65 protein-coding genes and 1 pseudogene (1 of these 66 cut by a window edge) are annotated in these 55,849 nt (G+C 44.6%); 44 read left to right on the top strand and 22 right to left on the bottom strand.

Features of this window, described 5'->3' with window-relative positions:
- From ACIFOD_RS16725 to ACIFOD_RS16715, 3 genes are all read right to left on the bottom strand, one after another.
- A protein-coding gene (locus ACIFOD_RS16725; RefSeq protein WP_430315571.1) for a PTS transporter subunit IIBC crosses the window boundary here: on the bottom strand, positions 1-1,154 show its 5' portion. Its footprint begins 481 nt before the window's first position; the window shows 1,154 of its 1,635 coding nt (coding positions 1-1,154); the start codon lies at positions 1,152-1,154; its stop codon lies off the left edge, out of view.
- A 526-nt stretch (positions 1,155-1,680) separates the two neighbouring features.
- Entirely contained in the window at positions 1,681-3,597 is a 1,917-nt protein-coding gene (locus ACIFOD_RS16720; RefSeq protein ID WP_430315570.1) for a heavy metal translocating P-type ATPase, read from the bottom strand.
- Between the two features lie 214 nt (positions 3,598-3,811).
- Positions 3,812-4,996, bottom strand: a complete 1,185-nt coding sequence (locus tag ACIFOD_RS16715; RefSeq protein ID WP_397552932.1) for an MFS transporter — start codon at positions 4,994-4,996, stop codon at positions 3,812-3,814.
- 129 nt (positions 4,997-5,125) lie between these two features.
- Here ACIFOD_RS16715 and ACIFOD_RS16710 point away from each other — a divergent pair, with 129 nt between their 5' ends.
- Entirely contained in the window at positions 5,126-5,509 is a 384-nt protein-coding gene (locus ACIFOD_RS16710; protein WP_430315764.1) for an OsmC family protein, read from the top strand.
- A gap of 275 nt (positions 5,510-5,784) precedes the next feature.
- Here the strand turns inward: ACIFOD_RS16710 and ACIFOD_RS16705 are convergent, their stop codons facing one another.
- Positions 5,785-6,204: a pyridoxamine 5'-phosphate oxidase family protein gene (locus tag ACIFOD_RS16705; RefSeq protein WP_113968708.1), complete on the bottom strand. Its 420-nt coding sequence runs from the start codon at positions 6,202-6,204 to the stop codon at positions 5,785-5,787.
- A gap of 90 nt (positions 6,205-6,294) precedes the next feature.
- On the opposite strand from ACIFOD_RS16705, the gene cax reads away from it, so the two are divergent.
- The 4 genes from cax (at position 6,295) to ACIFOD_RS16685 (ending at position 10,804) form a co-directional block, all read left to right on the top strand.
- Positions 6,295-7,350 carry a calcium/proton exchanger gene (gene cax, locus ACIFOD_RS16700; RefSeq protein ID WP_113968709.1) on the top strand — a complete coding sequence of 352 codons (1,056 nt, stop codon included), beginning with the start codon at positions 6,295-6,297 and terminating at the stop codon, positions 7,348-7,350.
- A 123-nt stretch (positions 7,351-7,473) separates the two neighbouring features.
- Positions 7,474-9,432, top strand: coding sequence for a hypothetical protein (locus ACIFOD_RS16695; protein WP_430315569.1), 1,959 nt, complete (start codon positions 7,474-7,476; stop codon positions 9,430-9,432).
- 230 nt (positions 9,433-9,662) lie between these two features.
- Entirely contained in the window at positions 9,663-10,514 is an 852-nt protein-coding gene (locus tag ACIFOD_RS16690; RefSeq protein ID WP_428975318.1) for a YfkD family protein, read from the top strand.
- 104 nt (positions 10,515-10,618) lie between these two features.
- Entirely contained in the window at positions 10,619-10,804 is a 186-nt protein-coding gene (locus ACIFOD_RS16685; protein ID WP_430315568.1) for a hypothetical protein, read from the top strand.
- 318 nt (positions 10,805-11,122) lie between these two features.
- Here ACIFOD_RS16685 and yfkAB read toward each other — a convergent pair whose 3' ends face one another.
- Entirely contained in the window at positions 11,123-12,250 is a 1,128-nt protein-coding gene (gene yfkAB, locus ACIFOD_RS16680) for a radical SAM/CxCxxxxC motif protein YfkAB (RefSeq protein ID WP_430315567.1), read from the bottom strand.
- A gap of 114 nt (positions 12,251-12,364) precedes the next feature.
- On the opposite strand from yfkAB, the gene ACIFOD_RS16675 reads away from it, so the two are divergent.
- The 6 genes from ACIFOD_RS16675 (at position 12,365) to pdaA (ending at position 17,485) form a co-directional block, all read left to right on the top strand.
- Positions 12,365-12,547: an SE1561 family protein gene (locus ACIFOD_RS16675; RefSeq protein ID WP_430315566.1), complete on the top strand. Its 183-nt coding sequence runs from the start codon at positions 12,365-12,367 to the stop codon at positions 12,545-12,547.
- A gap of 194 nt (positions 12,548-12,741) precedes the next feature.
- Entirely contained in the window at positions 12,742-13,188 is a 447-nt protein-coding gene (locus tag ACIFOD_RS16670; protein WP_430315565.1) for a GNAT family N-acetyltransferase, read from the top strand.
- 84 nt (positions 13,189-13,272) lie between these two features.
- Positions 13,273-14,829, top strand: a complete 1,557-nt coding sequence (locus tag ACIFOD_RS16665; protein WP_430315564.1) for a fumarate hydratase — start codon at positions 13,273-13,275, stop codon at positions 14,827-14,829.
- A gap of 121 nt (positions 14,830-14,950) precedes the next feature.
- Complete coding sequence (locus tag ACIFOD_RS16660; protein WP_430315563.1) at positions 14,951-15,517, top strand: DUF4825 domain-containing protein; 567 nt, start codon at positions 14,951-14,953, stop codon at positions 15,515-15,517.
- A gap of 297 nt (positions 15,518-15,814) precedes the next feature.
- Positions 15,815-16,603, top strand: a complete 789-nt coding sequence (locus ACIFOD_RS16655) for a DUF2935 domain-containing protein (protein WP_430315562.1) — start codon at positions 15,815-15,817, stop codon at positions 16,601-16,603.
- Positions 16,604-16,708: 105 nt separating this feature from the next.
- A complete protein-coding gene (gene pdaA / locus ACIFOD_RS16650; RefSeq protein WP_430315561.1) occupies positions 16,709-17,485 on the top strand; it encodes a delta-lactam-biosynthetic de-N-acetylase in 777 nt (258 codons plus the stop codon).
- A 61-nt stretch (positions 17,486-17,546) separates the two neighbouring features.
- On the opposite strand, the gene ACIFOD_RS16645 is transcribed toward pdaA, so the two are convergent.
- Complete coding sequence (locus tag ACIFOD_RS16645; RefSeq protein WP_430315560.1) at positions 17,547-17,996, bottom strand: DUF4362 domain-containing protein; 450 nt, start codon at positions 17,994-17,996, stop codon at positions 17,547-17,549.
- Between the two features lie 132 nt (positions 17,997-18,128).
- Between ACIFOD_RS16645 and ACIFOD_RS16640 the strand changes: the two genes are divergently transcribed.
- The 3 genes from ACIFOD_RS16640 (at position 18,129) to ACIFOD_RS16630 (ending at position 21,722) form a co-directional block, all read left to right on the top strand.
- Complete coding sequence (locus ACIFOD_RS16640) at positions 18,129-18,998, top strand: DNA-3-methyladenine glycosylase family protein (RefSeq protein WP_430315559.1); 870 nt, start codon at positions 18,129-18,131, stop codon at positions 18,996-18,998.
- Between the two features lie 15 nt (positions 18,999-19,013).
- Positions 19,014-20,411, top strand: a complete 1,398-nt coding sequence (rlmD, locus tag ACIFOD_RS16635; RefSeq protein ID WP_430315558.1) for a 23S rRNA (uracil(1939)-C(5))-methyltransferase RlmD — start codon at positions 19,014-19,016, stop codon at positions 20,409-20,411.
- Between the two features lie 189 nt (positions 20,412-20,600).
- Positions 20,601-21,722 carry an NADH-dependent flavin oxidoreductase gene (locus ACIFOD_RS16630; RefSeq protein ID WP_430315557.1) on the top strand — a complete coding sequence of 374 codons (1,122 nt, stop codon included), beginning with the start codon at positions 20,601-20,603 and terminating at the stop codon, positions 21,720-21,722.
- 55 nt (positions 21,723-21,777) lie between these two features.
- Here ACIFOD_RS16630 and ACIFOD_RS16625 read toward each other — a convergent pair whose 3' ends face one another.
- A complete protein-coding gene (locus ACIFOD_RS16625) occupies positions 21,778-22,551 on the bottom strand; it encodes a TerC family protein (protein ID WP_430315556.1) in 774 nt (257 codons plus the stop codon).
- A gap of 254 nt (positions 22,552-22,805) precedes the next feature.
- On the opposite strand from ACIFOD_RS16625, the gene ACIFOD_RS16620 reads away from it, so the two are divergent.
- The 3 genes from ACIFOD_RS16620 (at position 22,806) to abc-f (ending at position 26,200) form a co-directional block, all read left to right on the top strand.
- Positions 22,806-23,504: a YetF domain-containing protein gene (locus tag ACIFOD_RS16620; RefSeq protein ID WP_430315555.1), complete on the top strand. Its 699-nt coding sequence runs from the start codon at positions 22,806-22,808 to the stop codon at positions 23,502-23,504.
- Between the two features lie 13 nt (positions 23,505-23,517).
- A complete protein-coding gene (locus ACIFOD_RS16615) occupies positions 23,518-24,231 on the top strand; it encodes a DUF421 domain-containing protein (protein ID WP_430315554.1) in 714 nt (237 codons plus the stop codon).
- Positions 24,232-24,568: 337 nt separating this feature from the next.
- A complete protein-coding gene (gene abc-f / locus ACIFOD_RS16610) occupies positions 24,569-26,200 on the top strand; it encodes a ribosomal protection-like ABC-F family protein (RefSeq protein ID WP_430315553.1) in 1,632 nt (543 codons plus the stop codon).
- Positions 26,201-26,313: 113 nt separating this feature from the next.
- On the opposite strand, the gene ACIFOD_RS16605 is transcribed toward abc-f, so the two are convergent.
- Positions 26,314-26,505: a hypothetical protein gene (locus ACIFOD_RS16605; RefSeq protein ID WP_430315552.1), complete on the bottom strand. Its 192-nt coding sequence runs from the start codon at positions 26,503-26,505 to the stop codon at positions 26,314-26,316.
- Positions 26,506-26,774: 269 nt separating this feature from the next.
- Between ACIFOD_RS16605 and ACIFOD_RS16600 the strand changes: the two genes are divergently transcribed.
- From ACIFOD_RS16600 to ACIFOD_RS16590, 3 genes are read left to right on the top strand one after another with little or no spacing between them, the layout of a single operon-like run.
- A complete protein-coding gene (locus tag ACIFOD_RS16600) occupies positions 26,775-27,203 on the top strand; it encodes a DUF6526 family protein (RefSeq protein ID WP_430315551.1) in 429 nt (142 codons plus the stop codon).
- A 59-nt stretch (positions 27,204-27,262) separates the two neighbouring features.
- Complete coding sequence (locus tag ACIFOD_RS16595; RefSeq protein WP_430315550.1) at positions 27,263-28,189, top strand: ABC transporter ATP-binding protein; 927 nt, start codon at positions 27,263-27,265, stop codon at positions 28,187-28,189.
- Positions 28,186-29,277: an ABC transporter permease gene (locus ACIFOD_RS16590; protein WP_430315549.1), complete on the top strand. Its 1,092-nt coding sequence runs from the start codon at positions 28,186-28,188 to the stop codon at positions 29,275-29,277. Before ACIFOD_RS16595 ends, ACIFOD_RS16590 begins: the two co-directional genes overlap by 4 nt.
- Before the next feature lie 40 nt (positions 29,278-29,317).
- Here ACIFOD_RS16590 and ACIFOD_RS16585 read toward each other — a convergent pair whose 3' ends face one another.
- Both ACIFOD_RS16585 and ACIFOD_RS16580 read right to left on the bottom strand, forming a co-directional pair.
- A complete protein-coding gene (locus ACIFOD_RS16585) occupies positions 29,318-29,935 on the bottom strand; it encodes a sterol desaturase family protein (protein WP_430315548.1) in 618 nt (205 codons plus the stop codon).
- Positions 29,936-29,937: 2 nt separating this feature from the next.
- Positions 29,938-30,630, bottom strand: coding sequence for a GntR family transcriptional regulator (locus ACIFOD_RS16580; protein ID WP_430315763.1), 693 nt, complete (start codon positions 30,628-30,630; stop codon positions 29,938-29,940).
- A gap of 228 nt (positions 30,631-30,858) precedes the next feature.
- Between ACIFOD_RS16580 and ACIFOD_RS16575 the strand changes: the two genes are divergently transcribed.
- A complete protein-coding gene (locus ACIFOD_RS16575) occupies positions 30,859-31,899 on the top strand; it encodes a zinc-binding dehydrogenase (protein WP_430315547.1) in 1,041 nt (346 codons plus the stop codon).
- A gap of 59 nt (positions 31,900-31,958) precedes the next feature.
- Here ACIFOD_RS16575 and ACIFOD_RS16570 read toward each other — a convergent pair whose 3' ends face one another.
- Positions 31,959-32,720: a DUF3891 family protein gene (locus ACIFOD_RS16570; protein ID WP_430315546.1), complete on the bottom strand. Its 762-nt coding sequence runs from the start codon at positions 32,718-32,720 to the stop codon at positions 31,959-31,961.
- A gap of 180 nt (positions 32,721-32,900) precedes the next feature.
- Between ACIFOD_RS16570 and ACIFOD_RS16565 the strand changes: the two genes are divergently transcribed.
- From ACIFOD_RS16565 to ACIFOD_RS16550, 4 genes are all read left to right on the top strand, one after another.
- Positions 32,901-33,272, top strand: a complete 372-nt coding sequence (locus tag ACIFOD_RS16565) for a PH domain-containing protein (RefSeq protein ID WP_428975340.1) — start codon at positions 32,901-32,903, stop codon at positions 33,270-33,272.
- A gap of 52 nt (positions 33,273-33,324) precedes the next feature.
- Positions 33,325-33,720 carry a VOC family protein gene (locus tag ACIFOD_RS16560; protein WP_430315545.1) on the top strand — a complete coding sequence of 132 codons (396 nt, stop codon included), beginning with the start codon at positions 33,325-33,327 and terminating at the stop codon, positions 33,718-33,720.
- A gap of 161 nt (positions 33,721-33,881) precedes the next feature.
- A complete protein-coding gene (locus tag ACIFOD_RS16555; RefSeq protein ID WP_430315544.1) occupies positions 33,882-34,115 on the top strand; it encodes a hypothetical protein in 234 nt (77 codons plus the stop codon).
- Between the two features lie 75 nt (positions 34,116-34,190).
- Positions 34,191-34,874, top strand: coding sequence for an MBL fold metallo-hydrolase (locus ACIFOD_RS16550; protein ID WP_430315543.1), 684 nt, complete (start codon positions 34,191-34,193; stop codon positions 34,872-34,874).
- A 98-nt stretch (positions 34,875-34,972) separates the two neighbouring features.
- On the opposite strand, the gene ACIFOD_RS16545 is transcribed toward ACIFOD_RS16550, so the two are convergent.
- Complete coding sequence (locus tag ACIFOD_RS16545) at positions 34,973-35,932, bottom strand: helix-turn-helix transcriptional regulator (RefSeq protein WP_430315762.1); 960 nt, start codon at positions 35,930-35,932, stop codon at positions 34,973-34,975.
- A gap of 112 nt (positions 35,933-36,044) precedes the next feature.
- On the opposite strand from ACIFOD_RS16545, the gene ACIFOD_RS16540 reads away from it, so the two are divergent.
- From ACIFOD_RS16540 to ACIFOD_RS16530, 3 genes are all read left to right on the top strand, one after another.
- Entirely contained in the window at positions 36,045-36,878 is an 834-nt protein-coding gene (locus tag ACIFOD_RS16540; protein WP_430315542.1) for an SDR family NAD(P)-dependent oxidoreductase, read from the top strand.
- Between the two features lie 118 nt (positions 36,879-36,996).
- Positions 36,997-37,704: a TIGR02206 family membrane protein gene (locus ACIFOD_RS16535; RefSeq protein WP_430315541.1), complete on the top strand. Its 708-nt coding sequence runs from the start codon at positions 36,997-36,999 to the stop codon at positions 37,702-37,704.
- A gap of 57 nt (positions 37,705-37,761) precedes the next feature.
- Positions 37,762-38,190 carry a hypothetical protein gene (locus tag ACIFOD_RS16530; RefSeq protein WP_430315540.1) on the top strand — a complete coding sequence of 143 codons (429 nt, stop codon included), beginning with the start codon at positions 37,762-37,764 and terminating at the stop codon, positions 38,188-38,190.
- Between the two features lie 149 nt (positions 38,191-38,339).
- Here ACIFOD_RS16530 and ACIFOD_RS16525 read toward each other — a convergent pair whose 3' ends face one another.
- Positions 38,340-38,909, bottom strand: a complete 570-nt coding sequence (locus ACIFOD_RS16525) for a DUF6434 domain-containing protein (RefSeq protein ID WP_430315539.1) — start codon at positions 38,907-38,909, stop codon at positions 38,340-38,342.
- 95 nt (positions 38,910-39,004) lie between these two features.
- Positions 39,005-39,331, bottom strand: coding sequence for a YnfA family protein (locus ACIFOD_RS16520; protein WP_430315538.1), 327 nt, complete (start codon positions 39,329-39,331; stop codon positions 39,005-39,007).
- 159 nt (positions 39,332-39,490) lie between these two features.
- Here ACIFOD_RS16520 and ACIFOD_RS16515 point away from each other — a divergent pair, with 159 nt between their 5' ends.
- On the top strand, positions 39,491-39,859 hold the full coding sequence (locus tag ACIFOD_RS16515) for a YkvA family protein (protein ID WP_430315537.1): 369 nt from the start codon (positions 39,491-39,493) through the stop codon (positions 39,857-39,859).
- Between the two features lie 180 nt (positions 39,860-40,039).
- Here ACIFOD_RS16515 and ACIFOD_RS16510 read toward each other — a convergent pair whose 3' ends face one another.
- The 3 genes from ACIFOD_RS16510 to ACIFOD_RS16500 all read right to left on the bottom strand — a co-directional run bounded on the left by ACIFOD_RS16510 (position 40,040) and on the right by ACIFOD_RS16500 (position 41,300).
- Positions 40,040-40,225: a hypothetical protein gene (locus ACIFOD_RS16510; RefSeq protein WP_430315536.1), complete on the bottom strand. Its 186-nt coding sequence runs from the start codon at positions 40,223-40,225 to the stop codon at positions 40,040-40,042.
- A gap of 79 nt (positions 40,226-40,304) precedes the next feature.
- On the bottom strand, positions 40,305-40,487 hold the full coding sequence (locus tag ACIFOD_RS16505; protein WP_430315535.1) for a hypothetical protein: 183 nt from the start codon (positions 40,485-40,487) through the stop codon (positions 40,305-40,307).
- A 30-nt stretch (positions 40,488-40,517) separates the two neighbouring features.
- On the bottom strand, positions 40,518-41,300 hold the full coding sequence (locus tag ACIFOD_RS16500; protein ID WP_430315534.1) for a CPBP family intramembrane glutamic endopeptidase: 783 nt from the start codon (positions 41,298-41,300) through the stop codon (positions 40,518-40,520).
- Positions 41,301-41,437: 137 nt separating this feature from the next.
- Here ACIFOD_RS16500 and ACIFOD_RS16495 point away from each other — a divergent pair, with 137 nt between their 5' ends.
- Both ACIFOD_RS16495 and ACIFOD_RS16490 read left to right on the top strand, forming a co-directional pair.
- Positions 41,438-42,052 (top strand): HAD-IA family hydrolase, encoded by a 615-nt coding sequence (locus ACIFOD_RS16495; protein WP_430315533.1) that lies wholly within the window; start codon positions 41,438-41,440, stop codon positions 42,050-42,052.
- A 178-nt stretch (positions 42,053-42,230) separates the two neighbouring features.
- Entirely contained in the window at positions 42,231-42,809 is a 579-nt protein-coding gene (locus tag ACIFOD_RS16490) for a CBO0543 family protein (RefSeq protein ID WP_430315532.1), read from the top strand.
- A 7-nt stretch (positions 42,810-42,816) separates the two neighbouring features.
- Here ACIFOD_RS16490 and ACIFOD_RS16485 read toward each other — a convergent pair whose 3' ends face one another.
- Complete coding sequence (locus tag ACIFOD_RS16485; RefSeq protein ID WP_430315531.1) at positions 42,817-43,758, bottom strand: nucleoside hydrolase; 942 nt, start codon at positions 43,756-43,758, stop codon at positions 42,817-42,819.
- A 166-nt stretch (positions 43,759-43,924) separates the two neighbouring features.
- On the opposite strand from ACIFOD_RS16485, the gene ACIFOD_RS16480 reads away from it, so the two are divergent.
- The 7 genes and pseudogenes from ACIFOD_RS16480 (at position 43,925) to ACIFOD_RS16450 (ending at position 47,123) form a co-directional block, all read left to right on the top strand.
- Positions 43,925-44,569 carry an SDR family oxidoreductase gene (locus ACIFOD_RS16480; RefSeq protein ID WP_430315530.1) on the top strand — a complete coding sequence of 215 codons (645 nt, stop codon included), beginning with the start codon at positions 43,925-43,927 and terminating at the stop codon, positions 44,567-44,569.
- A 114-nt stretch (positions 44,570-44,683) separates the two neighbouring features.
- Positions 44,684-44,881 carry a hypothetical protein gene (locus ACIFOD_RS16475; RefSeq protein ID WP_430315529.1) on the top strand — a complete coding sequence of 66 codons (198 nt, stop codon included), beginning with the start codon at positions 44,684-44,686 and terminating at the stop codon, positions 44,879-44,881.
- Positions 44,882-44,937: 56 nt separating this feature from the next.
- Positions 44,938-45,417, top strand: a complete 480-nt coding sequence (locus ACIFOD_RS16470; RefSeq protein ID WP_430315528.1) for a DUF4362 domain-containing protein — start codon at positions 44,938-44,940, stop codon at positions 45,415-45,417.
- 240 nt (positions 45,418-45,657) lie between these two features.
- Complete coding sequence (locus ACIFOD_RS16465) at positions 45,658-46,035, top strand: hotdog domain-containing protein (RefSeq protein WP_430315527.1); 378 nt, start codon at positions 45,658-45,660, stop codon at positions 46,033-46,035.
- A 6-nt stretch (positions 46,036-46,041) separates the two neighbouring features.
- Positions 46,042-46,134: pseudogene (locus tag ACIFOD_RS16460) on the top strand (DinB family protein); the annotation flags it as partial.
- A gap of 37 nt (positions 46,135-46,171) precedes the next feature.
- Positions 46,172-46,531 (top strand): hypothetical protein, encoded by a 360-nt coding sequence (locus ACIFOD_RS16455; RefSeq protein ID WP_430315526.1) that lies wholly within the window; start codon positions 46,172-46,174, stop codon positions 46,529-46,531.
- Between the two features lie 154 nt (positions 46,532-46,685).
- Positions 46,686-47,123, top strand: coding sequence for a hypothetical protein (locus ACIFOD_RS16450; protein WP_430315525.1), 438 nt, complete (start codon positions 46,686-46,688; stop codon positions 47,121-47,123).
- A 44-nt stretch (positions 47,124-47,167) separates the two neighbouring features.
- On the opposite strand, the gene ACIFOD_RS16445 is transcribed toward ACIFOD_RS16450, so the two are convergent.
- From ACIFOD_RS16445 to ACIFOD_RS16430, 4 genes are read right to left on the bottom strand one after another with little or no spacing between them, the layout of a single operon-like run.
- Positions 47,168-48,193, bottom strand: coding sequence for an ABC transporter permease subunit (locus tag ACIFOD_RS16445; RefSeq protein WP_430315524.1), 1,026 nt, complete (start codon positions 48,191-48,193; stop codon positions 47,168-47,170).
- On the bottom strand, positions 48,193-49,026 hold the full coding sequence (locus ACIFOD_RS16440) for an ABC transporter permease subunit (protein WP_430315523.1): 834 nt from the start codon (positions 49,024-49,026) through the stop codon (positions 48,193-48,195). Before ACIFOD_RS16440 ends, ACIFOD_RS16445 begins: the two co-directional genes overlap by 1 nt.
- A 20-nt stretch (positions 49,027-49,046) precedes the next feature.
- The gene (locus ACIFOD_RS16435; protein ID WP_430315522.1) at positions 49,047-49,976 is read right to left on the bottom strand and encodes a hypothetical protein; all 930 of its coding nucleotides are present in this window, start codon (positions 49,974-49,976) and stop codon (positions 49,047-49,049) included.
- On the bottom strand, positions 49,973-50,503 hold the full coding sequence (locus ACIFOD_RS16430; protein ID WP_430315521.1) for a sigma-70 family RNA polymerase sigma factor: 531 nt from the start codon (positions 50,501-50,503) through the stop codon (positions 49,973-49,975). The genes ACIFOD_RS16435 and ACIFOD_RS16430 overlap by 4 nt, the downstream gene beginning before the upstream one ends.
- Positions 50,504-50,703: 200 nt before the next feature.
- Between ACIFOD_RS16430 and ACIFOD_RS16425 the strand changes: the two genes are divergently transcribed.
- From ACIFOD_RS16425 to ACIFOD_RS16400, 6 genes are all read left to right on the top strand, one after another.
- On the top strand, positions 50,704-51,210 hold the full coding sequence (locus tag ACIFOD_RS16425; protein WP_430315520.1) for an HIT family protein: 507 nt from the start codon (positions 50,704-50,706) through the stop codon (positions 51,208-51,210).
- 139 nt (positions 51,211-51,349) lie between these two features.
- Entirely contained in the window at positions 51,350-51,961 is a 612-nt protein-coding gene (locus ACIFOD_RS16420) for a nucleotidyltransferase family protein (protein WP_430315519.1), read from the top strand.
- Between the two features lie 54 nt (positions 51,962-52,015).
- Entirely contained in the window at positions 52,016-52,948 is a 933-nt protein-coding gene (locus tag ACIFOD_RS16415) for a phosphotransferase family protein (RefSeq protein ID WP_430315518.1), read from the top strand.
- Positions 52,949-53,171: 223 nt separating this feature from the next.
- A complete protein-coding gene (gene lepB / locus ACIFOD_RS16410; RefSeq protein ID WP_430315761.1) occupies positions 53,172-53,714 on the top strand; it encodes a signal peptidase I in 543 nt (180 codons plus the stop codon).
- A 208-nt stretch (positions 53,715-53,922) separates the two neighbouring features.
- Positions 53,923-54,195 (top strand): PH domain-containing protein, encoded by a 273-nt coding sequence (locus tag ACIFOD_RS16405; protein WP_430315517.1) that lies wholly within the window; start codon positions 53,923-53,925, stop codon positions 54,193-54,195.
- 51 nt (positions 54,196-54,246) lie between these two features.
- Positions 54,247-55,665: a bifunctional metallophosphatase/5'-nucleotidase gene (locus tag ACIFOD_RS16400; RefSeq protein ID WP_430315516.1), complete on the top strand. Its 1,419-nt coding sequence runs from the start codon at positions 54,247-54,249 to the stop codon at positions 55,663-55,665.
- The last annotated feature ends 184 nt before the right edge of the window (positions 55,666-55,849 follow it).

Here is a 55,849-nt window from a genome sequence, read left to right as displayed (position 1 = left end):
TCCACAATCGCGAAAGCAAGTCCCGTCATGATGGCATACACCACATATAAAAGTGGGGCTGCGAACATGAACATGAATTCGATAGGCTCTGTAACACCTGTTAAGAATACGGCTAAACCAGCTGATAGGAACATAGACTTGTATTTCTTCTTCTTGTCTTTATCCACATTGCGGTACATGGCATAAGCGATACCGATCAGGGCAGCTGTGGATAAAATCATTTGACCTACTTTGAAGCGGGCAGGTGTTACGTCATTTAATAATTGCTTGTAGCCTTCTGTATCTCCTGCAGCTAGGAAGTTGTTTAAGTCAGCGATCCAGGCAAGCCATAGTGGATCTTGACCGGCAACCGTCGAACCTGCACCTGAACCAGTCAGGATTTTGTACGTTCCGCCGAGTTCCGTATAGTTGATTGGAACCGTTAACATATGATGCAGACCGAATGGTAATAATAGACGCTCTAACGCACCGAATACAAATGGTGCAATGATTGGTGCCGTGTTCCGGGAAGTTGCGATCCATTGACCGAAGTCATTCAGTAACCCCTGGATGACTGGCCATACAATCGCCATGATGACAGCAATGACGATGGAGCCCACAATCACGACAAATGGTACGAAACGTTTTCCGTTAAAGAAGGAAAGGGCATCGGGTAATTTACTGTAGTTATAATATTTGTTGAAAAGATTGGCTCCTAAGAAACCTGAGATGATCCCGACGAATACACCCATGTTTAAAGCAGGTGCACCAAGGACCGATGTGAAATAATCAGAAACCACTAATGTTTGTCCAAAAAGGGAAGAGACCGTTGCTTCAAGATCACCGAGCATATCTCCATTGACTCCGAAGATCGCTCCTGTAATACGGTTGATCAGGATGAAGGCGATCAGCGCAGCGAAGGCACCGCCTGCACGTTCTTTCGCCCACGAGCCACCGATGGCCACGGCGAACAGGATGTGAAGGTTGGTGATGACTCCCCAACCGATATCCTCCATTACTCTTGCAATCGTTTGCACTAATGTGATGTCTCCACCCATCATCGCAATCAACTTACCGAGGGAAATCATGATCCCTGCAGCTGGCATGACGGCCACTACTACAAGCAACGCTTTCCCGAACTTCTGCCAAAAATCAAACGACAATAAATTCTTCATAAACCCGTATCCTCCTTAAATATCAATCTATTTGTCTATATATTTTACATGGAATGACATGTGTGCGTTTACATTTCAGATTAAATGAAATGCTGATTGGTGCGTCTTCCTCATTAGAGTGTGATGTAACATGAAAATAGATGCAACCGTTTGCACTAACTAAACACATTTTATGATATCCCTTTCAAGAAAGCAACAACAAAATATTATTTTAGTAAAATATTATTAGCTGGAGGGACGGACCTTGGTAGGGGAAGCTGTGTTGCAGGGAATGTGGATAACTACCCTGGTTGTTTAGTAGTGGGAGGAATGGAAGGGAGGGATGTATTCGTGGATTGTGGATTGTGGATAATTTTAAGGGGAGAAAATAGTTGAGTCATTGTGGATGGAATAAGGATGTGGATAAGTGGTGGAGGATCGATGGACCGACATTCTATTTCATCATTACAATTACATCCCTCTGACGAATTCACATAGTATTCAAGAAAAAAGCATCCAATCTCTCAAGATTGGATGCTTATCAACATTATTTCAACAATCGCAGACCATTTAAGATAACCAAAATCGTACTACCCTCATGGCCAATCACTCCATAAGGGAGATCCAGGATTTGCAGGAAGTTCGACGCGATCAGCAGCATGATCACAGTAATTGAAAAAACCACGTTTTGTTGGACGATCCGTTTCATTTTTTTCGATAGTTTAATGGCTTCCGCAATTCGGGTAAGGTCATTTTTCATCAACACGACATCGGCTGTTTCCAGGGCGACATCGGTTCCTTCACCCATGGCGATTCCGACGTTTGCCGTTGCGAGCGCCGGAGCATCGTTGATCCCGTCCCCAACCATACCGACCGTGCCGAATTGGCGTTTCAGCCTTTTCAGTTCGTCTACTTTCGTTTCCGGCAGGCACTCGGCAATGAAGGAGGCAACCTTGGCTTCTTCGGCGATGGCACGGGCCGTCTTTTCATTGTCTCCTGTCAGCATGATCGTTTGGATGCCTTCTTCTTTTAGGAGTTGCAAAGCTTTGATGGTTTCTTTACGCACAACGTCTTTTAATGCGATCAAAGCGACAATTTCATTCTCTTTGGCAACGAAGACCGTCGTTTTTCCTTCAGAAGCGATTCGTCCAAAGGCACCATCCATAAATTGTTCTGCTAACACTTTATCCACAAAATCGGCTTTCCCGATTTTCCATTCGGCACCGTCCACCACCGCTCTGACCCCCCAACCGGATACGTCTTCGAGGGAATCAGGCTGTGAGAGTTCCAGGTTTAACTCGCGGGTTGCGTGGCGGACGATGGCTTGAGCAAGTGGATGATTCGACTGGTTTTCAATCGAAGCAACGGTAGCCATGACTTCACGCTCATCCACATGATCCGCAACCACTATATCGGTTACGACTGGTTTCCCCTTCGTCAACGTTCCCGTTTTATCAAAGGCAATCGCTTTGATGTTGCTTAAGTTTTCCAAGTGGGCGCCGCCTTTGAAAAGAATTCCGTGGCGGGCACCGTTTGAAATGGCCGATAAACTCGCTGGCATGATCGCGGCAACCAGTGCACAAGGAGAAGCAACAACAAGCAGGACCATTGCCCGGTAGAATGTTTCCGTCCAGCTCCATCCGAGGAAGAAGTGTGGAACGAACATCATCAGGAATACTACGGCAAGCACGACTTTTACATAGGTCCCTTCAAAGCGTTCGATGAACTGCTGGGAAGGCGATTTCTCGCTTTGGGCTGATTGCACCAGATCAATGATTTTTTGGAAAAGGGTTTCGCTGCTTGGTTTGGTCATTTCAACCGTGATGGCACCGTTGATGTTGACCGTTCCAGCGAACACTTCATCTCTTTGACCTTTTGTTACAGGGACGGCTTCCCCTGAAATAGCTGCTTCATCGATGGACGTTGTTCCTTTTACGACAACACCATCTGTTGGCACGCGTTCACCTGGTTTAATTAAAATATGGTCGCCGATCTCAAGACTTGAAACGTGGACTTTCTTTTCACCAGATCCTGTCACGAGCCATGCTTCTTCAGGCTGAAGCTGCATGAGTGCGGAAATTTCCTTCTGACTTTTGTTCATGGTATACGTTTCAAGGGCGCCACTGACTGCGAAGATGAAGATGAGGATGGCGCCCTCTGTCCAGTAACCGATGATGGCAGATCCGACAGCGGCAAAAATCATCAGCATTTCTACATTCAGTTCTTTGTTTTCGATGGTTTCTTCGATTCCTTCTTTGGCTTTGGCGAACCCGCCGATGGCAAAGGCGAGGAGATAGAAGACGATGCTTAAGGTGGAGTCATTGTTAGACGTCAACCATCCCAATAAAATAAACACACCACTGACCAGTGCGGCGATCAATTCTGCATGAGGCTTTATTTTTTCAAAGAAGTTTATTTTTTCATTAGGTGTCCCCATGGTTAAGGCTTTGGATTGTGAGCTCATAGCGTATTCCTCCTTTTTGTTAAATGAAAATATGAGATTCTCATTGAGAATAATAATCAACGTCAATACCCCTATAAAACGACGAAAGCTGCCACCAATGAAAGGTGACAGCAAAACTGCACGTGCTCTTAGATGATTTTATATGAAGTTAGTAATTTATAATTATTATAATCTAATCCTATCACATGTATATGAGAATGGAAAGAGTTTTGTGCTAGTTATTCTGGGTTATTTCACTGCGTCGGTTTTGAAGGGAAAAGACGAGTAGGCTCATAAAAATCATCAGCATCATGCATGCGATTAAATAGAAGAAACTCGAGCCTTTAAACCAGTCGATCGTGATCCCTCCTACGAATGGACCGATCATGCTTCCGAAGCTGAAAAAGATTCCGCACATGATGTTTCCGGCAGGAAGTAATTCTTTTGGCAGAAGATCCGTCATATAACTAATACCGAGTGAAAAAGTCGATCCGACGGCCATCCCGGCTAAAGTAAAGCAGATAAATAAGCCGATGGTGGATTCAGAGACGATTCCTGCGGCAGAAAAACAGAGGAAGCCGATCATCATGACGATGAGCAGGACATTTTGTCTGCCATATTTGTCACTCAGAATGCCAAGTGGAACCTGGGATATGATACTTCCTACTGCAAAAGCAGGTAAGAGGATCGCGACGGCTTCAATGGAGAGACCGTTTCGCAGTGCGAAAACAGGGAAGTTTCCATTTAATGAAGCTTCCAGGAATCCATATCCCAATGGAGGCAGCAGGGCGACCCAGGCATACTTGAGAACCTTTCCGAAACGGTGAAAAGATCCAAGGAACGAGGCACTGCCGATATTATGCTGGTCGGGGAATTCGTTTTGTAATTTAAAGACGAACATCCACACGGTCAGGCTTAATAAGGAAGAGATGATGAATGGCAGTGCTTGATGGATGGTGATGAGCTGTGTCATCATCGGTCCGACGGCAAAGCCGACTCCAAAAGAGACACCGTAGATGGATATGTTTCGTCCGCGATGTTCTTTCGATGAAAACGATGTGATCCATGTCTGGGTGGCGAAGTGAAGCATGTGATCGCCGATTCCGATGCAAAGACGCAGGAAGAACCAGAACCAGAAGGATTTCCAGACCGGGAACAGTAAGAGTGACGCTGCCACCACGATTCCCCCGATGATGATCATCGGTTTGTATCCGATCTTCTGAAGTGGTCTTTCCATTAATGGAGAGGCAAGTAAGATTCCGATATATAGTGCGGTTGCGTTTAATCCATTCAGGGAGGAAGAAACGCCGTCCTGTTCGAAAATAATGGCGATTAAAGGAAGAAGCATCCCTTGTGAGAATCCCGAAATCGCGACGATTCCGACAAGGACCCAGAAACGGAAGGTTAGTGTTTGATTCATTTGAAAAAACTCCCAATCATTGATGATTACTTCTTAGATGGTACCCCCAATTTCAATGTTTGGCAATATGAAACGAATAGAGTAAAATCAAAACATCTACTAACATAATAAGGAAGGAATGAAGTGAAAATGGAATTTAACATGCAAGAAGGCGGATTTTACACAGATTTAGGGTTTGGGAAGCTGGAGGTTTCGGGTAACGAAGAGTATGGCTTTCGTCCATTCCAATTATTGGTTTCATCCGTAGCCGTGTGCAGCGGGGGAGTCCTCCGCAAAGTCCTGGAGAAAATGCGCATCGAATTTGACGACATACATATCAAAGCCGACATAACTCGCAACGAAGCCGAAGCCAACCGCGTCGAAGCCATCTCCCTTCACTTCACCATCAGAGGGACGGACATCGACAAAAACAAAATTGAAAAAGCCATGAAGCTCACACGCAAAAACTGCTCCATGGTCCAATCCGTACAAGACAGCATCAAAATCGAAGAAACCTTTGAGTTAGTGCAGTAAAGCGTTGAGGGACGGACCTTCTAGGAGTATAAGACCTATTGTATCAAGGTTTATAACTAGATGAAGGTCCGTCCTTCAGTGCAGTAAAGTGATGAGGGACGGACCTCAAAACAGCACAAGCCCCATTGTATCAAGGTTATAACCCAGATGAAGGTCCGTCCCTCAATACACTCAATACAGTAAAATGGTAAAGGACGGACATCTATTTCAGCATAAACCCCACTACATAAAGGTTCTCATCTGATTCAGAGGTCCGTCCCTCTTTAGTTTTTCCTCTATAGGCTTAGTTCCTGGGGTTCTTTGCCTGTTTTTTCGTAGTAGAGGATGGTTTTGGGTGTGAGCTTGAGGAGCATGTATTCCGGGTCGTCGGGGCTTGCGATCCAGGATTTGAGTTGGTCGTTCCAGAATTTTTCTTTCAGCTCTTTGGATTCTTCGACGGAAGCCTCTGCTTCGATTTCTACATAGTGTTCATGATCGGAATCGCGGTCATGGCCCAGAAGGATATGAACATGAGGGTTCTGTGCGATGTCTTCTGCTTTGTGCGCATGCTCATTGGTTGCGGTGTAGAGTGTAAGGTCTTCATGGTAAAACATCATAAAGCGTGAATACGGTTTGTTGTCGCGAATCGTGGCAAGGGTGCCGATTTTATGGTGGGAAAACAGCTCAACGATCTTATCTTTTAAGGTTTGTGACATGGGTTGTACCTCCTAATTGGGTTCTATCTATAATGTGTCTCATCTCCCTTGATTTAAACAAATTTTCTTTAAGAAAGAAGGATCTTACACATGAATAAAGTATTTGCACTGCTTGTATTTGCAGGAGTTCCGATCTCGGTCATCGGCTCACTGCTTCATTGGCCGAATGTCATCATGTTCGTGATCTACTGTGTGACGATCATTGCCCTTGCAGCTTTTATGGGAAGATCGACGGAAAGTTTGGCCGTTGTGTCGGGACCCCGTATCGGCGGATTATTGAATGCGACCTTTGGAAATGCGGTAGAACTCATTATTTCTATTTTTGCGTTAAAAGCTGGTTTGATCGGCGTCGTGCTGGCGTCCTTGACGGGATCCGTGCTTGGGAATCTGCTCTTAGTTGCCGGGTTGTCTTTTTTTGTGGGGGGAATCAAGTTCAAACGTCAGAAGTTCAATGTGTTTGATGCCCGTCACAACTCGGGGCTCCTGATGTTTGCGATCATCGTGGCATTCGTCATTCCGGAAGTATTCGCCCAGGATATGAACGAAGCGAAGACCATGACCCTTTCCATCGGTGTTTCGGTCATCTTAATCGCCCTTTATTTATTTGCCTTATTCTTCAAGTTAGTGACTCACCGCGGGGTGTATCAGCATGAAAGCGAAGAGGGTGCGCACGCTCATGAAGAGCCGGAGTGGAGTAAGGGGAAAGCGTTGCTGATCCTTGCCGCTTCTACTGCAGCCGTTGCCTATGTATCGGAACGCCTTGTTCATACGTTTGAGGAGGTCGGGAACACGTTCGGCTGGAGCGAACTGTTCATCGGGGTCATCATCGTAGCCATCGTCGGAAACGCTGCCGAGCATGCGTCGGCGATCATTATGGCTTATAAAAATAAGATGGATATCGCTGTTGAGATTGCAGTCGGTTCTACCCTGCAGATTGCGATGTTTGTCGCGCCGGTTCTTGTGTTGATTTCTCTGTTTTTCGAAACGAGCATGCCGCTTGTGTTTACGTTACCGGAGCTTGTGGCCATGGTATCAGCCGTACTTGTCACGATCGTCATATCCAATGATGGAGAGACGAACTGGTTTGAGGGTCTTACCCTTTTGGCAGCCTACTTCATCATGGGGATTGGATTTTATCTACTATAATATAATGGAGAACCCGGCAGGTTAGTCTGTCGGGTCTTTTCTTTGTCCCGTAAAAAATTCGTGTGAACCGCCTACTCAATCCTGAATAAGATAACAGAAGAGTTTTTGTGCAAAGGAATGAGAATGGTGAGAAAAAAGAAAAAACCGATCTTAGGCAAAGTCATTGATTGTAAAATCGATTTAGCTCCCAGAGGATGTCCCGGGATTTTTCCCTTTGAAGGGTGTACAAATCCTACCATTCAACTAGATCAAAAAGGAATGATCAGCTGTGAAGGCATCATCAGTGGCAGAGTGCTTTGTGATTATCAACCCCTCCAAGGTGTCAAGGTTACTCTGTCGTCATCTTTCACGGGACTGATATTTGATAACGAGACTCCAGTCACGGACAGCACCGGCCGGTTTTCAACGAGAGTGACTGTGGCTCCGGGTACTTCGATCATACCTAACGTAATCGTGACCGCAACGGCAATGGTCATCGGGAAAACCATCTGGGATTCGATATCAGTAAGAGTGGAATGTATTAAATGTAAACATCCTGAACTTATGCTGGATCCGATCAAGGAACCGGTCGGGTGCAAGGGGGCAAAACTTTCTGGACGGCTCATTTGCGATGGAATGGCAATAGGGAATGCGGCCATTTCATTTATCATTGAATCACAATCCAAGCGTATAGTGATCACACCAAATCCTGCGATTACTCAGGGGGACGGGAAATTTACGGCAACCCTTGTCCTTTTTCCTGATGTGAAGGAGACCATTACAATTACAGCAATAACGAAACTCGGAGGTGAAAAGGTTACCTCAGAAACAAGAGAAGTGAAGGTTCGATGCGTCAAATGTAAGAATCCGGACATAAAGTTAACTAACTTAAAGAAAATCGATTGCCGTGCCATCGTGAGTGGGAAAGTTACCTGTGATGGCGTACCTCAGGCGAACGTCCCGGTAACATTAACCGGCTCCCCGATTCTGAAGTTTAAGCCGGCTGTCCCAGTGACCAATGAGAAAGGAGAATTTTCATCGGTCGTCAAGGTGAAAAACGGAACTAAGTTTCAGTCCGCTTTCTATAAAGCGGAAGCAATGGTGGATGGAAAAACAGTTTCGGACACTGATCAAGTCATTGCAGGCTGTGACAAGTGTGAAAAGCCTAAATTGACTCTCGAAGTTCCGTGCGAGGTCATCCCTTGTAAAGGCACTAAATTAACCGGACAATTAACATGTGACGGAATCCCTATCCGACATGCAGCGATCACGATTGCGATCATAGATTCATCGCCAGGTGCTGTGGAAGTGAATCCAAATCCTGCCCGGACCAATGAACATGGTGAATATGAAACGATGATCACTCCAGTCTCGGGGAAAGCCGAAGACATATCGATTCAGGCGACGACCATCTTTGGTGACACGGTGATCAAGTCGATGATCAAAACGGTCAAAATACAGTGCCAATGCAAATATCCGACCATTGAACTGGATCATATAAAAGAAATAGACTGCTGTGGAAAAGTGAGCGGTAAAGTATGTTGTGACAAGAAACCTCTGCATGATGTGAAAGTGAAATTGTCCAGTACGGTTTTACAGTTTGAACCCCAAGTTGTGTATACAGATGAACATGGCAGATTTACCAGTGACGCCAAAGTGCCGCCGAACACGCCGTTCAAAGACGTTATATATTCGGCAAGCGCCGTGATAGAGGATGAGGAAATCGTAGAAAAAGCCTTTGTTTATGCAGGCTGCCTGAAATGCAGTGAAGTGAAACTGACGTTTAAAGTGCCGCCGTATGTGGGATGCAAAGGAGCACGCCTTACAGGGAGAGTGCTGTGTGACTCCAGGCCACTAGAAGATATAAAGGTTTACTTTGAAGTAAAAGAAGAGCACTTTAAGGGGGCCATCGCACCCAACCCTGCCATCACAGACGAGGAAGGAAACTATTCAGCAAGAATCATTTCTGAATACGGAATGCATGATCGTATCTCAATCCAAGCTTATGTCATCATTGATGACAAAAATATTTCCACCAAGGCATATGAAGTGCACATCAAATGTGTCTGTCCACCGGAAGAGTGCTCCTGTAAGGATGATTAAAAAAGCAGCAGAGTTCAATGATGAACTCCGCTGCTTCTTTAGGGAATGTAGGAATGATTGAAAACAGGCCAGTATGCTTTGTAGGTAGAAGCCTGACTGTTTTCTTATACTTAATAGCATAAAATAATATTTGAATTTTGTAAATATTCTTTCAAATAAAGTTTTTGGGATAAGCTTTTTCAACTAGGAAAAACTAACGGCAAACCCTTAAGCTTGAAAGGAGTCAAAACATGAAAATCATGCGCACTGTTCTTATGGTCATACTCGCATTTTTCGTTGCAACAACGGGTATTCACGCTGAAAATAGTCCTAAAAAAGAAAATGACAAAGCACCAAAAACAACGGAGAAAGCTCCGAAACCAACTGAAGATACCAGCGTAAAGATCCCAAACTCAGTATTAAACATCGCAAAGGAAAATACGTATCCCAATTCAACCCAGGATCAACCGTATCTTCAACCGAGCGAATGGTCTCAGGAATTAATCGAAACATCGAATGTGAGAATTGAAAACCCCAATCTGATCCGGATGCTGAATGAATCCACCATGAATAAAGCACCAACGATTGGATTGCGGGCAACGATCTATTTAGGAGAATGGCCTTTAAACTATGCTTCAACCGAGACCTCTCCTAACTGGGAGTATCAAAAGGTCAACACGAACTACTTCGATAACCGCGGCGGAAAATCCAATTATCAAATTCACTACGTCCAGGAAGCACAAAAAGTAGTGAAGGGTGGATTGACGGCTAAAGTCCCACACGCAGATGATGTAGAAAAAATGATGCTCATCAAAGCAATGGATAAATCCAAACTGCCCCTTGCATTCCAAACGATTGTAGGAGCAGGGACGAAGAAGGATCAGGTGTACAACATTTCACCAAAACGTCTGGGCTACCTCTATGCCTACGCACCAGCGATTAACGAAAAAGGAAAAGTAACCTACGGTGAAGTGTTCCTTGTGATGAAAGGAACAAAACGCTCCGTCGTCGTGAAAAATGTTACATCCCAAGGAGTCGGAGCCTGGATTCCAGTCCAGGATCACGTCCACTTCGGCTTCATGGCAAGCGAAACACCAAGATAAATGTTTAAAGAAGAGTGAAGTGGGGTAAAACTTATTTCACTCTTTTATTATTTTCTTTGATATGTTATAATAATTAGAATATTCAGAATTGAAGGAGGGATATCATGGAGTATCTACTTATTTTTGGCGGGATCCTTATTGCGTACACAGCAATGAGAATTTGGTTCGGAGCGAAAAGGGCAAAAGTATATGCCGAAAGCCTCAAGAATCAACCATACAACGCAATGGACCCGGCCCTACAGAAAATGGACCAACCCGTAAAAGAAAACCACCGCGGCCCAATCGGATAAGAAGCACACCGGATGAATGTCCGTTGTGCTTTTTTTTGGTTTTTGGTGAGGGACGGACCTTGAGCTAGGGGAGAAGTAGCGTTGATGTAGCGGGTTTGGAATGTGTGCGAGTGTCGATTTGTTCACAATTTGGAGCAACAAACCTGGAAAGTGGCACAAGTTTGGGCGGAAGTGGCACAACAAACCCGAAAAATGGCACAAGTTTGGCGAGAACTGGCACAACAAAGCCAGAAATTTAGTCAACTGACGGAAGTTCATATCCCAAATTTCTATAAAAAAGGCCCAAACCCATAACAGATTTGAGCCTTCACACTATCTCTATCGAGAAATCCTCGCTTCACGCTTCGAAAAGTCAACATCCCCATAATACATAGACTTCACAAGCACATTCGGTCCAAGGCAGCGGGCCATAGGGCAGTGGCAATTCAACTCTTTCGCAAGAGGCTGTTGTTTCCACTTTTCAAAAATCGCAGGCAGCGTATCCTTCGCTATATTTCCAAGGGGTGGCGTGTCACCGAAGTCTGTGACGATGACATCACCCGTGAAAATATTCACATTCAGGCGAGAACGGCCGTCAGGGTCATTACGGACGCTGACATTTTTAGCAGCATAAAGTTCCGTCAGAAAATCCAAGTCTTCCTGTGAAGAACTGCAAGGATAGAATGGAAGTGTCCCAAATAGCATCCACACGTTTTCATCACGGAAGGCAAGAATGTCTCTGATGGCTTCCCTGGTCTCTTCCAATGAAAGAGTTTCTAAGCTTGACGCGAAATCGGAAGGATACATTGGGTGAATTTCGTGACGACCGCACTTCATTTCGTCTACTACCTGACGGTGGATTTTTTCCAAGTAAGGCAGGGTGTTTTTATTTAACATGGTTTCTGCCGAGACAAGGACTCCGCGTTCAGATAGAGCACGGCTGTTCTCGATCATGCGGTCAAACAGCTTCTGACGCTGCTCCCTTGTCGGCTTTCGGTCCATATTGGCAAAGCCGACGTCGATGAACTCATCGATCGTTCCCCAGTTGTGAGAAATGTGCAGCACATCCAGGTAAGGGGCGATTAATAAGTATCGGTCCAGATCCAGGGTCAGGTTTGAGTTGATCTGGGTATGTACGCCTCTGGAATGTGCATACTCCAGTAATGGCAAGACATAATTTTCAACGGATTTCTTGGACATCATCGGCTCTCCGCCGGTAATACTAAGGGAACGAAGTGTTTTGATATCGTCGAGCTTCTGTAGAATCAATTCAATGGGAAGGGCGCTTGGATCCTTCGGGGACAGGGTATAACCGACGGCACAGTGCTCGCACCTCATGTTACAGAGCGTCGTGGTGGTGAATTCTATATTGGAAAGCGTGATATCACCATGCTCATCCACATCTAAGTAAGCCTCCCAAGGGTCATGGTCAATCGACATTTTCTTGGAGAGAGTATCAGTTTTCATTATAAAAGCTCCTTTTTAAATAAGTCACCTATCCATTATTGAGAAAGGGTCAGCCCTTGTCAATCCGAAAGTTATTGGTTACCATAGTAAACGTATTGAAAGGAGAGAGAACTCTTGGGTAAAGCAATCAACGATAAAGACTTACAAGTAAGCTATTTAAAACAACGCCTGAACCTGTTCGTCGACGTTCTGGACTCAATCGATCCCGAACAAGCGGATATAGACGATATCGATCGCCTTATTGCCATGATCGATGATATAGAAGTAAAATGCGAGCAATTTAAAAAGAGTGAGTAGGAGTCCTGGATGGGGCTCTTATTTTTTTTGGAGGGACGGACCTCCTTGAAAGGTCCGTCCCTCAAGATAGATCGGTCGATAACCCCCCTCTCCATCATATGCAGTCCATAAGACAAGCATGCACAAGCAGGAAATCCCCGCATAAACGTCTAACTTTAATACAAAACCATCTATTAAAGGAGCGATCCATCCCCATGATCATCACACCCATCGAAAAACACCAATGCCAGGCAGCCAAAGACGTGATCCTGTCCGGTTTCCTCGAGCGATTCGGATTCATCGACCACAGCTTGAATCCCGATATCCGTGATATTTCAGGAGAGTATGATGGGACGGACCATCATTTTTTTATAGGAATAGAGAACAACGACATCATCTGCACAGGCGCCATCCGAAAAGAATCACCAGATACGTATCAGATTGTGAGAATGTCAGTCCAATCCCCCTACAGGAAACGTGGTCTCGGGTGCACCATGCTCAAATTTCTGGAAGAAAAAGCACACTCCCATGGTGCTCGCAGCCTCATCCTCGAAACGAACAAACAGTGGTCGGACGCCATCCGATTTTACCAAAACAACGGGTACATCTATAAGGATGAAGATGAGGTTTCGTGTTATTTCGAGAAGGAAATTCCATTGTGAAATCCCTTTCAATCTTATTCTTATAGGAGTATAATGATGTATGAAAATTAAGACTGTTATTGAGATCTTTAGAGGGGGAGAACGATGAATAAAGAGACATTACAGCAAAGTATGTACGATTTGATTGTGGAAACATCCACGAACCTGCCAAAGGATGTCAGACGTGCGATCCGGTCGGCGAAAGCCCGTGAGAACGCCGGTACGCGTTCGTCGATGAGCTTGGACACGATTTCAAATAACGTAAAGATGGCGGATGACAATGTATCACCGATTTGTCAGGATACGGGACTTCCGACTTTTAAAATAAAAACACCGGTCGGCGTGAATCAGCTTGAAATCAAAGAAGCGATCTATGCTGCGATGGTACAGGCGACGAAGGACGGAAAGCTTCGTCCAAACTCCGTTGATTCATTGACTGGAGCAAACTCAGGGGACAATCTGGGCTTAGGGACACCGGTCATCAAGTTCGAGCAGTGGGAAAAGGATTACATTGATGCGCGCCTGATCTTAAAAGGCGGCGGTTGTGAAAATAAAAATATCCAGTACAGCCTTCCGTGTGAACTTGAAGGTCTGGGCCGTGCCGGACGTGACCTGGATGGAATCCGTAAATGCGTGATGCATTCGGTGTATCAGGCCCAGGGACAAGGGTGCAGTGCCGGCTTCATCGGCGTTGGAATCGGGGGAGACCGTTCTTCAGGCTACGACCTGGCAAAAGAACAATTATTCCGTTCCGTTGATGACGTGAATGCGAATGAAGATCTTCGTAAGTTAGAAGAGTATGTGATGGAACATGCAAATGAGCTTGGAATCGGCACGATGGGATTCGGCGGCGAAACGACTCTGCTTGGCTGTAAAGTCGGCGTCATGAATCGTATCCCTGCCAGCTTTTTCGTATCCGTTGCGTATAACTGTTGGGCATTCCGTCGTTTAGGCGTGAAGCTTGATGTTGAATCAGGCGGTATCGACGAATGGTTCTACCAGGAAGGCGAGAAGATCGACCTTACTCAAGGTTCAGAGGCTGAGCTTGAAACGGCAGCGGCTTCTTCTGGAGAACAGCCAAACGTAGTCGTACTGGAAGCACCGATTACGGAAGGAAAAATTCGTGAGCTGAAGGTGGGAGATGTGGTTCATATCAACGGCCGTATGTACACCGGCCGTGATGCGATCCATAAACACTTGAGCGACAACGATGCACCAGTTGATCTTGACGGTCAAATCATCTATCACTGTGGTCCGGTCATGCTGAAGGACGATGAAGGCAACTGGCACGTGAAAGCGGCTGGTCCGACAACATCGATTCGTGAGGAGCCTTATCAAGGGGACATCATGAAGCGTTTCGGAATCCGGGCGGTCATCGGAAAAGGCGGAATGGGTCCGAAAACCCTTGCTGCCTTGAAAGATCATGGCGGAGTGTACCTGAATGCCATCGGTGGAGCGGCTCAGTACTACGCAGATTGTATCAAGGGTGTAGACGGAGTGGATCTGATGCAGTTCGGTATTCCTGAAGCCATGTGGCACCTGAATGTGGAAGGCTTCACAGCGGTTGTGACGATGGATTCCCATGGTAACAGCCTGCATGAAGAAGTGGATAAATCGTCATTGGAAAAATTAGCTCAGTTTAAAGAGCCTGTTTTTAAATAAGGAAATGGAACCACCTCGTGAAAGATGCGGGGTGGTTTTTCTATTGGGTATTTATGTTAAAATATGAAACCATAAAGACATGTTTTTCGTATTACATACAAACAGGAGCTGGAGGGCTATGATGATTTTCAATAAATTAGTGAGCATGTTGTTTCTTTCCTTGATGGTGTTCTTAACTGGGTGTGCAAGTAATAGTGAAAAATCGAATATTACTTCAATTGAAGATGTAAACGTTGATATGTTAAAAGAAAACAGCGGAACCTATGTAGGGGATAACTCCAAGGTCAGTGCGATCCTTCAGGAATTACCTGGTGGAGAAACCATTCAGGAAATTGATCTTTCAGGGGAAATGGTGAAGGTGACTTATGGTAATAAAGAAGGGAGCCTTTCTGAAAGTGACGTGGATGAGTTTTGGTTTGACGGTAATCACGCCGACCGGAAGAACTTTTATTACAACGCCATCTACCTGACCCTTCTCGTTCCGAATGCTCGGGAATACCACTTCCAAGTAGACCAATCCATGGTATCCGTTTCAAGGGACAAAATGGTCAAGAACCTCCAGGATGAATTTGAAGAATTCCCAACAGGAGAGGCCATCTGGGACAAAAAGATCGTATCTCAATTCATCGATGAACACAATGGAAAACTGACCGAAATGGCCACGAAGTATCAGACGTTTTTTGAGTGAGGGACGGACCTTTAGTCGAAGCTAGTCTCAATTCGATTAAAGTGAAATATCAGGATGACCTGAGACATATTCCAGGTACAAACCGAAACCTTTGTAGAACCTTTATTGTGATACAAGATAGATAACATCTAAACTTCATGCTACTGTCAGTCCCTTTCGAAGATTCCTTTTACCAAAAGAAGGAATCTTTTTGCTTTTTCCTTTTGAATTACGTGAATTTAACATATTTAAAGTATTATCTTAAATACATCTACATAAGTATGAGGGGGAAGAGTGAGAGTGGAGGGGGAAGAACATATGACAAATCCGATCGTGGCTCGATCTTTAGATGAGATTCAATTCTGGTCGAGAATTATGAAGGAGCATGCGTTGTTTCTGAGCTTGGGATTCACATATGATCAAAAGCAATTAATTGAAGAAGCACAGCAGTTCATTACGGTTTTTGAAAGAATCGAGGAGAAGCTGAATAAATACTCCATCAACACGGATGTGCGACAAATTCAGGCATTTAACAGCGAAGTTTATCAAGCGGCAGCTGCGATTTGGAACTATAAGCGGAAAATATTAGGTTTGACATTGAGATGTGAAATCCGTTCTAATAATTATCCATTGTTGGTGGATCATATTAGCAGGGAGGCAGCATTCTTTGCCAAACGTCTGCAGGAATTGAATGAAGGGAAACTTGTACCTGAACAGGATTCAATAATACAGGAAAACGTATTCTTCCTGAAAATCATGGCCGATCACGCAAAATTTATCGGACATCTATTGGATCCTTCCGAACGGAAATTAGTTGAACAGGCGAGAGAGTTCAGCCAGGATTTCGACCAACTAGTTTTTCAAGCGATTGATTTAGACTCCATGCGTCCACAATCCGAAACGAAGCCGATGTTGAACCAATTCCTGAATCAAAATAAGGTTTCAGTTAAGTCATTACGTGATTTCAAGAAAACTGCAAGAGAATTAATTGAAGAATGCAGAATCAAAAGTAATATCCATCCACTTCTGGCTGACCACACATTTAGGGAAGCAGAAAGATTTCTGGAAATCATCGATCTGTTTGAAGCGAGTTTGCAAACGAAATAAACGTTGCAGAATGATAACCGATTTAATATTGGATACTTTTAGTACACATGAATCCTCTCCCTTCTCAAAAACTAAGGGAAACGGAAGTGAAAGAAGGGTTCAATTTTGCGGAATTCACTAAAAGTGTTGATTATAGCGTCAATCTTAGTATTACTCATCCCGGCACAAGCTTATGCAGTTTCGAATAATCCGATTGGCTGGGGATTTAAGAAGAGTCAGAATGAAGTTCCTGCAGAAGCAGGAGCACAGCATGATCGGCTGCTTGAGAAATATGACGCCTTTTACAAGGGGTCACCGGATAAAAAAGTCCTGTATCTAACCTTTGATAATGGGTATGAAAATGGCTACACAGGACAGATCCTTGATGTGTTGAAACAGGAAAAAGTGCCAGCCACCTTCTTCGTAACAGGTCACTATTTACTAAGCGCTGAAGACCTGGTCAAGCGAATGGTGAAAGAAGGGCACATCGTAGGGAACCATTCCTGGCATCACCCGGACTTCACAGCAAGCTCCGATCAGAAAATCCGGGAAGAGCTGGAGAAAGTAAAAGTGAAAACGAAAGAACTAACCGGTCAGAAAGAAATGAAATACCTGCGTCCCCCAAGAGGCGTATTCTCTGAACGTACACTTCAAATAGCGAAAGAAGAAGGCTACACCCACGTCTTTTGGTCAGTCGCCTTCATCGATTGGAAAACCGATCAGCAAAGAGGCTGGCAATACTCGTACGACAATATCATGGCCCAAGCCCATCCAGGAGCGATCATCCTTCTGCACTCCGTCTCCAAAGACAACGCAGACGCCATGGAAAAAGCAATAAAAGACCTAAAGAAAAGAGGCTACACCTTCAAAAGCCTTGATGAAAATCCAATGATGAAAAAATAAGAGGGACGGACCTTCATTCCTAGGACCTGGTCCTAGGAATTGAGGTCCGTCCCTGAACTCATTAGTACCAAAGCACACTGTGATCGGCATCCTTCCGGTCACAATCGGCCAACTTGTACATATTGTCCGCCATTTTCCCATTTTGTATATACTCTATATTCTCGCAGGACATCTCTACAATCTCACCCCTACCAAACGTATCCCGGCGTGAGTCCCGAACGGAATGAAGTACATTCCCGTCATAATCGAGGTCATGTAAGATAGGATCACCTTCTTCAGTATAAGTAACAATCCGAATGCGATCCTCCACATCATCCACCACATTCTCATAAAACTCTTCAAACCTCTCCATATTCTCTACATTCCCATGAGTATTCACTATATCTGTCTCCACAGGCTCATAAGCCCCCGCTTGTTTCCCTACTTGAGTCTCCACCTGATCACCAGGCTCCTCACAACCACCAACACAGAATAAAAGGAACAAACCAGCCATCATCCATCTCTTCACCACCAAATCATCCCTTTCAGAAATTCCATGAGGTCCGTCCCTCAGCTATTGTATTAGACGAACGACAACGTTGAGGTGTTACACCCACGGTATGCTATAATACACATACAAGTTTTGTGCGGAAGGATGAGGACGATGGTGATAAGGAATGTTAAGGTTGAAGGTCCGTATGATTTTGACCGGGTACTGGAGAGGCTGGCGCTGGATCCGTTGAACGCAGTGGATCAGGAAGACCGAAGCGTGAAGGTTCCCTACTATCTCCCTGATGGGAAAGGGGAGGTCATCAAGGTTCAGGCGACAGGCACCACGGATCAGCCTGAATTCAGCATGACGTTTGAAAACGAAGAAAACCTTGAAGAGAAGCAGAGACGAATCTCGGACATTTTCCAGTGGCACACCGGTCTCCGCGACATGCATCAGCACTTCCTGCAGACCGATCTGAAGCCCATTTTCGAGGAGCATATCGGGACGCCGATCATCCTGGAATTCGACCCGTTTGCGACGATTATCAAAAGCATCATCCATCAGCAGCTGAACCTGAAATTCGCCTTTACCCTGACCCATCGTTTTGTCACGAAATATGGCTGGCAAAAGGCCGGGGTCTGGTTCTATCCATCACCGGAAAAAGTAGCCGGGCTCACTGTGGAACAACTGCGGGAGCTGCAATTCAGTCAGCGGAAAGCGGAATATGCGATCGGCATCGGGCAAAAGGTATCGAACGGCGAACTGGACCTGGACAAATTAGCCCAGCAGCCGGACGAAGAAGTCATCAAGGAACTTACCAAAATCCGGGGCATCGGCCCATGGACAGCCCAAAGCTTCCTGTTATTCGGACTGGGTCGGCCGAATCTCTTCCCGAAAGCGGATATCGGCATCCAAAACGCCATCAAGAAATTATTCCAAATGGAACAGAAACCGACCATGGACGAGCTTGACCAATTCAGCACATCCTGGCATCCTTATTTAAGCTATGCATCCTTGTATTTATGGAGAAGTATCGAATAGAACGGACGTGAACCAATGAAAAAGCAATACGAAAAAAAGCAGCACAATGAAGTGAAAATCGAGCTGAAACAACAGTTTCCTCTGACCATAAAAAAAATCGGCATCAACGGTGAAGGAGTCGGTTTTTTTAAACGAAAGATCGTCTTCGTACCCGGGGCCCTTGCAGGGGAAGAAGTGGTGGTGGAAGTGACCAAGGTCCACCCGAAATTCACCGAAGCCCGCATCAAGAAGATCCGTAAGAAGTCACCGCAGCGTACCAAAGCTCCATGCCCGGTATACGAGCAGTGTGGAGGCTGTCAGCTTCAGCATCTCTCATATGAAGGGCAGCTGGATGCAAAACGGGACATCCTGCTTCAATCCCTCGAGCGTCACACGAAGCTTAGATTGGAAGACCTGGACATCCGTCCGACGATTGGAATGGACAATCCATGGCATTACCGGAACAAAAGCCAATTCCAAGTGGGGACTCAAAACGGCAAGGCTATCGCAGGCCTATACAGCATGAACTCAAACAAGCTGATCGACATCGACGAATGTATCGTGCAGCACCCGCTTACGAATAAAGTAACAACGGAAATCAAGTGTATCATTAACGACTTCAACATCCCTGTCTTTGATGATAAAAAGAAGAAGCCGATCCTGAAAACGATCGTCACACGTGTCGGGTTTGAAACAGGGGAAGTTCAGGTGGTACTCGTAACGTCTGAGAAAAAAATCCCCCGCAAGGAATTGTTGATCAATGAGATCCAGAAACGACTACCGGAAGTCGTTTCCATCGCCCAAAACATCAACCCGAAAAAAACGGCACTCATATTCGGAGATGAAACGATCCATCTATCAGGGAAAGAAAGTATCGAAGAGCGCCTCGAAGAGTTCACCTACGAGCTATCGGCACGTGCATTCTTCCAGCTCAACCCGATCCAGACGAGTAAGCTATATAATGAAGCGAAAAAAGCAGCTGCCCTCACTGGTGAAGAAAAAGTCATCGATGCCTACTGTGGCGTCGGTACCATCGGATTATGGCTTGCTAAAGGAGCGAAAGAAATCCGCGGAATGGATGTAATCAAGGAAGGAATCGATGATGCGAAGAAGAACGCAAAGAAATTTGGAGTGAGTCATGCCGAATACTTCGTCGGCGGTGCCGAAACTCTCATGCCAAAATGGAAAAACGAAGGCTGGCGTCCTGATGTCGTCGTGGTCGATCCGCCAAGAACCGGTTGCGACAACAAGCTTCTTGATACGCTGAAAGAAGTAAAACCGAAGACGTTCGTGTATGTTTCCTGCAACCCATCGACTCTGGCGAAGGACATTGATTATTTGAAGAAACAGTATCGGGTAGAATACTTGCAGCCGGTGGATATGTTCCCGCAGACCGCGCATGTGGAGGTTGTGGCGAGGCTGGTTCTCAAATAGAATTTCTTTGAGTAGATGGAAAAAAACAACACTTGAATAAAAGGGCATCCCTCTGTCGTTGAGGGATGCCTTTTTTCAAATGGTAAGTTATTGACGCAGTAGCCAAAGCACATCCTTCGAGCAGAAGTCTGGTCAAAAACCTATACATCTATTAAGATGTCCCTTGAACAACCACAAGGAGGCAAAATCATGAACAATAAATATAAAGAGCTATTATCCCCCTATACTTTCAAAAACGGAGTCGAATTAAAGAACCGCATCATCATGGCACCGATGACGAACTTCTCATCGGATGAGCAGGGTAACGTTACGGATGCAGAGGTTACTTACTATGCGAGACGTTCCAAGGATGTCAGCATGGTGATCACGGCTTGCACATATGTAACGCCTGATGGAAAGGGATTCCCGGGTGAGTTTGGCGGGGACTCTGATGAAATGATCCCAAGCCTTGAACGTTTGGCAAAGGGAATAAAGGATCAGGGCGCTAAAGCAGTCCTCCAGATTTTCCACGGAGGTGTACAATGTCCACCGGATCTGGTTCCAGATGGGGATGTTGTGAGCGCCAGTGACGTAACGGGTGAGAACGGTGAGAAGAAAGCGAGAGCATTATCAGAAGCAGAGATCGAGAATATCATCGATGCTTTCGGTGAGACGACCCGCCGAGCGATAGAAGCGGGATATGATGGCGTTGAGATCCACGGAGCGAACGGTTATCTGATCCATCAATTCTTTTCCCCGATGACAAATCATCGTGAAGACCGTTATGGCGGCAGTCTGGAAAAACGGATGACGTTCCCGCTTGCCATCGTGGATAAGGTGAAGAGTGTGGTCGCTGAGCATGCGGATCCATCGTTCCTAGTTGGATACCGTTTCTCACCTGAGGAGCCTGAAGACAATGGATTCACGATGGGTGACACCCTTACCCTTGTAGATGCCCTTGCAGACAAGGACCTTGATTATCTTCACGTTTCCCTGTTCGAGTTCTTCTCGAAGCCAAGAAGAGGCGTGGAGGACGTTGAAAAAACAAGAATGGACTATCTATTGGAAACGATCGGTGACCGTACACCACTGATCGGTGTAGGCTCGATCTACTCTGCCGACGATGCACATAAAGCGTTCAATACAGGCGTTCCGCTATTGGCCCTTGGTCGTGAACTGATCATTGATCCCGATTGGCTGAAGAAGATAGAAGAAGGAAGAGAAGATGACATTGTGACGGAGATAGATAAAGGGAAACAGGAAGAATTGGTCGTTCCCGATCCGTTATGGAATGCAATTGTGAATACGCCTGGCTGGTTCCCGGGAGTGTAGGGAGCCAGTCTTGAAAAGAAATGCCCTGTGAAGATTCACAGGGCATTTCTTTTATTTAACTTTCACTATGCTGAGATTCTTTGTTTCCCGGTGCGAACCACCCAAACAAAGCAATCCCCACAAGAACACCATAGAAAATGAGGGTCCAAAGGGTACTGTGAGGGAAATCGTGATCCAGGATATGAATATCTTCATGAGCCAGTGTAATGACCGCCAGCTTCACCCCGACCCAGGCAACAATGGCATAGGCGGTTGTCTCTAAAGCAGGGCGCTTTTCAAGCAGCTGCACAAACCAGGTTGCGGCATATTTGATCAAGATCAGCCCGGCAATTCCTCCGAGGACAACAATGATAAATTGCCCTCCATCCATCCCTCCAAAATCATCAAGGGGAGAATCAGGGAGACCAAGGGCAAGAGCCACGGCAGCGAGAATCGAATCAATCGCAAAGGCAAGGTCTGCCAACGCAATCTTTCCTACTGTCGGCCAGAAGCCTTTACCGGCCGCATCTTCTTCTGTATCTTCACGGATATTCTCATTCTCTTTTCCAAACCGTGCTTTGATGACATGCTTTAAGCCCAGGTAAAGAAGGTAGGCTGCACCGATCGCCTGGATTTGCCAGACGTTTGCGATAAAGGAAATCGCAAATAGTGCACCAAATCGGAAGGCAAATGCGAGGAAGATCCCGTATTTGATGGCCCTTTTCTTCTCCTCGTCGGGCAAATGTTTCGCAATGACGGCGAGGACAAGGGCATTATCCGCTGATAACAAGCCTTCAAGGCCGATAAGGATCAGTAATGTCCATCCGTATTCTAACCAGATTGATTCCAAACGTAAAACTCCTTCCTAGTGAAAAGGCAGTGATGTTATCCTTTTGAAAATAAGTCCACAGTGTTTATCTTACCACTTATTTTGCATCTGATACTTTAAGGACATTAGATTTTTATGAGAGAAAACTACGAGGCGTAATCCGTTCAAAGAAAACGGTAATAGAATGAATGGGTATTCTTTAGTGAAATACCTCAAATACTAATAAACATACCCCATTAATTAATCATCTAGGGTTAATAAGGAGATGGATTATCTTGGAGTGGGAAAAATTACTTTTTGAAGCGGAAGAGCTTAACTATCTGGAATTATTTCTCAGGACTACGATTTTGTATTTTGTTCTTTTTTTAGCAGACAAATCGTTGGGATTTCGACAGCCAGGTATTGTGACTCCTTATAATTTCCTGGTGGCTGCCGGTATTAGTCACATCGCCGCATCGAGAATGGTGCAGCCTGCGTCACGGCCAATTGATGCGATTGCGATTACATTTGTTTATATTTTGATCATCTTATTGGTCTCTTTTAGTTACATAAAGGTATCACCATACATTGCTTCTAAGAAACAGAAAGTCCTCGTGAAAAAAGGTAAAGTGAATAAAGGAGATTTAAGGAGGGCCATGCTTACCCTCGATAATTTGTTATCTATATTAAGAAAGAAGAATGTCTTTGATTTGCAAAACGTCGAATATGTCATTGCAGAACCGAACGGAGATTTCAGTGTGGCGAAAGATAGCCATTCCTTACCGGTCACGAAATCCACTATGGGTATTCCAATGACAACGAAAGAACTCACTAAGATTTTGATTTATGACGGAAAGGTTGATAGAAAAATAATGAAGGAGAAACATCTTAGTATAGACTGGGTTTACTTCCAATTAAAAGAACAGAATGTAACGGATATTGCAGAGGTCAATCTTGGTCTTATAACCGAACAGAATGAATTGTTCATTCATTAAGGAGGATCTTTCATTGCCTGATGTATTTGGAGTGATTGAAGAAATTTCATTATTTGGATATTTAATCAGAACACTGATTGTAGGTGTTGTTGGGTTCTTTGTGGGCAGGTTGGTATCAAGGCGAGCCATAAGTCAATTGACTACATATGATTTTGCACTCATTTGGATTCTTGGTGCCATTACGGTATCTCCCTTGTTGGATGGAAAGGTATCGTTTACTTATATGCTGGTTCCGTTGTTGACTTTATTCTTTTGGCACATCGTGTTCAGCCTGATTTCACTGAAAAATAGAAGGTTCAGCTTCTTCTTTAATGGGAAGCCTGCAATCCTGATCGATAATGGAAGGGTTGTCCTGAAAAATCTAAAGCGGCAATTTATCAATGTCGAGCTGCTGCTATCTGAACTCCGGGTAAACGACGTCTTCGATGTAAGCCAGGTCAAATATGCCATCTTGGAGCCAAACGGGTTTATATCCGTCATGAAATACAATCGGGAATCCCATGTGACACCCAAGGACATGAACCTCCCTGTAAGTGCAACTGAAATCCCCCTCGTCGTCATAAATGAAGGTCAAATCGTACATGAGAACTTAAAGGAATTTCAAGTAGACGAAGGATGGCTAATGAGTCAGTTGTTTAAAGAGAACATTTCAGATATTAATGAAGTCTTTTTGGGTACTATGAATAAATCAAAGAAATTGTATGTATTAAAGAATGAAAATAACTAAAAGTTGACCTTATTTCAAATGTTCTAAACGAATAGGTAACAGCGAATGGCGGAAGTTCATTTTTCCTTTTGCCATAATGATTCATTTCATGGTATAGTGAATTTACTAAATATGACAGGAGTGATGGGTGGACGATGAAGTACTGATCTTATTTTCGCGACGTTTGAAATTCCATATTTCAAATCAACCAAAATAGGATTAGTCTGCCCATTTTTATACATCGTCTGAGCCATAGCTTTCCAAATGGCTTTCTTTGAGCGCGACAGGTACGGCTAATCCTTCCAGAGAAATCGGGAGGATTTTTTTTGTTCTCCCTTTGATGAGAGGGGAAGATGGTATGAGAGAATTTATGAAGTTAGTGAATATAAGCTATGAAATGATGGATCAGCCTATCTTTGAAGGGGTCAATGCGGGTGTACAGGAAGGGGATGTCATCGGGATCATCGGGCAGAATGGCGCCGGGAAGTCGACGCTTCTTCAGTTGATTCACGGGGACTTAATGCCTTCCGAAGGTACCATCCAGTGGCTGCAGCATGACTTGAACATCGATATGGTCGAGCAGGAAACGGAGTCCTATTCCTTTTACGACGCGACACCTTCTGAAGCCATGCTTTTGGAAAAATGGAATGTGCCAAATCATGAGTTCCAGCAGCTGAGCGGAGGGGAAAAGCTGAAGGCACGACTTGCAAAAGGGTTTACGAAGAATACCGACCTTCTTCTATTGGATGAACCGACGAACCACCTGGATCACGGGAGCATGGAACTCCTGATGAATCAGATCAAGGAGTATAAAGGGACGATCATTCTCGTTTCCCATGACCGGTATTTTTTAGATGAAGCGGTGACAAAGATCTGGGCGATCGAACATGGGAAGCTGATTGAGCACCGGGGCCATTATTCGAGCTACATGGAGGCACGGAAACAGAGACGGCTTACGCAGCAGCGTGAATATGAGCAGCAGCAGAAGATGGTGGCCCGGATTGAAAGTCAGATGAAAGAGCTCTCGTCATGGTCAAAAAAAGCCCACGCCCAGTCCACCAAACAGGAAGGATATAAAGAATACTACCGGGTAAAAGCGAAGCGGACGGACAGCCAGGTGAAATCGAAGCAGAAGCGTCTGGAAAAAGAGCTTGAGAAAGCAAAAGTGGAAGCGGTTGAGGAAGAACATTCTGTGCGATTTTCGCTTAAGGCGACGCATAAGACAGGAAAGCGGTTCTTGGAAGTGAAGAATCTGACGAAAGCATTTGAGGGACGGATACTATTCAGAAATGCCAATTTCACGATCCAGCATGGGGAAAAGGTGTCGATCATCGGACCGAATGGAAGCGGCAAGACGACATTATTGAAGGTAATCCTGGGGCAGGAAGCGGCTGACGGGGATGTATGGATTTCACCATCTGCAGAGATCGGTTATCTGACGCAGGAAGTGTTCGACCTTCCCCTTGAGGAAACGCCCGAGCAGCTTTTCCATAAGGAAACATTCGAGGAGAGAGGGAAAGTCCAGACGCTCATGAAGCACCTGGGATTCCAGACGTCCCACTGGCGGGAACCAATCAGGAATATGAGCATGGGTGAGCGCGTAAAGTGCAAGCTGATGAAGTATATACTGGAGGAACGGGATGTGCTGATCCTCGATGAGCCGACGAATCATCTCGATTTGGCCTCCCGTGAACAGCTGGAGGACACCCTTTCGAAGTATAATGGAACTTTGATCGTCGTGTCCCATGACCGGTACTTCCTTGAGAAAACGACGAAAATCAAGCTTGTTATCCAGAATGGGACCATCGAGAAGCAGTTGAATGAACCGGTATCAGAACGGGATGACAAAGAAGAATGGCGGTTGAAGCTTGAGACGGAGAGGCAGGAAGTATTAGGGAGGCTTAGTTTTATGGTGCCGGGGGATAAGGGGTATGCTGAGCTGGATCGAAAGTTCAAGGAGCTGACGGAACAAATAAATAAGATAAACTAACAAAGGGACATTTCAATCGAATAAAAACGATTGAAATGTCCCTTTGTTTGAAAGAAAACAGCCATCTTTAACAGCTGGATTTTCAGGAGGGTTCTTTACTCTTCCTTATCAAATTACCGCCCGCCTGTATAATACTTGAATTGATGGGACTGCCCCTGGCAATAAGCTTTATAGCCCTCACTCTTGTGTGTATCATAGCAATCACCGGTGAGATAGCCTTGAGAAAAGTACGTTTCTTTGATGCTGCCCACGATGACGACCCCGGCCATGAAGGATAAGGGAATCAAAACGAATAACCAAACCATTTTTGAAAACCTCCTTTTTTTGAACCTTATTAGGTAAAAGCGGGTGAACGTCCTGCAGGTGTTGCTTCTGCTACTATCTTACCATTATCATATGGAAAAATATAGATGTTAATGCATACGCAAAATAGGATGGCCCAATGATCTTGGTGCCAATAAGATTTAGATTTCATAGGAATGGTAGATCTCAAACCGGAATAATATTCTTAGGTGTGCTCTTTTTTTGTTCCGCAACTAAGTTATAATAAACCTATAACCCTCAGGAGGTACATATGAAACAGCAAAACTATGAAAACCACAGTAAGATCGATCCTGTCTATCATGTCGGGATTGCGCTATTATCACTCATCACACTTATTCTGACGATTACGTTTTTCGTCAAGAATGTCGGGACAGAGACTTTGCTCAGCTTTGTGGTGCTGTTTGTTGTGTTGACGATCACTCTTATAGGGATAAAGCTAAGAACCTATGCTCTTCAGCTACAGGATCGCATCATCCGCACGGAGGAAAGTTTCCGCTATTATCGCTTAACGGGGAATCCACCCGATGCCGGGTTATCCATGAAGCAGATGATTGCGCTCCGATTTGCTCCTGATGAAGAATTTCCAGGATTAGTGGAACGTACATTAACAGAGAACTTAACGGCCAAAGATATTAAAAAAACGATACAAAATTGGCGTGCAGATCATCATCGCGTATAAACAACACAGAAGGACCGCTCACTCTTGGGCGGTTACATTTTTGTTAAAGGAGGCTCGTTATGCCAAACGAAGTCATGGTGGATGTAAAAGATTTAGTGAAAAAATATGGTTCCTTTACGGCAGTGAAGGGAGTGCGGTTCCAGGTGGAGAAGGGTGAGATCTTCGGTTTGCTTGGTCCGAATGGTGCCGGGAAGACGACGACGATCGAGATGCTCGTGGGACTACGTAAGCCCGATAAAGGGACGGCCGCACTTGCGGGATACGACGTGAGGAAAGAAGTGAATAAGGTGAAAGAGGTGATCGGGGTTCAGCTTCAGTCGACCTCATTGTTTGAGCTCCTCAAGGTGGAGGAGATCCTTCATTTGTATGCGAGCTTTTATCCGAGTCATGTGGATATCAATCAACTGATTGAGGATATGCTCCTGACCGAAAAGCGGAAGGACCGGATTAAGGGACTTTCGGGAGGGCAAAAGCAGCGTCTTGCGATTGCACTCGCGCTGATTCATGATCCGGAGATTGTGTTTCTGGATGAACCGACGACGGGACTGGATCCCCAGGCGAGACGGACGTTGTGGGACATTGTGCTGCGGCTGAAGGAGCGGGGGAAGACGGTGATTCTGTCTACGCACTATATGGATGAAGCCCATGTGCTCTGTGACCGCATCGGCATCATGGATCAAGGGGAATTGATCGCCCTTGACACGCCGACGAATTTGGTGAAAACCCTGCAGTCAACGAGTACGATCGAATTCCATCTCAACAATCCTCCTGAACAGGAGTGGTTCTTGAAAATGGATGGTGTGGAGGAAGCGGCGATCAAGGATACCTTCGTCCAGCTCTATACCGATGAGCTTCAGCTGGCGCTGACCTCCCTGATTTCCGTGTCGACGGAACACAATCTGAGAATCGAGGACCTCCAGACGCGCCAGGCGACATTAGAGGATGTTTTCATTCATATGACAGGAAGGAAGTTGCGGGAATCATGAGAGCTTATTGGCAGTTAACCTTGGCACAATTACGGATCTTTGGACGAAACAAGCAGGTCCTTTTCTTCACTTTACTTTTTCCTGTCATCCTGATGGTGGCACTCGGGTCCTTTGCAGGCGGGGGAAATTCCCTCTCGTTAACAGTAGGAATGATTGACGGGGATCAATCTGAAGCTTCGAAGGACTTAAAGGACTTATTTTATAAAAATGAGGGACTCGAGACCACGAAATATGAGAGCGTCAAGACGGGAAAAGAAGCCGTTGAAAAGGGTGATATCCAGCTTCTCATCGAAATCCCAAAAGGCTATGAAGCGAACCTGAAAGACGGGGAGGAGGCTTCCTCTCTTCCTGTGTACTATAATGAAAAAAACCTGACCACGTCAGAGCTTGGATTGACGGTGGTGAACGGGATCATCGATCAATACAGCAAGGACCTGGTTGACTATAAGCCGTTAGTGACGGTCGAGAAAGTAGGAATCGAGGCGCTGAACCTTCGATATGTTGATTTCCTTGTACCGGGTATTGTCGCCATGATGATCATGAGCAACAACATGAACGGGGTCGCAGGTCAAATTTCCGCCTGGCGTGAACGGGGGATCCTCCGGAGAATGCAGGGGACGAGATTGAAAGCATCCACGTTCATCGCGGCCCAGATCACGGCGCGCCTGATGCTGAACGGGACCCAGGCATTGCTCGTCGTCCTGATTGCCGATCTCATCTTTAACATCAACGTAGCAGGTTCGTGGCTTGCCATGATTTTCTTTATCATACTAGGAACCCTTGCGTTTATGGCACTCGGCTTTATCATCGCAGGCATGGCGAAGAATCCGGAAAGTGCCGGACCGATTGCGGGATTCGTGACGTTTCCGATGCTGTTCCTTGGTGGCGTGTTCTTCCCGATCAACAATATGCCGGATCTTATCCAGCCGATCGTCAAGGTGCTACCGATCGCTCATCTGAGTTCGGCGTTGCGGGAGACGATGAATCTTGGTACCCCGTTTTTGGAATTGGGTACGGAGACACTGATATTGGGTGCTTGGCTGGTTGGTGGGTTTGCCCTGGCAAGTTATGTGTTTAAGTGGGAGTAAAATAGAAAAGTCCAATCGGATCAACCCGATTGGACTTTTTTTACGCCCTCTTCTCCAAATCCTTCGCAGTTTGACTCGTTTCTACATCCTTTTCATCCTTCAAGGTACCGAACAAAGCATCGACGAAAGGCGTGGACACCCCGTACCAGTAGTTTTCGTTTTTGTAATGGTGCAGGATATGTGTCTTTTTGAGCCATTTTCCGAATCGTGTTTTCGGCTTGAGGGGGCGATGGGCGACATAGTGCTTCCACTCGTAGACAAAGAACATGAACAGAATGCCGGTGGCAAAGGCAAGGGTGGCTGAGATCGAGCCGATCACGAAGTAAAATAGCAGACATAGGATGGACAGGCTGGGTACACTGTACCAAATGGGTAAAAACAGGAGCTTCAGGTCATTCGGTTTTTTATGATGGTCGTAATGCAGGCGCTTAATCAATTTTAGAAGAAAAGCGTTCTTCGGTGACTTGATGTGAAAGACAAAGCGGTGGGTAAGGTATTCACTGAACATGTAGGCGACGATCCCGATGGCAAAAAATAAGAAGGCGTATAAAGAAAGCTCCATGGTCATCAAAAAGGCGATTACTATAAGAAAGATGCCTACCATGACCAAAATATCAAAGTGTAAGAAGAAATCCCGATACAATCGATTTTCTTTCATCCTCAACTGCCCCCATTCATTTTTTGTTTCCACAACCGTAAGCTGGTTTCCATCATTTCTTTAATGAGGCGCTCTGCCTCTTCGATGTCCCCTTTTAAGATGAAGTCCAACAGTTTTTCGTAATAGTCCCGTGAAGCTTTGCGATGATCCGGCTCGCTGAAATATTTCTCCGCCATCCTCTTATAGAAGTCTTTGAAGCTGTTCAGGATGAGGAGATAGATGGGGTTCGCCGATAACTTGGCCACGCTTTGCTGCAGCTGCCAGTCGAAATCCGCATATGATCGCGCATCGTCCTGCACCTCTTCAAGAGGGACGAAGAGTGTAATGATCTTGAGCCTGTGATGGTGGAGGGCATCCCTGAAATAGGTGGGTGTCAAAGAGATTCTCAGCTCGAGCATATGATGGATGAATTCATCGGGTACTTCTTCCTGGTGCTCGAGGATATTCACGATCGTCATTAAATTCCCTTGCTTCCAATAATCGTTCACAACAGCGGGCATCCCTTTCCGTCCCGTGATCCAGCCGTCCCGTTCCATCCGCTGCAGTGCTTCCCGGATGGTAGGTCTTCCCACTTGAAAACGGGTGCCCAATTCTCTTTCTGATTGCAGTGATTCATGAACCTTGATGTGCCCTTCTAAAATGGATTGAATGAGTTTTCCGGCGATGATGTCTGATGAACGTTCTTTCATTGGAATGTACACCTCCCGATTGGTCATACCAATTTTATATATGGTAATACCATTATATGTTCTAACGTGGTTTATTTGTCAATTAATTCTGAAATTTATTGTGGTGTGTGGAATTCTTTATGTTTTCACCAAGGTTGTTCAGGGAAGTTAATAGAAATAAACAACAGTCTGTATGGCTTCTCAATAAGGGTATAAACTAACCATGAAGATTGAATAGAAGAGAGGGCGAGTATGATGAAAGCTGTTCAAGTCACTGGATACGGAGGAATCGACAAGTTAGAAGTCGTTGATATTTCGACCCCGACTCCGGGAAAAGGTGAAGTCCTTGTAAAGGTAAGGGCATGTGCCATAAACAATACTGAAATTTGGATGAGAGAAGGTGCTTATGGAACAGGGGAGAAGTCAGGCTGGCGTCCTGAAGGTGTTCAGTTCCCGAGAATTCCCGGATCCGATATAACAGGTGAAATCGTAGGGGTAGGTTCCAATGTTTCTGAGACGGTGATCGGCAATAATGTCGTTCTGTTTCCTTTCACTTCAAGTGGCATGGAGGGGTATGAGCATATTTCAGAGGATATGTCGTTCATTGGTTCCGAATATGATGGAGGGTATGCTGAATACGTCGTTTGGCCGTTAGAACTCTGTTATGATATGCCTCTCCCTACATATGAAGAAAGTGCCGTTTTTTCTGTCAGCGGATTGACAGCATGGCATATGGTGGAGCAGATCCACGCTAAGCGAGGAGAGACTGTCGTCGTGACCGGTGCCAATGGCGGTGTAGGATCATTGAATGTTCAAATCGCTTCCAACGTATTTGGATCGAAGGTGATTGCGATTGTAGGAGACATGGGTTTAGAAGGTAGAATGAAAGAACTGGGGGCGACTCATGTATTATCCTATAAGTCCCCTTCCCTTGCCGATGAAATAGTAGAAGTCAATGGAGGTCCGGTGGATTCAGTATTGGACGTAGTCGGGGATGCGTTGTTTGCGACATCCATAAACGTTTTAAAGAATGGCGGGAAGTTTTGTATATCAGGCTCGGCCGGGGGACAGAAAACGGAACTCGATTTTAGGACCGTTTATTTAAAACATATCACGTTATATGGATCGGTATTAGGAACGAGGGATGAGTTTAAACGGATGCTTGACGCCATCACTGCAGGTAAGATCAAGCCGGTCATCGATCGTACCTATCCTCTCGAAAAAGCGGGAGAAGCACAAACGTACTTCAAGAATTCAGGAAAACTGGGAAAGATCCTTTTGCTTCCGGAAAAATAGTATTTCAAGAAAAACATGAGGAGCAAGTCGTCCTCATGTTTTTCTATTTTTTTTCGAAACTATCGGCGAAAGAAAATCACTGTTTCATCTAAAGCGCCCTTCTCATAAGCCTCTGCAATCCCCACCTCTTGAATCAGGCTTTTGGCTACCATTTTGTACTTCAACGATACGTGGAGGTCCTTGTCAAAAGGATAAGGATCAAGAGTCACTTCCTTTTCATTCACCCACCGGGCCATAAGCGGCTGATTTTCCGGATGAAACATCTCTGTATTCTGAAATCCATTTTTGAACCACGGATGTTCATCCTCTTTATCCACTCCCGGCTCATTCAGGCAAAGATATAAGGACAGATTATCTGAGAATTGCAGTAAGCGGAAATGCTGTTGGAGTAATTCTTCATCAAGGTCAGGGAACGACTCCTTAAGTCTCATTTGTCTTCTGGCTTCTCCTGTTAAAAAAACGAGGCAGTCTTTATTATTAGATTGGGAAAAGAAGGAGCAGAAGTGCAGGCTGCACAAGAGACTTGCATAGGTGTTCACCCTCTCAATCTCGTCCACACCGATTTTGTAGAATGCGAGCTTTGGCAGGAGGGGGTAGTCTGAAAAGGTGAAGGGGATCTTTTCCCTGTCATTCCAGATCGGAGTGTCGTCCAAACCGATCCAGCTCCGGTCGTGCTGATAGGCTGCGTATAAGGCATCGTCAAAGAATGAATCTGATTTTAGTAGAGACGGCTTAAAGTGCTTGGTGGTTTCGCCTGATAAAAAGGCGTGGTCATGCTGCCTGATCATGATAAATGAATCCTTGGTTTCGCGAATGATCATGATGGATGGACTCCTTTCTGTTTGGATTTGTCTGTGAATTCATTATAGCAAAGTCGATCTCTCTGATTCACCGATTCCCTTGCAAAGTGCGTGGAATGTTTTCTTTTGGAAAAAAAGAAGGGTTTTTTCTGACGATAAAGAAATGAATAAAGTGAATGATAATTTCAGGGGGTATAATGAATGGCTGTAACGACGGGGATCTTGGAATGGACATTGCTGTCGGAGTGTCCGATTCCAGATGACGTAGAGAAACTTTTGATTAAAGGAGAAGAGGCGGTTGCTGCGTATAAGACGATTCGGGATAGTGCGATTTTCACCACTAAGAGATTAATCGTCAGGGACTCACAGGGGCTGACTGGGAAGAAGGTCGAAATCTATTCACTTCCGTATTCTTCTATTAATATGTGGTCGACGGAGAATGCTGGCAGCTTTCTTGATGTCAACGCAGAAGTTGAGCTGTGGACGAGAGCTGGTCATATTAAAGTGAAGCTGAAAAAGGGGATCGATGTTCGAAAGTTTGACAAGTTGATCGCAGATGCCCTCCTTTCTTAACAGTAAAGGCAAGGCTGTATTAAAAATAATAGATATTTCGGGAGGTTAACAAATGGGAAGATTAGTACATTTCGAAGTACATGTGGATGATATGGAACGTGCAAAGACATTTTATGGAGAAGTATTCGGCTGGAAGTTCGAAGACTGGAGTGAATTCGCCGGAATGCCTTACTTTGGGGCGGTGACAGGGGATGAAAATGAGATGGGGATCAATGGTGCGTTGATGCAGCGTCAAAGTCCTCCGCCACAACCGAATCAACCGATGAACGGGTATTCATGTACGATGGGCGTAGAGAATTATGATGAAACGGAGAAACTCATTCTTGACCAAGGCGGCAAGGTAGCGATGCCGAAGTATGCTCTGCCTGGAATGGCGTGGCAGGGGTATTATGTGGATACGGAAGGAAATATTTTCGGGATTCATCAGCCGGATAAGGATGCGAAGTAGGGTTGGTAGAAGGTTACTAGCGAATGGATGGGTGTCTGACCTGAAATAGAGGTTAGGCACCTTTTTATTGTTTATAGTAAGGATCCAGGGGGTTTGGTGGATGTGGTAAAATAAGGATGTAGAAGAACTTCACTTGTATAAGACGAAACGAGGGAACAACTATGCTTAAAAAAATAAGAATGACGACAAGCATCATCGTTCTGGGTTTATCCCTCTATGGGCTGATTTCGGATAATAACGATTTGCTTCCTTTTACCATGGCAGGCTTGGCGGTCCTCATGGTGATCATGGGGGCGGAAGAACTCCAGAAGGACCGGAAGTCGTATCGAAGCTATCTGTTTTTTGGCGTATCTGCTTTTTTGCTCCTGGTGTCCATCGAAGGCTTTATCTACTAACTTCTTCATCATGAAAAGGAAAATCCCCCCTGTTTGTTGAATTGATTCAAGTAGAGATCAGAGGGGGAAGCGACAGTGGATTATCTATTAGAACGTGTGAACGATCAAATATTTGTATTGGCGGTTTGGGATGCTGAATGGAATTCATATAATAATTCGTACTTGATTCAGGAAGAAGCTGGATTGACAGTGATCGATTCGTGTAAAGAGGAGCACGTGGTGTTTCTCCAGCACGCCTTAAATAAAATTGGGAAAACGTCAGACGATGTAAAGCATATGCTCGTCACCCATGGTCATGAGGATCATGTGGGAGGAGCGCCGTTATTTACTAAGGCAAGGAAGGTCATTCATGCTGATGAGACGTTGCCGGTGGCGTCTTCCATTAGCGGGAAGCTCCTTGATAGGGGAACGATAGGAGATTACGAATACACCAGAGTCGGCTATCATTCTCCTGGTTCTGTGATTTTCTTTCATCGGCCCACCAGAACTCTGTTTACAGGGGATTTTCTCTGTTTCTTTGGGGATCCTTTGTCGGATGGAGGGCTTGTTTCAAAAGGGGACGATCTTAGACATGCCTGGATTGAATATCTTCAAGGTGGCGGAGTTGCAAAGTTGGACTTACCGGTATTTCTGAACGGACTAAGAATCATGCAGGAATACGAGCCGGACGTGATGTGTACAGGCCATGGCGGAGTGTTAGTGGGGGATCTTGACGTGTTCCTTGAAGAGTTAATCACTATTGGGGATGCGGATAAATAAAGAGTGGAAGGGGTGGGTGGAAGTAGATGCCCATCCCTTCTTTTTGTACGATTTTCTCTGTCCTGACCAAGATGAAATCCTCTAATGATTCAAGTCTATTATCGATGAAAGGCAACAGCCGCCTCTGCCATCTCTAGTATCTTTTGACGAAGATTCTTCGGTTCAATCACTCTTACCTGATCGGCAAAACCGAGGATATACCCCTTTGCTTCGTCTTCTGTATCAAAAGAAAGGGTCACCGGTGTCCAGTTCTCTTTGTTTCTATCCCCCATCTCAAGGACACGGGCAAAGCGTCCGGTGAATGTCAGCCTCGATAAAGCAAGTGGAGAGACCTCGACTTTCACTTCATAAGAGGGCAGCCGTTTAATGAAGGATTGAGTGGAGGATGTCCAGTACTGAGCCAGGTCGAATCCCTGGGGTCTTACGAACGTTCCGGCCAAAGAATCGGCGGAGAGGATACGGGAGGCCTTGTAATTTCGGATGTCTCCGTTTTCCTTGGAAGCCACGAGGTACCAGAGATCACCCTTCGCCACGAGTCCGAGTGGTCCCACAATGCGGTCGTCTGTTTTTCCGTCTGCACGCTGGTAGGTAATCCTAAGTTTCTGTTCCTTCCAAATGGCCTCTTTAATGACTTCAAAGGAGGCTATTTTTTCCTTCTGCTTCCTCCAAGAACTTGTGTCGATATGGATGCGGTTCCATACGTCTTTCGCGTTTTCACGGTAGATAGATGGAAGGGCGGCGATGAGTTTGTTCCGGGCTTCCTCGGACGTACGGGTCAAGCCGAGATCGTCAAGGAGCTGGGATGAAGGTGACACGAACAACGTGCGGATTTCCGATTCTTTCAACCCGGTCAAATCTGTCTGATAGTCTTCGAGTAATGACCAGCCTCCGTTTTTCCCGCGCTCTGCCACCACGGGTATCCCTGTTCCGCTCAGGGCGTCCATGTCCCTATAAATCGTCCGCTCTGAAACTTCCAATCTTTCAGCCAATTCTTTTGCGGTCATTTGGCCATTTGCTTGTAATAATATTAGGATGGATACCAGTCGGTCGCCTCTCATCTGCTTCACCTTTTTCCTGAATTTATTAAGTTTATTTAATTAAATATGACAGTGGATGTCAAGAATAGGATCGTATAATAAACGTATCTTGTAGAGGAAAGGAATGGGATGAATGAAATCTTTGACTGGAAAAGTTGCTCTCGTAACGGGAGGAAGCAGGGGAGCGGGCCGTGCGATCGCCGTTGAATTGGGAAAAGCCGGCGCAACGGTTTATGTCACGGGACGAAGTACGAAAGGGAATTCCACGAAAGGCTTTCCTGGAACGATTGACGACACGGCTTCACAAATCGAAGAAGCAGGTGGAAAGGGGATCGCGGTTCGTTGTGATCATACGGTTGATTCGGAAACGGAATCGGTCATCAGGCAAATTCGTGAAGAACAGGGAAAGCTCGATGTTCTGATCAATAATGTGTGGGGAGCGCACGACATCGGGGTTAACCCGGGGGCTTTCTGGGAGTTGCCGCTTGCCAATTGGGATACGATGTTCACGGCCGGTGTGCGGGCTCAACTGGCGACGAATCATTTTGCCATCCCGTTACTCCGTGAGAATAAAGAAGCCCTCATCATTCACACGACCTTCTGGGATGATGGCAAGTACACTGGACAGTTTTATTATGATCTGGCGAAGAATGCTCTCGTTCGCATGGCGTACGGACTTTCAGAAGAATTAAAAGGGGATAATATCGCGGTCCTTGCTGTTTCACCTGGATTTATGAGGACGGAGCTTGTACTCGAGCACATGGGGGTGGATGAGGAACATTGGCAGGAATCGGAAGACTTAAGGAAATCGGAGACCCCTTATTATATTGGACGTGCCATCACGGCGCTGGCTATGGATTCAGGGGTGATGGAGAAGACGGGACAGGTGTTAAAAGCAGGGGAACTGGCGAAGGAGTATGAGTTCACGGATGTGGATGGACGTTATATTCCGCCGTTTACGATGTAGGATGGGGAGCCCCCTTTTAAAGGGGGCTTTTTCTATTTGTAAACTCCATTCTTAATCAACCTATAAGCCGAATAGACTATTCATGATAACCACTTTCAAAAGGAATAGGGGTGGCATGATGTTTTCGGTGACAGAGATGCGTACGTTCGAGTTGTTTTCTGTTCCGCATATTGCTGTGCTTTTGATGTTTGTGGCTTTATCTTTTTTTCTGATTTATGGTAAACGACTCCTGAAACCTTATCAGCCGATCATCAAGTGGACGTTACTTGGAATCTTAGTCCTAAGCGAGCTATCATGGCATATTTGGCTCGTGGCAACGGGACAGTGGGAGGTTGGTGACCTGCCTCTGCAGCTATGTTCCATCAGTACATTCGTATCGATTTATTTGTTTTTGAAACCGAATAAGAAAGCTTTTTATTTACTGTTCTTTATCGGGTTGCTTCCACCGATCTTAAGCATGGTGACACCTGAAATGTTTTACCAATTTCCTCATTACCGTTTTCTGAAATACTTCCTCCATCATGCAGCCATTGCCTGGTCCGTCCTTTATTTCATCGTGTATGAGGGATACCGGGTGCCAAGAAAAGCTGTATGGACCGGCTTCCTGATGGTCAATCTTCTCGCCCTGCCGATTTTCTTTCTTAATCTTCTTCTCGATACGAACTTCTTTTACTTAGCCAATCCGACGGAATCCAAAACGATCCTTTCCTTTTTCGGGTCGGGTGTCATGTATTATATCAACCTGGAAATTGCGGCACTTGTGGTGTTTTTCGTGACGTATCTTCCGATGGGGGTCCTGATGAAGCGGGAGAGGGTGAATGGGTAACACTTTTCTAATTGATTCGTCTAGTGTAGAAAAGGGGTGAGGACCGTGTGAAAGATGTTGGCTATCAGTAATATCATTGCAGTGATCGCAATCGTCTATTTTATTTTGCAGCCGTTCCGTGCTGAGCCTCCGACACCCGCAGTTTCAGCAGGAGAAACCAGTATTCCTACGACACAAGGGTCCTTTTGCTGGGATGGTATTTTAAGAGCTCAGTGCGTGGATAAGGTGTACACAAGTGTGTTAGATATGGGGAAGGAACACCAACCAACCGTTGTATCCCAAAACGAAAAGATTAAAGTGAAATTTAATAAGCAACCCGGAGCATTGGAAGTGGAGCAATGGGTGGGTGAGGAGCAAATAGAAAAAGTGGAAGTAAAGGATCAATACATTGTCGTTCCAAAAGACGAAGGGGTATATGTTTATCATATACTGGCAAACTGGAAGCGGGGAAACGGGAATTATGTGTTTTCGGTGGAAGTGAAATAGCTCAATGTAAAGGGTTCACCAACCATCACCAGTTGGTGAGCCTTGCAGGTTGTTTGGCATGCTGACCGTGTTCAGAAAGCTGCCTAGGCTTTTTTAAGTCGTCCTATACAAAGGGTACACACTATTTTGAGGGACGGACCTTCTTCACGTTACTTACCAGCTACATATTTATTACTCCCAGGAAGCTTCTTGATTTCATTCCAGGCTTCAATGACATCGACTCTGATCTTGCCCTTGTTGTCGGGATCGGCAAAGAAGTCCCTGGTGAATTGATTGTATTCGAATTGCGGTGCAATCTGTTTCTTGTATGAAGGGGTTTTCTTTCGTTTTTCTTCTTCATACCATGCTTCAACTGCATCACGATAGGTCTTACCTGTATTGTTTTTGAAGTAGTTTTGGATATAGGTCGAGAAATGAAATTCCGGAATGACCGACTTGAAAAGTGCCCTCACTTCCTGACTGCAGCGATGATGTTCTGTAATGAGGGTATCAAGACTTAATGCTACTTTAGGTACTGATTTCCGGTTTCCTTTTGATTTTCTAACAGGCTTTTTGATTTCGCCTGTCTCCAGGAAGGTCTCAATCCGTTCTGATAGCTCTACCTTCGAACCAGAAGCACTGATTCCGTTGGCCCGGCTAAATGTTTGCAGCTCTTCCTTTAACCAGTAATACTCTTTAAACGCTCGGACGGGTGTATTCTTTGTTAATGAGGGTCTCAATCATACCAGCTCCTGAAATTCCATTTACATCCATTTCAGAACGAGTGTTCCTGTTTGTCCATATAAACTACTGTCGCCCTGATTGAAATAGTTGCTTATTGCCTAGGCCCAAGCAACATCACACCAACCCCAACCAAACAAATCCCCGCTCCCACCCAGTCATACAAATCAGGTGTCTTCTTATCAATCCCCCATCCCCATAGAACGGACAGCGCTATGAACACCCCTCCATAAGCGGCGTATACCCTGCCGAATGAAGGGAAGGATTGGAAGGTTGCGATGATGCCGTACAGGGCTAGGGCGATTCCGCCGGCGAGGCCCCAAGAGAGTGGTTTTCCTTCCCGGAGCCATAGCCAGATGAGGTAGCCTCCGCCGATTTCCGCAACCCCGGCAAGGACGAATAAGATGATGGCATTTAACATGTGGATCACATCCTATATAAGTTTATGTAATTGGATTATAACGTACTTCGGTGCCAAGGTTTAAAATCCACCTTTCCAAACATTTGTCTATTTCCACCAAACCTTCTACAATAAAAGGAACAAGAGATGGGCGTTCGTCTCGTACTGGAGGTGGAAGTAATGGATAATACCGAGAAACATTATTCAGAGGAAAAGTTTTGGAGTAAGTTGAAAAGGTACGGCTTGAAGGCGGGACATTCCGTCGTGTATACGGCGCTGCTTCTTTATTTTGTCCTGCAAAAGCCGGATGTTCCAAAGAAGTCGAAGATGATCATCATCGGGGCACTTGGATATTTCATCCTTCCGACAGATTTCATTCCGGACATGGCAGTAGGGATTGGTTTCACAGACGACTTTGGTGCCCTGGGTATTGCTTTATTGCAGGTGGCAATGTATATCGATGACGAGGTGAAAGCGAAGGCTAAGGCTAAGTTGACTGACTGGTTCGGGGATGATGTGGATACTTCTGAGGTTGATGGGAAGTTGTAGGGAGATCAGTCGGGAAGAATAAAAAGCAGTGAAGATTTCAGTGTCATTGACGTAAATGTTAATGATACTTTTTTTTTGGATACAGACTTCGTGTCCACTATTGACCAAGGTGACGTACGGGATGAAGTGTGTTGGGGATGATGTTTATAGTCAAGTGAGGTTTCTTTCTCCCCATATCCACTACATTTCGTTCACTTTCTCATTTTTGGGCTCATATTTTTTCGTGAAATAAAGCGTAAGGATCACTCCAAGTACCACAATTCCGATACAAATAGATAGAGGGAAGTCCCAGCGTGTATAGAGGACCGTGGTAGCCCCGATGATCGTGATCCATTCGAAGACTAAAAAGGATTTAAGGTATTTCATCGTGTTTTCTCCTTTGTTCCATTTATTGTTAATTAATAGTACCATATTTTGATTGGAGATAGTGATTAATCTCCCTCCATTACTTTTCGTCAAATAAATCCTCGTCCCCCTGTGGTTCTTTGATTCCATGCTTTTCTTCGAGGTATCGTCCGATGACCGAGTTGTTAATGCCGTCTCGAATGGCCCGCTCAACGATAATATAGAAGATAAATAGAAGCAAGATAAGGACGATTACGCTGATGAAAATTAAAAAGAGTTCCATGACACTCACCTCCCTAACTCCATTTATGGTTCACACAATCCACCCATTCAACACCATCCCCATATTCATCACCATATGGAACAAAATCGAAGGATAGATGCTATCCGTCTTTAACACCACGATGCTATAGAAGAGTCCACCAAAAGTAAAGAGGAGGCTGAGATGTAGCGGAATTCCGATGGATAGATGTAATAGACCGAATCCGAGGCTTGTGACCGTAACGGCATAAAGGACGGAGACGTTTCGTTTCAACGATGACAGCATGACGCCTCTCCAGATGAGCTCTTCCAGGGTAGCGTTCAGGATGGTAAATCCAAGTGCGAATAGCAATAATGATTTCACCTCACTGATTCCCGGTGACCAGATGAGGGGGATGAAGATGGTGCTTGATCCTGCCAGCCCAATCAGTAAAAATAAGGGCAGTGAAATGGTATGAGAAGGCATGGAGATGCGCTTTTTCCAAACCGGAAATCTTGCATGAAAACGGATCTTTTCTTTTGATATCAGGTGTGAGACGGTAATAGACATCAATATCAATAGAAGGAAAGCTCTGTTCAATACGATTTTCATTTCTTTTGAAATATCCCATTCGTTCATCCAGCCGGTTGCGAATTGAAACAGTAGTAATCCGAGAAGGAAGAAAAGGAATAAGGACACGACGGACCTGTTGACTCTGGAAGCGAGATAGAGGATGAGAAGCCCTAGCAGCGGCAGCAGTCCCCAGGCGTATGTTCGATAGGAAAGAAGAATGATCCCTGCGAAAAACAGGGCGGCCGAACTTATGAGGAAAAGCGTTTGCCGTGAACGGATCATGGGGTCCCCCTTGGTTGTTCTTTACCATTAGTTTAGCATATTTTTCCTATTAAGCATGAGTCCTTTTTTCAGGATAGACGAAGAAAGAGAGGCTTGTGGTAAAATTAGAATAGTTCACATAAGGGGGAGAAATGACCATGTACAAACACATCATATGGGATTTCGATGGCACTCTTTTTGATACCTATCCCGTGATGGCGGGAAGCTTCAAGGAAACGCTTGAAAGACAGGGAATCGAAGAGCCGTTGGAGGAAATTACGAAACATATGAAGGTATCGATGACATATGCTTTCAATCATTATGGAGAGAAGTACGGAATCGGGGACGAGTTTATCACAGCCTACGATTCACGCAGAAAAGAAGTGGAATTCGATTTGTCCAAGCCCTTTGAGGGGATCGTGGAGCTTTGTAAATATATTCATTCCACTGGCAGAAGGAATTATTTGTACACCCACAGGGGCGAGTCTTCGATCAAGATGCTGGAGAGTTATGGGCTGACAGGATACTTTTCTGACTTCATCACCTCCCAGCACGGGTTTGAGAGGAAGCCGAGCCCTAACGCCATTCAGCACCTGATTCGAACCCATCATATCGATCATTCCGAAGCGATCATGATTGGGGACCGGGATTTGGATTTGGAAGCGGGGAAGAATGCCGGGATCAGCTCCTGCTTTTTTACGGATAAGATGGAAGAGAACCCTCATGCTGATTATGTTGTGACGAGTGTGGAAGAATTGTATTCGATCATTTGAGGGTTGAACTACGATGATTGGTTTGTGGTTGAGTTCATTGGCTGCAGAGGATGAAGCATCGATGGTTAATAAGAAAAGCGGGTCGTCCTATAAGATGACCCGCTTTTTATACTGAAAAAACATAATCGGTCCCATCCATGCTCATACTATAGTATATACGTTAAAAGGAGTGAGTACCATGAGTGAATCTCAGCAGACCATGCTTGGCCGTTTAAAGGAGATCCAGGAGAATCAAACCGAAATGTGGACCAGCTATTGGCAGCAATATTCTGATTTTGCCACCTGGCCGTTTTGGGTATTGGCTGCATTGTTTATTCTTCCTTTGATCGTGCTTCTTTTTAGAATAGATAAGCGAAAGGCCCTTCTTTTAGGGTTCTATGGATATAATGTTCATGTTTTCTTTACATACGTAGATGCGATAGGAGCCAACATGGTGAAGTGGTTTTATCCATATAAAATTTTCCCGGTGCTGGCGAGCTCGGTTTCATTGGACGTATCCTTGGTCCCCGTTGCCTACATGCTCATGTATCAGTTTACATTAAACCATCATAAGAATTACTATCTATTCATGTTGCTGCTCAGTGCAGTGTTTGCATTTGCTTTCAAGCCATTGCTTGTTGCGATAGGTCTGTTTGAAATGAGCGATGGGACGAATTATTTCACCTTATTCATTGCCTACGTGGTGGTCGGTCTGATTGCGAAATGGATCACGAATGTCTTTGTTTATTTGGAAAAAAAAGCTCTTAATCGGGTGTGAAGATCTTTCAGGGTCTTCCATCTGCTTTTCCCATGACATTGATGAAATCCTCGACAAACTTTGGATAGTCCAAGTCAAGGAAGATGTTGATGTTTTTTTCAGCCGGCTTGGAACTGGGCCTGAAATCCGCGATGGACGTTCCCTTTCCAATTCCCGTGGACAAGATGTTGACCTCCCTTCTGATGGACTGCCCCATCTCCGGGTTCACCATCAGGGATAAGGTCACGACATCGTGCATGGGGGCACCGTTTATACCGGGAACAAGCTTCTTATAGGCTTCAATATAGTATTCCATGACTTCATCCATGATCTCGATCAATGGGTTATCGGACATCTGCTGGATGTAACGGATCTGGTCCATGGTGATGATGGCTTTGTTCGAGACGTTCAGGGGAACGATGTAAAGATTATTCAGATCCCTGACCACCACCTGTGAGGCAATGGGATCGCCATAGAAGTTCGCTTCCGCAGACGGGGTCACGTTACCGGGAACCATAAAGGCGCCTCCCATAATGTAAAATTCCTTGATGTCTTCGACGATATTTTCACCTAACAAATGAAGGGAGGCAAGGGATGTGTTTCTCCCTACGTCAACGATTGTGATATCGTCCTGGTCCTTGATGATTTTGTAGAGTTCTGAGAAATTGGTGAGTTCACCTGAAAAGCTCTCAGGCGGTCTGATGGGTCCGAGCCCTTCCTGTCCGTGAATCTCAGGGTAGTAGGTGGGGATTTCCCCAGAGGATGGACTATTGGTTCCCCCGATGATCGGGATATCCTCTCTCCCGGCAAGCTTGAGCAGGTAGGCGATATTATCCGTTGCCTGCTCTTTGGATGTATTCCCATAGCTTGATACGATAGCGAGTACCTGAATGTCAGGGTTCAGCAGGGCGTACATGATGGCAATGGAATCATCAATGCCGGGATCCGCAAACAAAATGATTTTCTTCATCCGTCATTCTCCTAATCAATATGATGTGTTTATATAACGTATCAATAGAAAAGAAGGATTATTCTATTAATATGAAACGTACTGCCCAAACAGATGATTTGTCATCATTCACGAAACATGTGAAGATGAATTCATACCAAATTCATCGGAATAAGGAGATGAGGATATGAACGTAGCAGTAGTAGGAGCGAATGGACAAATCGGGAAGCAAGTGATCGGGCTCTTAAAAGAAAGCAGCAAGCATACGCCAAAGGCCATTGTGAGAAAGGAAGAGCAGGCCCGGGCCTTTGAACAGGATGGGGTCCAATCTTCACTGGTTGATTTGGAAGGAACGGTAGAGGAGATTACACAGGGTCTGAAGGGTGCCGATGCCGTCGTATTCACAGCCGGCTCCGGTGGTAACACGGGAGCGGATAAAACATTGCTCATCGATTTAGACGGAGCGGTCAAAACGATGGAGGCAGCCAAGCAGGCAGGAATCGACCGGTTCATCATGGTAAGTGCCCTGCAGGCTCACAATCGTGAGAACTGGAACGAATCCTTGAAGCCGTATTATGTGGCGAAGCATTTTGCCGACCGTGCACTGGAACAGAGCGGATTAACCTATACCATCATCCGCCCGGGCGGTTTATTGAATGAAGCGGGTACAGGGAAGGTGACCGCAGGTGAGAATCTATCAAGAGCATCGATTCCCCGTGAAGATGTAGCGGGCACAATCGTAGCGAGCCTGGGAGAAAAACGTACATTTAATAAAGGCTTCGATTTGATTTCAGGAAATGATGGGATTGAAGAGGCTGTTCGAAACGTATAATGGAGAAGAAGGAATGATCACCTTGAGGGTGGTCATTCTTTTTTTTGTGAAAATTAAAGATTGTGATTAGTATTCAGTTTTGAAATAATTGGTAGTAAGGCTAGGGGGAGTCAAATGGAATGTACTCATTGTAAAAGTGAAATGGTAAAAGGCTGTAACGTCAATGTTGAAGGTGTCATGTATGGGATAAAGATAAGTAAAAAATGGAAAGGTTTATTCAATAAAGTTTCGGCAAAACCTAATGCCGCCGTTTGTTCGAACTGCGGCTATGTGGCTTTCTATGTTGATGATTATAAACAATTCAGAGAGTAGAAATAGGATTACATACCAATGGAATTTCTCACTAAAATGGTGAAGGGGGACATAGCATGACGAAGAAAAAAGGATTCATTCCTTCATTGCTATTCGGAAGTATCATTTTGTGCACGATAGCAATCGTTGCGTTCTTTGTATTTCAAGGTGATAAGGCGAGAGAAATAATCAAGGATGGATTCTCAGATGATGAGCAAGTCTCCCAAACGAACGTAGAAGAAGTAATCAATGAACATGGAAACATCAGTAATATAGAAGCTTTAGACACCTTTATTGATAAGTTGAAAGATAAACAAAAAGCAAAAATCAATGTGATCCATTATGGGATTGAGGGACAGAGAGTGGTTGAAGAATTGACCTATAATGGGGATGGTGTCCACGTTTATCGCAGTGTAGATGAGGAATTCATTGAAGAATACCGGTGTGAAAATGTGGTGACGAATGAAGAGGGTCAAAAGAAGCAGTATATTTTGAAGCAATGTACAGGTAATTTTACTGGGGATACTGTTATATTATCGACAGCTATAGAGGATTAGTTCCGCACTTTTGGAGGTGTGACAATGGGTTTTTGGACATGGGCCAGCCATATCAGTTGCTTTGGCAGGTGACATAGTGGCTGCAAATTCTATGAAAAAGAAGACGAAGAGGAGTCACGTATTCGCACTTATTTGTTTTATTGGTTTAGTGAGTGTATTTTTTGTCTGGTGGTTTAATAGGTAACGGTCTTACTGGTTCTGAGCAAAGGAACTTCACACATATCCTATAGGGGGATGAAAATGACATTAAAAGTAGGAGATATCATCAGCTTTGAACGGACTTTTAATAAAAGAGATGTTGAATTGTTCACCGAAATTTCAGGTGATGAAGGGATTCATCATTTAACGCAGGATGAACAAGGAAGACTAGTGGTTCAAGGCTTGTTAACCGCTACCCTGCCCACTAAAGTAGGTGGAGATCATAACGTATTGGCCCGTGAGATGAACTTTGAGTTTTTAAGACCGGTATTTACTGGTGATACCATATTGTGCGAAGTGAAAATTGAAAAATATGAAAGAACAGATAAAGGCAGAACAGCGATCAGGGCCACTTTTTTATGCAGAAATCAGAAAGAAAAAGAAGTTTTAAGAGGGGGATTTTCTGGGGTAATACTTTAATCCCTTAATCACTATTTTATCTGGTTTCACGTATACGAGGATGAAATCAATCATAGAGGTCAGATAAGGATGATACGAAAGATGTTGCCACGGGATTGATGGGAGTAGAAAAAGTGGGGTGAACAGGATGAAAAGGATGCTGCTAGTTAGTATGACCTTCTATACCGTTGTTACCTTACTAACGGGATGTCAGCAAAAAACGCTTTCCTTTGAAGGGAAAGGAGATTATTGGGAAGGAAGTTATATCAGCAATCAGACTTCAAACAGTGAAAATGGGGAATTTATGTTTGGATATACCGGGGAAGAGAGCATAGGGGAGATCGAATATTACATCACTTCCCGTGCAGGGGATAGTAGTGGGAAAATCAATGTGAACGGGAAAGTTTTTACACGCTCAACAGCTTGTTCCGGTTGTGCCAAGCCTGATGAAGACGATGAATTTCATGTCGTGATTCAGTGGGATGGGAAAGAGGATGAGTTCACTCTTAAGAGATAGTGTGAAGGAGGAGAGTGTATTGAAAATCAATTCACACTCATTCCTCATTACCATCCGCTTGTTTTTATGGAATCATTATGTTCAGTAATGTGGGGAAGGATGGATCAGTTCTCAAGAGGTCGTGATACCCGATCGGAAAAGGGAGTTGTTTTGTTTGAATAGGAAACTTTTATCACTAGTCATTCTGGTAGGTATGATTCTCTCTGGTTGCAGCGGAGAAAAGGATGAAACCAAATGGAAGGAATCAGAAACCTTTCAACATGAAAACGTAACTCTGTATGGGACTGAGGGTGTGTTTGGAATCACCAAAGTTAACGGTGAAGCGAATGAACCTGAATTTCCTTTTGGTGAGGGAAGACAGTATGATGTTTATTTTCTGGATGATTCAGCGGACGTTAATGGAAAGAAGTATGTGATGTTAGCTACTCATAAGGAAACCGATGAAACGATTCATCTCTATGAATGGGGAATCGAAAATCACAGGAGTGGTGCGAAATTCGCCCTTGGAAGAGAAGGGCTTTGGATGATTGACGTGACGGTGGATGAAGAAGAATTAACCAGTTTTGTGGTGAAAGTAGAAAAGCCGTTATAGATGTTTAAAGGGAACTCCGGTCTATATGGAATTCCCTTTCTGCTTCATCCGTTCGAGACTCTCTTGAAGTCCCGGGAATCCACCGTGTAGGTTGTGCCTTGAATGGATTTTGCTCTCTTTTTTCTCTGTGATCTGATTTTTTTGCTATATACTTTTGCCGGGGTAAGTCCTTTTTCAATTCCGGCTGCCATACTGTTGACCGCCAGGATGGAGATGGTGAAGCAGGCTAACGGTCCGATGGCAAGCCACCACTGATAATTGATCTGCTTGATATACATGCCAAGCAGTCCGGACCATTCGTTGGCAATCGGCATGGGTGGGTCACAATAGATATCGTAGCAAACCGAGGTTCCTCCAAAGTAAATTTGGAAGATGCCAAGATGTGCAATGATGAGCAGTACCTGAACGACGATCCTCGGGAAAATGATGAAGAGTCTTGGCTGCAGGTGAGGGATCACATGCTTCTTGAAAATGTGAAAGGGGGATGCCCCCAGTGTGATCGCACTCTCGATGAATTCCTTCTTTAAGATTTCCCTCGTTTCATCCGCAATCAATAGAGCGGTCGTTGGGGTGAGGATAATGGCCAGCATGATGATTTCATAGATGACTCTTCCGGTTAATGAGTAGGCAAACCCTTCAGGTGGCTCCCAAAGAACCGGATGAAGGATGTTATAAGCGATGATGGATAATGGCACAAAATAAAAAGACGATGACATTCCCTTCACCATGGCCTTCGATCCTTGTTTCTTCCAAAAGGCAAGAAGGGTTCCCGATAGAAAAGCCAGTGAAAATCCAAGAAGAGATGTCAAAAAAGTGGCTCCAAATGTATATTTGGCCCCTTGAAGAAGCTTTTCAAGCATGTGGTTCCCATATTTATCTGTTCCAAAAGGATAGTCTTTGGCCGGTTCTAATGGAGCCCCGGCAATCATATTCCCTTCGCTGTCTTTCAGCCATTCAGTCTGAGGGATGGCTGAATCAAAATGGGTCGCGTGAATAATGCTTGCAAGTGTAATAAGGAAGATTGTTAGAAATCCTAAAATAAACAGGGGCTGTCTGATGACCCTCGACATTATAAGTCCACCTCATTACCTGTAATGGAATTGGCTGTTCGTTGAACCATTTTCAAAAATAAATAAAGCGGGATGAACAGCAGGATCGATGTAACGGCAAAAAGGGTAGGAGTATTATAAGAGAACAAGAAAGTGGTTACTCCCAGCATGTTGAATAAATATTCCAAGATAAGTAGGTTGGACAACATAAGCGCCATGACATTTTTACCGTGGTAAGCGAGACTGATGATGGTGTTCCGGAACACATGGATGATTAAGATGCGGAAGTAAGACAATCCTTTGCTCCTGGCAAGCTCTACATATTGCTTATCAAATTCCTCATTCATCAGAACGGTCATGGTCTTGATGAAATACATGGTCGGAAGGAGGGATAAACAAAGAATCGGCAATACATAAGCCCTGTCTTCTCCCAGTGCCACAAAGTCGAAGATAAAAACCCCGGTCTTCTTGAACAGCCATACGACGAACAGCTGACTTCCCACAATGATGAAAATGTCTGGAAGTGAACTGAAGACGAAGGAGATAGAATCAATCACTAGCTGAAAGGGCTTGCCGATCAGGAAGTAGAAGAACAGGACGACGATGGCGATCAACAAGGAAAGAAACAATGCTGAAAAAAAGACAATAAGTGAATATTCATAAGCGTTCCAAAAGAATGGGAAAAGCTCTCTTTTCACTCCGGAAATCGGGTTGATGTATACTAAATTTGCGATGGAAAAGAACCCCGAGAGAATCTGCCATACTTCATTGATGATGGAAGGAAGGAGGCTGATGGCAAAGATACCGGTTACTATCATCACGATTTGTAAGATGGATGATCCTGCTTTTTTCATACTAAATCTCCTTTTTTTATTTATGTATCGATCTTCTCAGCGATTTCAATCAGCTGTTGTTTCGTCATTTCATCAAGAGAATAGGTGAGCACTTCATACATGATCTTCTCTCCGTCATATTCCTTGATCCATAAGATGGACTGATAAGGAAATTCGCCCCTCTCCTGTTTAAGGTAAAAGGCATCATGCCTCTTCAGTTTAACTTTGGTAATGACCAGCTCGCCGTCATCCAATGGCATATTTTCGTATAATTCCACCTTGGAGGAGCTCCGTACAAAGACTTCGGTCTCTTCATTTCGATATTCGGTCACGGTCACGATTTGATCGTCCTTTTCCTCTACCTCCACTATTTTGGCGAGGATTTCTTTATCGCTGTGTCGGGCTTTGGCATAAAGTTCAGATTCTGCCAGTTTAAATTGACCTTGTTCTGCATCGACGGTCATTTTCCCGTTATCAAATCTGAAGCCGAAAGGAAGGGTTGCACTTGGGATATAAGCATGGTGAATGGAGTCACGGTACGTTTGAAAATCCGTAAATCTCCTTGGCTGTCTGTAGACCGTGAAATTTTTCTCGGGATAGTCACTTACTTGATAATAAATAAGGGCTTCACCGGGCTTCACTTTTTCTTTAAACGACTCGGTTATCCCGGCATCCCACTCTTTGATGTCTGAATCAGACTGAGTCAATTCCATGACCACTTCCCCATTTGAATCAAACAGCTGAAACCCTTGTGAAGCAAGCACTCCCACAGTGGAAACGGTAACGAGTCCTCCACCGATCAGCGCGGCCTTAATGCCTTTCCTTAAGGGTAACGAAAAAAAACGCCTTTTTTTCCTGCCTTCAGTTTCAATTCTGTCATACGTTTCGTCTATTCTTTTTCTGACAGTAGAAGGAAGTGGCTCATCTTGAAATAGTTCTTTCATTTTCGAGTCAAACTGCTCTCCTTTCATTTCCAGGCACTCCTTTTCAACGGGGGTTGTTCTTCATCCAGAAACGTCATCAACTGCTGTCTCGCCGTAGATAACCGGGACTTCACGGTTCCTTCCGGTATGTTCACAATTTCCGCTATTTCCTTGATGGTCAGGTCTTCGAAGTAATAAAGTGTGGTCACCGTTCGTAAAGAATCGTTCAATGATGATACGGCTTCCTGCACCGAAAGCTTCAAATCGATTTCCGTCTTATCCCATTCGTGACATTCCCGGACAGGTATGACCATTTTTCGTTTGTTCAGCAAGGAATAACATTCATGGATCAAAATTCGAATCAACCACGTTTTGAAATAGTTCTCTTCCTGTAAATCAGAAATTTTCTTGAAACAGATTAAGATTGTTTCCTGGATGGCATCGGCGCAATCTTCATCTTTCTTTAAAATTCCCTTGGCCACACGGTACATGGATTGTTCATATTGTTTCATCAATTTAATAAATGATGGATGATGTCCTATTTTCGCTTTCCTGATGAGTTTGTTATCCGGCAAAAAGCCCACACCTCCTACGTACTTCCAGGCCGTTTATCATTAGATATGAAAAATTGGGATTTGGTTCAAATAAATTTTACATTATTTTGGATGTATAAAAATGGTACCATAATTTAAGGAGCGGGAATTGCTTTGTGAGAGAAGTACTTAATAGAATTCTAGGAATTGAACAAGTATGTGTAGATGGAAGGAGAAGATGTATGAGAGAAATCACATTATCAAATGGAAAAACTGTGAACGTGGAATGTTTGAGTTGTGCTTTAACAAGCGGGTTAGTGGTGCCTGATGGAGGTGTTGTGTTGGAAACAGAATACTTCCACGCCCATCAGGATGTGGCGTATCCCATTAGAGGGCTGATCATTTTGGCTTCAAAAAGACATATCACTTGCTTCGATGAATTATCAGAAGCGGAGAAACTGGATTACATACATGTGTTAACCACGATCCGAAAAGCTCAAAGAGAAATTCTCGGAATCGAATATGTCTATTATTTCTACAACGAAGACACCACTCATCATTTTCACACTTGGATGGTTCCAAGATATGACTGGATGTATGATTTCGGGCGTTCTGTTGAGTCGGTCAGACCGGTATTGTTGCATGCAAGAAATAAGATGAATAATGAGGAAAACTTGGAAAAAGTAATGGAAGCGATACATTCTTTAACTCGGGAACTAAATCCCAGCAAAAAAATTTTGAATGAATAAATTTCATTGGAATAGCCTGCTAAAGGACCAGCTTCCAAAATTTTCTTTCCTTAAACGGCCAGTACGTAATGGGATATTATCCCTTTTACTATGTTATAATTAGAATGTACGTTCGGTTTATTAGAGGAGGATTTTTTAGTTGCTGAAAAATAAAGAAGATGTGATCAAGTTAATTGAGAACGACCCTGGAATGATGGAGATTATTAAGACTGCAAGCTCATTGGATCTACCCGATTGGTGGATATGCGCTGGTTTTATACGTTCGAAAATATGGGATACTCTCCATGGATATAAAGAGAGAACCCATATTCAAGATGTGGATGTCATCTATTATGACAAAGGAAATTGTGAAGAAGAAATTGAAAAAAGGTTAGAAAGAGAATTACGAACCATCATGCCTTCCATCCCCTGGTCAGTTAAGAATGAAGCAAGGATGCATTTTGTAAACGACCTTCCGCCCTATACTTCTTCTAAAGATGCGATTTCGAAATTTCCTGAGACAGTGACTGCTCTTGGAGTGAAGTTGGACAGGGAAGGTCATTTGGTTGTTACGGCTCCATGTGGACTGGATGATGTGATCAATATGGAAGTAAAGCCGACTCCTTTTTTTAGAGAGACGGAAAAGCGGGTTTCCATTTATGAAGAGAGGATCAGGAAGAAGGATTGGAAGGGGACTTGGCCTGGGATTATGGTTCATCATATAAGGAAGGCTGAGTATATGAACTTCTGCGGAATAAAGTCGGAATATTGATACTATTATTGAGTTAAACGTAATGTGAGCGTATTTAAAAAAGGAGGATGTTGATTGAAGCACTTAGAGCGACGGTTAGTGGAGAGAAAATTGAAGCTGCTTCAGATGCAGACAATTGAAGGGGCTCATGCAGGAAACATCTATCGAATCGAAGTCATGGATGAAGATCACCGACGGTCTCGTTATGTATATAAGGAATTCGCAGCTGATCGAAGTAACGAAGTAGAGATTTATTCGAAGGCAAAGGAATATATTCAGCCCTTCAGTAAATACGTTGACGTGTGGGATACTCCTCCTCAAGCCATCCTTATGCGGGATTTGCAATCACCTCTAAAAAAAGAATTTAAGGGACTATCCGATCGAAATAAAAGAAAACAAATAGTGAGCATATTAGAGAGGTTAGCAGTATTACATAGTTCTACCATTCGATTAGTTGCCAACGAGCTGCCCACTCACCGAGTCACTTCTGAATGGAGGGATTGGTGCTTGGACCAATTGACTCGTTTGCGTTCGAGGAGCCAATGGATGAATTCAGATTGGATAAATGTCATCAAGGATTCATATGATCAGTTGGATGTAACACATTACAACCCAAGGAGTCCCCTAGTCCTCACTCACGGAGATCCTCATTTAGAGAACATCTTTATTCTGGATGAACAGGTTTGGTTCATCGATTGGGAGTGGACAACTGTCGCCTCCCCTCTAAGGGACATCACCATTTTGGTGCAGGACCTGTATGATTCAAAATGGATTCAATTCGTGAAGGCCACTTATCATGAATGTCTCAAAAACAAACAATTCCATATTTCGGATGAAGATTACAGGCGGGATTATCATTATCTATACATAGACCATACCACCATGATGCTGGCCTGGGAAATCGAGAAGTATTTTCAAGGATATACAATGGAAGAAGAGATACAAAGAATGATAGATTTTAAGATTGGAGAGCTTAATAGGGTAAGGGAGGAAGAGTTAGGTTTATAGAATCCGATCAGAAAAAAAGATGAGGAAACGAAGGATTGTACATGATAAATGGACGGTCCCAAAGTTGGAGTTCAGTTAAGTCATTTGACCTTCAGCTTTTTTTATGAATTTCCAATAAATGAAACTTTCACCGGATTCAAACGTATGTAAGAAAAAGTTAAATGGGCAGCCAGTGTAAAAGGTGCTATGGCTCATTATTAGGAAAGAAAAGAGGATGGAGAGCGTGGTTGAAAAGGAAAATGTGGTGTTAGAATGGGTGAAAGCTTTGGTGATCGCGTTAGTCGTTGTATTTATTGTCCGTAGCTTCTTGGTCACTCCTATCATGGTGAAGGGATCTTCCATGAATACGACCCTGCAGGACCAGGAACGGATGATTGTGTCTAAATTAGGGGACACCGAGCGGTTTGATATCGTTGTGTTTCATGCAAATGAGGAACAGGATTATATTAAGCGCGTGATCGGCCTTCCTGGAGATACAATCGAGTATAAAGGGGACACGCTATACGTAAACGGGAAAGCGTATGAGGAGCCTTACCTGGATGAGCAAAAAGAGAATGTACAGGGTGACTTGACCATGCCTTTTACCTTGGAGGAAACGGCTGTCGGACAATCGACCGTTCCGCTAGGTCATCTGTTCGTGATGGGGGATAACAGAAGGGATAGCAAGGATAGCCGGCATATTGGCGCGATTCCTATGGAGGAGATTGTTGGCACTACGAATGTTGTGTTTTATCCGCTTAAGGATATGAGGATTGTTGGGGAGTAGTTTATTTTGGAAAGACGCTATAAATTCGTAATAGCTTTTTCTCTAGTACTAGGAGCGAGCTATTTACCGAATAGGTTTCGCGATCAGACATGAAGATTATGGAGGCTATGCTATTTAATAAATGAATATCAGAACCAATGATGATCCATAAATCTGAAAAGATTTGTCGGAATCTTCTTAAATGTGAATAAAGACAGGAGTGTAAGATATGGAAGTAAAGGTATCAAAAATTGACGATAACTTAAATATTAAGTGGCAATTGAGTAACATCAATATTCCATTATCGGATATTAAAGAAGTGCGAGATGATGATACATATAGCGGTGAAGTGAAAACAGCAATGAGAATAGGTTATCCATATGGACACACGGATAGAGTCGTGATTCAAACAAGCTCAGAAACGTATATTTTGTTCACGAGTAATGGGGGTTTGAAAGAGAAGATATTGTCGTACATTGGGAGTCAAAGAGTACGGTCCTGATTACTGCGCGGACATCGAGTTAAGTAAACAATTAAACAGGGGGAAATACACATGAACAAAACCATCACCATTCTTCACACCAACGACCTTCACGGAAACTATGATCTGGTCGTACGACAGGCTGCCTACATAAAGAAACGTGTCAGTGAGCTTAAAGCGCAAGGGGAAAGTTATGTATTGCTGGATGGCGGGGATCATTTGGATATGAGCATCAATGAGTGCCTGGCGACGAATGGCGATATGCATTTGGAGATGCTTGCGGATGTGGGGTATCATGCGATGTCTGTGGGGAATAATGAGCTGCTGCGATCGACACCGGAGTTGATACGAAAGCATAGCCGGGAGACCAGTGTGCCGTGGTTGTTATCGAATCTTGTAGAGGGTGATGGGACAGTCATCGGCGGGATGAAAGAAACGCTCCTCGTGACAGTGGATAACGGTTTGAAGGTTGGATTATTTGGAGCGACCGATCAATTCGGGGATCTTTATGAAAACAAGCACGGATTCAGGAATCTGGAAACCCTTACAGCCATCAAAAAAGCGGTGGCGGACTTAAAAGCTCAGGGTGCAGATGTCATCGTCTTTCTATCCCATCTGGGCTATGGTGCCGATATGGAGATGGCGAAAGAAGTCAGCGGCCTGGTCGATGTGATCGTGGGAGCTCACTCTCATACAGTGCTTCAACGTCCCGTTGTGGAATCAGGTGTCGTGATTGTTCAAGCAGGGTCTCATGGACAATATGTCGGGGAGTTGAAATTGGATGTACATATCGAGAATGGTCTTTATAAAATTGAATCGTATAAAGGGAAATTAATTGAAATCACTTCCGAGTCCGAAGCCGATGCCAGCATGGAAGCCATTTTAGAAAAAGGTCGTGAGGAAACGAATGAGTTTCTGTCTGAGGTATTGTACACGATGAGGGAAGACCTTGCTCATGCTGATATCATTCAGTTCATGGCTGAAGCTGTTCGGGACTATTGGAAGGCGGAGATCGGCATTATGTATGGGGGAGCCGCTGTGGATGAAGGCCTGCAATCCGGCGATGTGACGAAGGGGGATGTGTACAATCGATGCAAAAGCATGCATTCTCCTGTGTTGATGGAGCTAAAGGGTGAACAGATTGCGAGATTGATAGAGGATAGTTTTAATGGGGAGATTACCTCCAAGCAGGTATACGGAAATGGATTCAGGCCACACGGGATCCCGATTGGGGCTCTAGGGTTCTCTGGAGTTACGTGGAGTCGTCATGACGACGTAATTTCCGATGTGAAAGTGAATGGAGAAAGCCTGGTGGAAGAGAAGGTCTACAAGGTAGGGACAGGGTCTCCGTTATTGTACGAAGAAGTATGTGGATACGCGTCGGTGAAAGGGAATAAGTTGATCGAGGTTGGTAAGACGGAGATGGTGAAGGATGTATTTATGAATTATTTAAGAGCCGGCCGGGATAGATCAGTGATGGTCAATCGTTAGATGGTTGAGGTTCAGGACGGGACATTTATTGAGTTCGTCATTTTGAGATGGAAATCTGCTTTTTTTTGATAAAATAACCGCTTTTGGGCTTGAAATGTGCTTTTAAGCCTCATTGTAGGTTCATTTGTCTGTTCATTTATAAAAATTTTATACCCTCCTGGAATATATCTATTTAGCCCCCTAA

This window comes from Rossellomorea sp. NRS-1567 (assembly GCF_050467885.1).
GTDB lineage: Bacteria > Bacillota > Bacilli > Bacillales > Bacillaceae_B > Rossellomorea > Rossellomorea aquimaris_C.
The sequence above is the reverse complement of the archived record's forward strand: the minus strand, read 5'-3'. Positions and strand labels throughout refer to the sequence as shown.

What these genes read in the sequence shown, in the direction of transcription:
- ACIFOD_RS16720 (WP_430315570.1), bottom strand. Translation starts at nt 3,597, where the DNA reads ATGAGCTCACAATCCAAAGCCTTAACCATGGGGACACCTAATGAAAAA.
- ACIFOD_RS16715 (WP_397552932.1), bottom strand. Translation starts at nt 4,996, where the DNA reads ATGAATCAAACACTAACCTTCCGTTTCTGGGTCCTTGTCGGAATCGTC.
- ACIFOD_RS16710 (WP_430315764.1), top strand. Translation starts at nt 5,126, where the DNA reads ATGGAATTTAACATGCAAGAAGGCGGATTTTACACAGATTTAGGGTTT.
- ACIFOD_RS16705 (WP_113968708.1), bottom strand. Translation starts at nt 6,204, where the DNA reads ATGTCACAAACCTTAAAAGATAAGATCGTTGAGCTGTTTTCCCACCAT.
- cax (WP_113968709.1), top strand. Translation starts at nt 6,295, where the DNA reads ATGAATAAAGTATTTGCACTGCTTGTATTTGCAGGAGTTCCGATCTCG.
- ACIFOD_RS16695 (WP_430315569.1), top strand. Translation starts at nt 7,474, where the DNA reads ATGGTGAGAAAAAAGAAAAAACCGATCTTAGGCAAAGTCATTGATTGT.
- ACIFOD_RS16690 (WP_428975318.1), top strand. Translation starts at nt 9,663, where the DNA reads ATGAAAATCATGCGCACTGTTCTTATGGTCATACTCGCATTTTTCGTT.
- ACIFOD_RS16685 (WP_430315568.1), top strand. Translation starts at nt 10,619, where the DNA reads ATGGAGTATCTACTTATTTTTGGCGGGATCCTTATTGCGTACACAGCA.
- yfkAB (WP_430315567.1), bottom strand. Translation starts at nt 12,250, where the DNA reads ATGAAAACTGATACTCTCTCCAAGAAAATGTCGATTGACCATGACCCT.
- ACIFOD_RS16670 (WP_430315565.1), top strand. Translation starts at nt 12,742, where the DNA reads ATGATCATCACACCCATCGAAAAACACCAATGCCAGGCAGCCAAAGAC.
- ACIFOD_RS16665 (WP_430315564.1), top strand. Translation starts at nt 13,273, where the DNA reads ATGAATAAAGAGACATTACAGCAAAGTATGTACGATTTGATTGTGGAA.
- ACIFOD_RS16660 (WP_430315563.1), top strand. Translation starts at nt 14,951, where the DNA reads ATGATTTTCAATAAATTAGTGAGCATGTTGTTTCTTTCCTTGATGGTG.
- ACIFOD_RS16655 (WP_430315562.1), top strand. Translation starts at nt 15,815, where the DNA reads ATGACAAATCCGATCGTGGCTCGATCTTTAGATGAGATTCAATTCTGG.
- ACIFOD_RS16640 (WP_430315559.1), top strand. Translation starts at nt 18,129, where the DNA reads ATGGTGATAAGGAATGTTAAGGTTGAAGGTCCGTATGATTTTGACCGG.
- rlmD (WP_430315558.1), top strand. Translation starts at nt 19,014, where the DNA reads ATGAAAAAGCAATACGAAAAAAAGCAGCACAATGAAGTGAAAATCGAG.
- ACIFOD_RS16630 (WP_430315557.1), top strand. Translation starts at nt 20,601, where the DNA reads ATGAACAATAAATATAAAGAGCTATTATCCCCCTATACTTTCAAAAAC.
- abc-f (WP_430315553.1), top strand. Translation starts at nt 24,569, where the DNA reads ATGAGAGAATTTATGAAGTTAGTGAATATAAGCTATGAAATGATGGAT.
- ACIFOD_RS16605 (WP_430315552.1), bottom strand. Translation starts at nt 26,505, where the DNA reads ATGGTTTGGTTATTCGTTTTGATTCCCTTATCCTTCATGGCCGGGGTC.
- ACIFOD_RS16600 (WP_430315551.1), top strand. Translation starts at nt 26,775, where the DNA reads ATGAAACAGCAAAACTATGAAAACCACAGTAAGATCGATCCTGTCTAT.
- ACIFOD_RS16595 (WP_430315550.1), top strand. Translation starts at nt 27,263, where the DNA reads ATGCCAAACGAAGTCATGGTGGATGTAAAAGATTTAGTGAAAAAATAT.
- ACIFOD_RS16590 (WP_430315549.1), top strand. Translation starts at nt 28,186, where the DNA reads ATGAGAGCTTATTGGCAGTTAACCTTGGCACAATTACGGATCTTTGGA.
- ACIFOD_RS16585 (WP_430315548.1), bottom strand. Translation starts at nt 29,935, where the DNA reads ATGAAAGAAAATCGATTGTATCGGGATTTCTTCTTACACTTTGATATT.
- ACIFOD_RS16575 (WP_430315547.1), top strand. Translation starts at nt 30,859, where the DNA reads ATGAAAGCTGTTCAAGTCACTGGATACGGAGGAATCGACAAGTTAGAA.
- ACIFOD_RS16570 (WP_430315546.1), bottom strand. Translation starts at nt 32,720, where the DNA reads ATGATCATTCGCGAAACCAAGGATTCATTTATCATGATCAGGCAGCAT.
- ACIFOD_RS16565 (WP_428975340.1), top strand. Translation starts at nt 32,901, where the DNA reads ATGGCTGTAACGACGGGGATCTTGGAATGGACATTGCTGTCGGAGTGT.
- ACIFOD_RS16560 (WP_430315545.1), top strand. Translation starts at nt 33,325, where the DNA reads ATGGGAAGATTAGTACATTTCGAAGTACATGTGGATGATATGGAACGT.
- ACIFOD_RS16555 (WP_430315544.1), top strand. Translation starts at nt 33,882, where the DNA reads ATGCTTAAAAAAATAAGAATGACGACAAGCATCATCGTTCTGGGTTTA.
- ACIFOD_RS16545 (WP_430315762.1), bottom strand. Translation starts at nt 35,932, where the DNA reads ATGAGAGGCGACCGACTGGTATCCATCCTAATATTATTACAAGCAAAT.
- ACIFOD_RS16540 (WP_430315542.1), top strand. Translation starts at nt 36,045, where the DNA reads ATGAAATCTTTGACTGGAAAAGTTGCTCTCGTAACGGGAGGAAGCAGG.
- ACIFOD_RS16535 (WP_430315541.1), top strand. Translation starts at nt 36,997, where the DNA reads ATGTTTTCGGTGACAGAGATGCGTACGTTCGAGTTGTTTTCTGTTCCG.
- ACIFOD_RS16520 (WP_430315538.1), bottom strand. Translation starts at nt 39,331, where the DNA reads ATGTTAAATGCCATCATCTTATTCGTCCTTGCCGGGGTTGCGGAAATC.
- ACIFOD_RS16515 (WP_430315537.1), top strand. Translation starts at nt 39,491, where the DNA reads ATGGATAATACCGAGAAACATTATTCAGAGGAAAAGTTTTGGAGTAAG.
- ACIFOD_RS16510 (WP_430315536.1), bottom strand. Translation starts at nt 40,225, where the DNA reads ATGAAATACCTTAAATCCTTTTTAGTCTTCGAATGGATCACGATCATC.
- ACIFOD_RS16505 (WP_430315535.1), bottom strand. Translation starts at nt 40,487, where the DNA reads ATGGAACTCTTTTTAATTTTCATCAGCGTAATCGTCCTTATCTTGCTT.
- ACIFOD_RS16500 (WP_430315534.1), bottom strand. Translation starts at nt 41,300, where the DNA reads ATGATCCGTTCACGGCAAACGCTTTTCCTCATAAGTTCGGCCGCCCTG.
- ACIFOD_RS16495 (WP_430315533.1), top strand. Translation starts at nt 41,438, where the DNA reads ATGTACAAACACATCATATGGGATTTCGATGGCACTCTTTTTGATACC.
- ACIFOD_RS16490 (WP_430315532.1), top strand. Translation starts at nt 42,231, where the DNA reads ATGAGTGAATCTCAGCAGACCATGCTTGGCCGTTTAAAGGAGATCCAG.
- ACIFOD_RS16485 (WP_430315531.1), bottom strand. Translation starts at nt 43,758, where the DNA reads ATGAAGAAAATCATTTTGTTTGCGGATCCCGGCATTGATGATTCCATT.
- ACIFOD_RS16480 (WP_430315530.1), top strand. Translation starts at nt 43,925, where the DNA reads ATGAACGTAGCAGTAGTAGGAGCGAATGGACAAATCGGGAAGCAAGTG.
- ACIFOD_RS16475 (WP_430315529.1), top strand. Translation starts at nt 44,684, where the DNA reads ATGGAATGTACTCATTGTAAAAGTGAAATGGTAAAAGGCTGTAACGTC.
- ACIFOD_RS16470 (WP_430315528.1), top strand. Translation starts at nt 44,938, where the DNA reads ATGACGAAGAAAAAAGGATTCATTCCTTCATTGCTATTCGGAAGTATC.
- ACIFOD_RS16465 (WP_430315527.1), top strand. Translation starts at nt 45,658, where the DNA reads ATGACATTAAAAGTAGGAGATATCATCAGCTTTGAACGGACTTTTAAT.
- ACIFOD_RS16455 (WP_430315526.1), top strand. Translation starts at nt 46,172, where the DNA reads ATGCTGCTAGTTAGTATGACCTTCTATACCGTTGTTACCTTACTAACG.
- ACIFOD_RS16445 (WP_430315524.1), bottom strand. Translation starts at nt 48,193, where the DNA reads ATGTCGAGGGTCATCAGACAGCCCCTGTTTATTTTAGGATTTCTAACA.
- ACIFOD_RS16440 (WP_430315523.1), bottom strand. Translation starts at nt 49,026, where the DNA reads ATGAAAAAAGCAGGATCATCCATCTTACAAATCGTGATGATAGTAACC.
- ACIFOD_RS16435 (WP_430315522.1), bottom strand. Translation starts at nt 49,976, where the DNA reads ATGAAAGGAGAGCAGTTTGACTCGAAAATGAAAGAACTATTTCAAGAT.
- ACIFOD_RS16425 (WP_430315520.1), top strand. Translation starts at nt 50,704, where the DNA reads ATGAGAGAAATCACATTATCAAATGGAAAAACTGTGAACGTGGAATGT.
- ACIFOD_RS16405 (WP_430315517.1), top strand. Translation starts at nt 53,923, where the DNA reads ATGGAAGTAAAGGTATCAAAAATTGACGATAACTTAAATATTAAGTGG.
- ACIFOD_RS16400 (WP_430315516.1), top strand. Translation starts at nt 54,247, where the DNA reads ATGAACAAAACCATCACCATTCTTCACACCAACGACCTTCACGGAAAC.